The sequence below is a fragment of the Parabacteroides sp. PF5-9 genome (assembly GCF_029893105.1).
In the GTDB taxonomy this organism is placed as follows: Bacteria; Bacteroidota; Bacteroidia; order Bacteroidales; family Tannerellaceae; genus JARXWG01.
Window position 1 is genome coordinate 1 of the sequence record NZ_JARXWG010000032.1, and the last position, 42452, is coordinate 42452.

The 42452-nt window shown below is 41.6% G+C and carries 34 protein-coding genes; 13 read left to right on the top strand and 21 right to left on the bottom strand.

Features of this window, described 5'->3' with window-relative positions; genetic code table 11:
* The first annotated feature begins 247 nt into the window (after positions 1–247).
* Positions 248–1045, top strand: coding sequence for a DUF3108 domain-containing protein (locus M2135_RS14465; protein ID WP_280749238.1), 798 nt, complete (start codon positions 248–250; stop codon positions 1043–1045).
* A 5-nt stretch (positions 1046–1050) separates the two neighbouring features.
* Here M2135_RS14465 and M2135_RS14470 read toward each other — a convergent pair whose 3' ends face one another.
* Positions 1051–1725, bottom strand: a complete 675-nt coding sequence (locus tag M2135_RS14470; RefSeq protein WP_280749239.1) for a MarC family protein — start codon at positions 1723–1725, stop codon at positions 1051–1053.
* Positions 1726–1871: 146 nt separating this feature from the next.
* A complete protein-coding gene (locus M2135_RS14475; RefSeq protein ID WP_280749240.1) occupies positions 1872–2159 on the bottom strand; it encodes a hypothetical protein in 288 nt (95 codons plus the stop codon).
* Between the two features lie 151 nt (positions 2160–2310).
* Between M2135_RS14475 and M2135_RS14480 the strand changes: the two genes are divergently transcribed.
* The gene (locus M2135_RS14480; protein ID WP_280749241.1) at positions 2311–3144 is read left to right on the top strand and encodes a pirin family protein; all 834 of its coding nucleotides are present in this window, start codon (positions 2311–2313) and stop codon (positions 3142–3144) included.
* A gap of 187 nt (positions 3145–3331) precedes the next feature.
* On the opposite strand, the gene M2135_RS14485 is transcribed toward M2135_RS14480, so the two are convergent.
* A complete protein-coding gene (locus tag M2135_RS14485; RefSeq protein ID WP_280749242.1) occupies positions 3332–5107 on the bottom strand; it encodes a CocE/NonD family hydrolase in 1776 nt (591 codons plus the stop codon).
* 178 nt (positions 5108–5285) lie between these two features.
* Here M2135_RS14485 and M2135_RS14490 point away from each other — a divergent pair, with 178 nt between their 5' ends.
* Entirely contained in the window at positions 5286–6245 is a 960-nt protein-coding gene (locus M2135_RS14490) for a hypothetical protein (protein WP_280749243.1), read from the top strand.
* Positions 6246–6424: 179 nt separating this feature from the next.
* Here the strand turns inward: M2135_RS14490 and M2135_RS14495 are convergent, their stop codons facing one another.
* The 5 genes from M2135_RS14495 to M2135_RS14515 form a co-directional block, all read right to left on the bottom strand.
* Positions 6425–6790, bottom strand: coding sequence for a hypothetical protein (locus M2135_RS14495; RefSeq protein WP_280749244.1), 366 nt, complete (start codon positions 6788–6790; stop codon positions 6425–6427).
* Between the two features lie 236 nt (positions 6791–7026).
* On the bottom strand, positions 7027–7602 hold the full coding sequence (locus M2135_RS14500; RefSeq protein WP_280749245.1) for a Crp/Fnr family transcriptional regulator: 576 nt from the start codon (positions 7600–7602) through the stop codon (positions 7027–7029).
* A gap of 41 nt (positions 7603–7643) precedes the next feature.
* Complete coding sequence (gene uxaC / locus M2135_RS14505; protein WP_280749246.1) at positions 7644–9050, bottom strand: glucuronate isomerase; 1407 nt, start codon at positions 9048–9050, stop codon at positions 7644–7646.
* 165 nt (positions 9051–9215) lie between these two features.
* Entirely contained in the window at positions 9216–10214 is a 999-nt protein-coding gene (locus tag M2135_RS14510; RefSeq protein WP_280749247.1) for an N-acetylmuramoyl-L-alanine amidase, read from the bottom strand.
* Between the two features lie 45 nt (positions 10215–10259).
* Positions 10260–10829, bottom strand: a complete 570-nt coding sequence (locus M2135_RS14515) for a 3'-5' exonuclease (RefSeq protein WP_280749248.1) — start codon at positions 10827–10829, stop codon at positions 10260–10262.
* Positions 10830–11191: 362 nt separating this feature from the next.
* Here M2135_RS14515 and M2135_RS14520 point away from each other — a divergent pair, with 362 nt between their 5' ends.
* Together M2135_RS14520 and M2135_RS14525 are read left to right on the top strand one after the other, a co-directional pair.
* On the top strand, positions 11192–12679 hold the full coding sequence (locus tag M2135_RS14520; protein WP_280749270.1) for a cobyric acid synthase: 1488 nt from the start codon (positions 11192–11194) through the stop codon (positions 12677–12679).
* A gap of 68 nt (positions 12680–12747) precedes the next feature.
* On the top strand, positions 12748–14070 hold the full coding sequence (locus M2135_RS14525) for a Gfo/Idh/MocA family oxidoreductase (RefSeq protein WP_280749249.1): 1323 nt from the start codon (positions 12748–12750) through the stop codon (positions 14068–14070).
* Between the two features lie 114 nt (positions 14071–14184).
* On the opposite strand, the gene scpA is transcribed toward M2135_RS14525, so the two are convergent.
* Positions 14185–16332 (bottom strand): methylmalonyl-CoA mutase, encoded by a 2148-nt coding sequence (gene scpA, locus M2135_RS14530; protein ID WP_280749250.1) that lies wholly within the window; start codon positions 16330–16332, stop codon positions 14185–14187.
* A 10-nt stretch (positions 16333–16342) separates the two neighbouring features.
* Positions 16343–18196 (bottom strand): methylmalonyl-CoA mutase small subunit, encoded by a 1854-nt coding sequence (gene mutA / locus M2135_RS14535; RefSeq protein ID WP_280749251.1) that lies wholly within the window; start codon positions 18194–18196, stop codon positions 16343–16345.
* A 421-nt stretch (positions 18197–18617) separates the two neighbouring features.
* On the opposite strand from mutA, the gene M2135_RS14540 reads away from it, so the two are divergent.
* Positions 18618–21533 carry an ATP-binding cassette domain-containing protein gene (locus M2135_RS14540; RefSeq protein WP_280749252.1) on the top strand — a complete coding sequence of 972 codons (2916 nt, stop codon included), beginning with the start codon at positions 18618–18620 and terminating at the stop codon, positions 21531–21533.
* A 43-nt stretch (positions 21534–21576) separates the two neighbouring features.
* Positions 21577–22407: a hypothetical protein gene (locus M2135_RS14545; protein ID WP_280749253.1), complete on the top strand. Its 831-nt coding sequence runs from the start codon at positions 21577–21579 to the stop codon at positions 22405–22407.
* A 58-nt stretch (positions 22408–22465) separates the two neighbouring features.
* On the opposite strand, the gene M2135_RS14550 is transcribed toward M2135_RS14545, so the two are convergent.
* Genes M2135_RS14550 through M2135_RS14570 form a run of 5 tightly spaced genes read right to left on the bottom strand, consistent with a single transcriptional unit; the run spans position 22466 to position 26328 of the window.
* Entirely contained in the window at positions 22466–23635 is a 1170-nt protein-coding gene (locus tag M2135_RS14550; RefSeq protein WP_280749254.1) for a SpoIIE family protein phosphatase, read from the bottom strand.
* Positions 23636–23644: 9 nt separating this feature from the next.
* Positions 23645–24475 carry a HAMP domain-containing sensor histidine kinase gene (locus M2135_RS14555; protein WP_280749255.1) on the bottom strand — a complete coding sequence of 277 codons (831 nt, stop codon included), beginning with the start codon at positions 24473–24475 and terminating at the stop codon, positions 23645–23647.
* Positions 24468–25598 carry an ATP-binding protein gene (locus M2135_RS14560; protein ID WP_280749256.1) on the bottom strand — a complete coding sequence of 377 codons (1131 nt, stop codon included), beginning with the start codon at positions 25596–25598 and terminating at the stop codon, positions 24468–24470. Before M2135_RS14560 ends, M2135_RS14555 begins: the two co-directional genes overlap by 8 nt.
* 1 nt (position 25599) lies before the next feature.
* A complete protein-coding gene (locus M2135_RS14565) occupies positions 25600–26010 on the bottom strand; it encodes an ATP-binding protein (protein ID WP_280749257.1) in 411 nt (136 codons plus the stop codon).
* Positions 26011–26025: 15 nt separating this feature from the next.
* On the bottom strand, positions 26026–26328 hold the full coding sequence (locus M2135_RS14570; RefSeq protein WP_280749258.1) for an STAS domain-containing protein: 303 nt from the start codon (positions 26326–26328) through the stop codon (positions 26026–26028).
* 604 nt (positions 26329–26932) lie between these two features.
* Here M2135_RS14570 and M2135_RS14575 point away from each other — a divergent pair.
* The 4 genes from M2135_RS14575 to M2135_RS14590 are packed head-to-tail and all read left to right on the top strand — an operon-like array spanning position 26933 to position 31798.
* Positions 26933–28291 carry a TolC family protein gene (locus M2135_RS14575; RefSeq protein WP_280749259.1) on the top strand — a complete coding sequence of 453 codons (1359 nt, stop codon included), beginning with the start codon at positions 26933–26935 and terminating at the stop codon, positions 28289–28291.
* Positions 28292–28336: 45 nt separating this feature from the next.
* Positions 28337–29350 (top strand): HlyD family secretion protein, encoded by a 1014-nt coding sequence (locus tag M2135_RS14580; protein ID WP_280749260.1) that lies wholly within the window; start codon positions 28337–28339, stop codon positions 29348–29350.
* Positions 29347–30525, top strand: a complete 1179-nt coding sequence (locus tag M2135_RS14585) for an ABC transporter permease (protein ID WP_280749261.1) — start codon at positions 29347–29349, stop codon at positions 30523–30525. The genes M2135_RS14580 and M2135_RS14585 overlap by 4 nt, the downstream gene beginning before the upstream one ends.
* A gap of 13 nt (positions 30526–30538) precedes the next feature.
* Positions 30539–31798 (top strand): ABC transporter permease, encoded by a 1260-nt coding sequence (locus M2135_RS14590; RefSeq protein ID WP_280749262.1) that lies wholly within the window; start codon positions 30539–30541, stop codon positions 31796–31798.
* A 78-nt stretch (positions 31799–31876) separates the two neighbouring features.
* Here the strand turns inward: M2135_RS14590 and M2135_RS14595 are convergent, their stop codons facing one another.
* Genes M2135_RS14595 through mce form a run of 5 tightly spaced genes read right to left on the bottom strand, consistent with a single transcriptional unit; the run spans position 31877 to position 36389 of the window.
* Positions 31877–33037 (bottom strand): sodium ion-translocating decarboxylase subunit beta, encoded by a 1161-nt coding sequence (locus M2135_RS14595; protein WP_280749263.1) that lies wholly within the window; start codon positions 33035–33037, stop codon positions 31877–31879.
* A 3-nt stretch (positions 33038–33040) separates the two neighbouring features.
* Positions 33041–33469 (bottom strand): biotin/lipoyl-containing protein, encoded by a 429-nt coding sequence (locus M2135_RS14600; protein ID WP_280749264.1) that lies wholly within the window; start codon positions 33467–33469, stop codon positions 33041–33043.
* Between the two features lie 21 nt (positions 33470–33490).
* Positions 33491–34369, bottom strand: a complete 879-nt coding sequence (locus M2135_RS14605; protein WP_280749271.1) for an OadG family transporter subunit — start codon at positions 34367–34369, stop codon at positions 33491–33493.
* A 19-nt stretch (positions 34370–34388) separates the two neighbouring features.
* Positions 34389–35942 (bottom strand): acyl-CoA carboxylase subunit beta, encoded by a 1554-nt coding sequence (locus tag M2135_RS14610; protein WP_280749265.1) that lies wholly within the window; start codon positions 35940–35942, stop codon positions 34389–34391.
* A 33-nt stretch (positions 35943–35975) separates the two neighbouring features.
* Positions 35976–36389 carry a methylmalonyl-CoA epimerase gene (gene mce / locus M2135_RS14615; protein WP_280749266.1) on the bottom strand — a complete coding sequence of 138 codons (414 nt, stop codon included), beginning with the start codon at positions 36387–36389 and terminating at the stop codon, positions 35976–35978.
* 346 nt (positions 36390–36735) lie between these two features.
* Here mce and M2135_RS14620 point away from each other — a divergent pair, with 346 nt between their 5' ends.
* Both M2135_RS14620 and M2135_RS14625 read left to right on the top strand, forming a co-directional pair.
* On the top strand, positions 36736–38217 hold the full coding sequence (locus M2135_RS14620; protein WP_280749267.1) for a hypothetical protein: 1482 nt from the start codon (positions 36736–36738) through the stop codon (positions 38215–38217).
* Entirely contained in the window at positions 38214–39785 is a 1572-nt protein-coding gene (locus M2135_RS14625) for an NAD(P)/FAD-dependent oxidoreductase (RefSeq protein ID WP_280749268.1), read from the top strand. The genes M2135_RS14620 and M2135_RS14625 overlap by 4 nt, the downstream gene beginning before the upstream one ends.
* Before the next feature lie 19 nt (positions 39786–39804).
* Here the strand turns inward: M2135_RS14625 and M2135_RS14630 are convergent, their stop codons facing one another.
* Positions 39805–42219, bottom strand: coding sequence for a TonB-dependent receptor (locus tag M2135_RS14630; RefSeq protein WP_280749269.1), 2415 nt, complete (start codon positions 42217–42219; stop codon positions 39805–39807).
* Positions 42220–42452 lie beyond the last annotated feature (233 nt).

A 42452-nucleotide genomic window follows, 5' to 3' on the forward strand; every position in this document is an offset into this window, starting at 1 on the left:
GAAAGTTTCGCTGTACATACGATGTTTCTTTTTTGACATAAATTATTTGTTATTTATGTGGCAAAAAAGTGTCAACCTTTTTCAGTGTAAGACATAAAATCCGAATAGATACACGATAAAAAAGGATTATCAAACAAACGTTTCCCCCGGCAAACTGGTTAAGAATAATTAAAAACAATAACTTTCGATAGGGGAATTCGTCTTATTTAAGTATAAGCTATAGCGTCTCACTTTTAATACATGAAATATGAATCGAGTAACAGTACTTCTATTTCTTACTTTGTTGCTTCTCTCCACTTGTTTTACACTACAAGCACAAAATGAATATAAACAAATTCCGTTCAAACCCGGAGAGGTGCTGACTTTCGATATGTACTTTAAATACGGACTGATTAATGCCAAAGCCGGAGAATCTTCGCTTTCGGTCACTGAAGGAAGCTATGAAGGAAAGGATGTATTGCAATTAACACTGCATGCCAAATCGGCCGGTGCGGCTAAGGCGTTTATGTCGGTTGCCGATACATTATCGGCCTATATGTCGAAAGACCTTCTTCCGTTGGCTTTCATCAAAAATGCTCATGAAGGAAAAGATTATACCTATGAGGAAGCGATTTACCAGTATACGTCCGACAAGATAAAGGTTCAGACCAAACGAATAAGAAACGAGATTCCCCGTTTTGACACGACACTGGTTTCACAGCATAAGATATACGATATGGTGAGTATTCTTTATTATGCCCGGACACTGGATTATGCCTCTTTGGAAAAAGGAGAGAAATTAACCGTTTCCTATTTATCGGGAAAACGAATGGAAACGATGGATGTGAAATATCATGGATTGGAAACAATTAAAGCGAATGACGGCAGGGAGTATTATTGTATTAAACTGACTATGCTACTGAATGAGAATGCTTTTGAGGATAAAAACGAAGCGATGCAAGTGTATATCACCAATGATCAAAATCGGGTACCTATCCGAATCGACTCGAAGCTGAAAAAGGGCTCTACCCGTATTATCCTGAAAGCGTATAAGGGGGTCGGATAAAAAGATTAAAGGATCTCCAGGTGAAAAATCCGTGCAATACCTGTTACAATGATCTGTATGCCGATACAGAAAGTGATAAATGCAACCATCTTGTTGATAATCATATTACCTGAAGCACCTAACTTCTTTATCAGTTTGGTTCCCTGGGAAAGAAACAGGTATAAGATAAAAAGCAAAACAACAATAGCCAAGCTGATCATCAGATAGTTGATAGAGGTATTCAATAGATTTCCTTTAACAGAAGCAGAGGCCATTAAGGTAAAAATAACGGATATACTACCCGGTCCTAAGCTGATCGGAAATGAAATCGGAGAAAAAAGTCTACTCTCCACATCTTCTATATTGATCCGACTCACTGTATCCTGCACTTTTTCGGTTTTAGTAATGGGAGTGTCCGAAAGCCATTCCAGACCAGCTTTGCATATCACAATGCCACCTCCTAATTGAATAACCGGAACAGCCAATCCGAAAAGCAGTAGAATGAGGTGTCCGACCACCAAACTACCAATACCCACCAACAAACAATTCACAATAATTCTTTTTATAAACGATTTCCTTTGGGAATCATCGACCCCTTCCAGAAAACCATTGACAATAAGACCACTACTGATCGGATTCATCACCGGAAACAATGCTGCAACCGACGAAATAAACATATAGATAAAATCGTGTAAAGACATAACTTTCCAAATAGATAACCGCTAAAAATAGTTCCTTTTTCCGAATAAACAATATACTGCCGGCAATCGTTGCCCCGGCATCATCTAAAAAAACAGGCTTATCCGCTTTTCACGAATAAGCCTGTTACATGACAACAGTATCCACCTTAATCCAGATGATCCGAGATATCCCGTACTTTCCGTTTTGCTTCGGTGATTAAGTCTTCCGCTTTGTCACTGATTGTATTTGTGTATTTCTTCGACTTTTGAGCCAGATCGTCAAAAAAGGATTGAGATTGCTCTTTAAATTTTTCATACTTCCCACTCAGGAACTTATCCCAATCAATGTCCAACCCTTCTTTATCCATAAAGTCGACAACGACTCTGACCGCATCAGTTGCCTGTTCTTCTGTCAATCCGGCTTCTTCCTGTAACCTTTTTAATAAATTTTCCATATCTCTTATTTTTATAAATTCATGTTATATATGGAACAAAACTAATGAAAAATAGTTCCGATAAACCTGTTCATCGATAAAAACAATCACATACGCTGCTTGTTATGTAAATAAACACAATCTTGTATTCCTCACAATTAATTATATAAAGATGAAACGTAAAGTAGTAGAGACAGTCAAAGGTTTGCCGGCAATCGACGGAGCCGGTGTTCATTTAGTCAGGGTTTTAGGGAACAATACGGTTTATAAGTTTGACCCTTTTCTGATGCTGGATGCGTTTGATTCGAACAATCCGGCCGATTATATCAAAGGCTTTCCCATGCATCCTCACAGAGGGATTGAGACATTTACCTATCTGATGAAAGGCCGGATAGATCATGAAGATAGTCTAGGTCATAAAGGCACGATCCATAGCGGAGAAAGTCAATGGATGACCGGTGGAAGCGGCATCCTTCATCAGGAGATGCCTCAGCCTGTCGATCATCTACTCGGGTTACAACTCTGGATCAACTTGCCGAGAAACGAGAAAATGACAGCACCCAAATATTTTGAGATTACGGCAGATATGATCAAAACGGTTGAAGAAGAAAACGCATCAGTCAGTATTGTGGCCGGTAAATATAAAGGACATCAAGGGGCCAAAGGACATCATATCGACACTACCGTACTGGATATTACAGTTAAGCCTGACGGAGAATTCACTATATCAACCGATCCGGAGGCGACTCTCTTTATTTACATCGTTGACGGAAAAGGACAATTTGACGGCTCACTGCTTCCTATTCCACGAAAGACAGCCGTATTGTTCAGTAAAGACGATGAGTTTTATGTTAAAGCAGGCGCGGAGGGGATTCACTTCATTCTGTTTACCGCCCGTCCGCTTGGTGAACCGATCGTATGGGGAGGCCCTATTGTAATGAATACCCGCGAAGAATTGATGGAAGCCTTTACGGAATTATCGGAAGGGACGTTCATTAAAAATTAAAAATGACCAGAACGCATACACGGATTTCCTCGTTGACTTCATCATAATATGCTGAATAGAGAATCGTTTGACAATTATGGAATGATCATTTGACAATTGTGAAACGATCGTTTGATAATTATGGAACGATCGTCCGACAATTGTCAAACGATTCTGTCTTCACCGTAAAATTTAAAAAGGATTGCCTCTACAGATTCTCTTCACCGAGAGGGATTTGAATATGAGTAGGGTATTCGCTTCCTATGTATATTGTCTGGTTGGCCTTGCGGACTTTAGATTGCTCCGACCAGATCCCCGGATAATTAGAATGGATACTGTATTCCGGGAAATTGGATGAAGTAATCTCTAATCTCAGACGGCTACCCGGTTTTATTTGCCAGGTGACAGGAAGTGTTTCTACGGTCAATTCGACAATTTCATGCGGGGTATATGTTTGCCTGCCTCCAAAACGATCGTTCCGGTAGGCCAACGTTGTTATCCCCGACCGGATATTATACCCCGAACCGTCAGGCAGCACTTCACTGATCTTATAGGTCAGGCTTGTATCTTCACAATCGCTACTCATATAGATGGTTGCTTTGACAGGGCCGGCAATGGTCAAAGGTTCGGTTAAAGGTTCGGTTAAAAAGAAAAGGATATCATCCCGGTAACCGACTTCCGGCTGAAGCTGGCTTCCCCGGCGCTTGGGCGAGTTAAACAAAGTCTCCCCTCCCATCGACATAACCGGATTTTGCGGATCATAAATAAATTTCAACCGATTTGTCTTATCCGGTTCTTTCTGAGCTGACAGGAGATACGCTTTCGAGTGGGTTTTATCTTTCTGACCGGTCAGGTAATAGGTTTTATTCTCTTTTACCGGGATGGGCCACGCTGGATATGTCTCCCAGCGATCCGCGCCAATATAATAAACGAGGACTTCACCTTTGGGTATCCGCCCTAATGCCACAACCTGATACAACCAATTGAACTGATCGTCGAACACATCCACATCCTTCGCATGCATGGGAGTATGCGCTTCGGGTGTTATTTGATAAAAATGATTCCAGGCACCCAGTATCAGGCGGCTGTTTTTCTTCGTTTCACCGGTAAGCAATTCATATCCCTTGATCGTTCCTTCGATGTGATGATCGAATAAACCGGCTACAATCGTCATCGGTACTTTAATCTTAGGCGGGATACTACGAAGCTGAGCCCATACGCCTGTATGCCAGTAAGGATCGTTGTAATCCGTATGGGTAATCCAATCCCTGTACCAGGGCAGTTTTGCACCGAGCAGATTAACATCCATCTCTGCCTGCGGCATGTAGCGATACGCCTCATAATACGGGTCGTCGGGATCACGAAATGGTTTTGTTTCTATTTCGTTCGCATTATCGATTGCCCATCCGGTCAGGATATCCTGCCTGAATAACCCGTCTTTGTAGGCAGAGAGGTGACGGTCTACTCCATAATGGTGTAAGTATATGCCTTTGACCTTACCGGGCAATGAATCGGCGATAATCCAACTGGTCAACGCCGTATAAGAGGCTCCAAATAATCCGATAGAACCGCACCAATCTTGTTTGGCAACCCAATTGACTAAGGCCAGTCCGTCCTCACGCTCATAGATATTCGGTTTGTAAGTCCCCTCAGATCCTCCTTTTCCCCTGCAATATTGAAGTATATATCCGAGGCCGTGTTTGACATATTGTTGCCCTTGTTTCAAATTATCTCCCGTAGTTTCCCGTTGAGGATAAGGAGAGCGGGTGATAACTACCGGCCAGGGACCTTCACCTTTTGGCAAGTATATTCTGGTAACAAGTTGAAGCCCGTCTCCTCCTGTCACGAGCGTATCTATGTAGATATACTCAAAGGTGGCTTGTGGAGTATCGGGATATTCGTAGGATGCTTTCTTCGACGTGCAAGAACAATAAATTGCCGATAAGGAAACCAATAAGAAGAGGGAATACGCTTTTATTCTCATAAGAAGATATCTTTTAAATTTGAAGGCCACACCGGATAGAAGGTACTATCCGATGCAAAATAAATCCAAATACTACAATAAACAAAAGGATATGAAATAGAAGTCACAAAAATTCAGTTATCTCATTTTTTTTCATTATTTTTCGCCATTATCTGAATGAAAAACAAGACATCCACTCATGAAAAAGATAACCAGACTTCAGTTTTTAAAAGCTTCGGGATTAGCGACCGCCAGTTTGATGTTAAATGAAAAAGCGACCGCCGGCTCATTTCATTACAGTGGCGAAAAAACGGTAGTGAAAAATAGTTCTCCCGACCTTGGTACGCTAAAATCTCCCGTTACCGCCAAAGGTAAAATAAAGGGGCTCGAATTTTCACGCCTGATCCTTGGTGGTAATCCTATCGGAGGATGGTTGCATTCGCGGGATTTGAAGTATGTCGGACCACTGGCCAAAGCCTATCTGACTGATGAAAAGAAAATGGAGATATTCAGAATGGCTGAAGATTGCGGTATTGACACGATACTTGGTCACCCGATAATGATTGATATCCTCAACAAATACTGGTCGACAGGCAGAGGCAAAATCAAATGGATTTCCGACTGCGGAGGAAGAGATTTTGTGACGGCAGCACAACAATCAATCGACGGAGGGTGTATGGCCGGTTATTGTCAGGGAGAGAATGCCGACCGGTATGTGGCTAACGGCGATTTTAAAACGATCGAAAAAGGACTTGATATCCTTCGGAAAGCCGGTATGCCGGCAGGTATCGGCGCACACCGTATAGAAACAATAAAGGCATGTATTGAAAACGGGTTAATTCCCGACTTCTGGATGAAAACGTTGCATCATCATAACTACTGGTCGGCCCGTCCGAATGAGCCGGCAAATGACAACCGGTATTGTGAAAAGCCGGAAGAGACCATCGCGTTTATGGAATCGCGTCCCGAACCCTTCATCGCTTTTAAAGTACTCGCTGCCGGAGCTATCCCTCCTGCCGACGGGATCAGATACGGATTGGAGAACGGAGGCGATTTTATATGCCTGGGAATGTTTGACTTCAATATGATTGAAGATGTCAATATTTTTAATGAGACGCTTGCCTCTTTAGGTCATCGCAAGCGACCCTGGCAAGCTTAATAGAGATCCATTCGATAGACGCGAACTATTTTCAATTGAACTAATATTGAGGAGCCGGTATAGCCGTGTAGCGGTTGCATCTCTTCTACAGTCAGAATCATACAATGCAAAAAGGTGATCCTTTACAGATCACCTTTTCTTGAATTAACCTAAACCGGGTCTTTTTCCTTCTTTGATTCTTATTTGTTCGCCTGCTTGAGTACTTCTGCAAATAAGCTTTCATTCATGATTTTTTTGTTCTTATTCGTTGCAGTCAAAAGTGTCATATATTTACCAAACTGATCTTTCGTTAAAGCATCTTTCATTCCGGATAAATTTTCAACAATGATTTGCTGCATTTTCTGTTCTCCCGATGCCGCTTTCTGTTGCTGGATAAAACTCTCATTGATGACCTTCACCTTTTTCTTCTGGTAAGGTTTCAATTTCAGAAAACTCTCAAGCTGAGATAGTTCGACTTTAAAAGGGACATCATCTGTATTTGATTGTGCCACACAAACGGTCATGCTTATGATCAAAGCACCTATTACTAATAATAAACGTTTCATAATACTTTAAATTTTACATGTTTAACAATAAAAACCTGTGTGCTGAGATTTTCCCAGCAGTGTTATATCAAAAACGTTTTCAATAAAAAGAATTATTACGGCCTAACAAATTGAGCATACAAGATCAAAAAGACGAGTGATTAAACCCTTTGATTTGTATTCATATCAATCTGTTACGAAAATAAAAAGAAGTGCTGAGAGAAAAAATGACGTACATCAGAAAATAGAGGTCCGGCTTAAAGAGTTCCACTTCGAACACGGCTCAAGGATTCGGGTGCCATCAACAGATAAGAGGCGATATCATTGATTGAAGCCAATCGGGCCGCTTGCGGATAATCTCTGATAAACCGGTCGTATCGTTCACGGGCCGTTTCAAAACGCCAGGAGTCGGCTTTATTCTGCGACTCCTTGAGTCCATTTTCCAACATAAGCCGATACATAAGCGCTATGTCACTGTTATTCATCAGACCGATCAATCCTTTATAATCGATATTATAAACCAGCGTAGGTTCTATCGCTTCGATCATCAATTCGGTCGGTTGCTCTCCAAACAGACTGTGAATACACATCACCAATGTCCCTTCGCAGCCAAAATGTTCTGTGACATCTTTTCCTTTTTTATAATAGAACTGGCGCAACAGACCGGAATCTACATATACGAGATATCGCAGAATTTCTCCTTGATTCAGTAACATTTCTCCTTTTTTTAACCTGACGGGGGTTAACAACTCCGCTAACTTCTGTAAAGACTCCGGAGATAATGTATTATGCCGGGAAGATATTTTTCTGGCAATCTCAAGATATTCGTTCATAACAACCCTTAGAAATAATAGATAAACAACATAGTTTCACCTCAAAAATCAAAAAACTGTTTCGCATTCTTATAACTGATCGCTTCAATCATCTCACCAATAAAATCGATTTCTTCTGCAGGAAGCAATCCGTTTTCGACATCGTTACCGATCAGGTTACACAACGTCCGACGAAAATATTCATGCCGGGGATAAGAGAGAAAACTACGCGAATCGGTGAGCATACCGACAAAACGGCTGAGCAGTCCCAGTAAAGACAAGGCATTCATCTGTCGTTCCATACCGTCTTTCTGATCCAGGAACCACCAACCGGAGCCGAATTGCATCTTTCCGGCAATCGTTCCATCCTGGAAATTACCGATCATCGTTGCGACCATCTCATTGTCAGTCGGATTCAGGTTATAGATAATCGTTTTGGTCAATTTATCCTGGACATCCAAACGATCGAAAAAAGCGGACATCGCTTTTGCAGTAGTAAATGTTCCGATAGAATCAAAGCCCGTATCTGCACCTAATCGACGAAACAAACGGGTATTGTTGTTACGGATAGCGCCATAATGGAATTGTTGCGTCCACCCTTTTTCCCAGTTCATCTCACCCAACACAACCAATATGGCCGATTTGTATTTTGCAATCTCTTCCCCATTCAACGGTTTACCACCATAGACTTTGTTGAAAATCGATTTGATTTCATGTGCTGTATACGACTCGGCATAAAACTCTTCGACCCCATGGTCGGATAGTTTACATCCCTGCTCAGCAAAGAAATCCTGTCGTTTACGTAATGCCAAAAGCATATCATCAAACCCGGAAACAGTCACTCCCGATACTTCCGACAGTTGTTCGATATAACTCCGGTAATTGGGTGCATTTTCAACAGCCATGATTTTATCCGGCCGCCAGGTAGGCAACATTTTTATCTCAAAACCATCCTTCCGGGTTTTGATATGGTGCTCCAGGGAATCTATCGGATCATCAGTCGTACAAACCACCTCTACACGATATTTCCGCATCAGGTTGCGCGCCGAATAGTCCGGAGTCTGCAATTTAGCCGTACACTCTTCATAAATATCCCGCGCCGTTTTAGGTGACAATAGTTTTTCTATGCCAAAAGCAGTTTTCAACTCCAGATGAGTCCAGTGGTAAAGCGGGTTACGCATAGTATATGGAACTGTTTCGGCCCATTTCTGAAATTTATCCCAGTCACTGGTTGTTGAACTCGTACAATAGGCCTCATCCACTCCGTTTGCACGCATCGCTCTCCATTTATAATGGTCGCCCCCCAGCCATATTTCCGTCAAAGTGGCAAAACGATGATCAGTGGCAACCATGGCCGGGTTTAAATGACAGTGATAATCAATTATAGGTTGTTTCGCAGCATGACTGTGATAGAGTTGTTGTGCTGTATCTGTTTGCAAGAGAAAATGTTCGTCCAGAAACTTTTTCATGGTAAGTTAGTTCAATGTTTACACTCGGTTCTTTTCATGTAATTGCTAAAAAAGTCCACGAATATAAGTAATTTTACGCATACAAATAGTAAAAAAAGTATTTTGTGTTCGAACACACTTCGTCACCGAAAGATCACAACGCTCCTTGAATCCCACTTTCTACTGCTATTTTTTCTTGGTTGTTTGTTTAAAATCAGCCACAAACGCTTCACACATCCAATTGGCAAGTGCCTGGCGATTACTCTCTAACACAAAACGGCGTTGATCAAAATCATTCTGTATGTTCCCCAACTCTACATATAAAGAAACCGGTAACGCTTTATTCAAGACATATAAGTTTCGCTGTCCGACAGTGCCCGTAAACCCTCTTCCCGGCTGATGCCGCTTATACTTCCCTGAAAAAGTCGAACGCATACGCACTGCCAACTCTTTACTACTCTGACTTTTGGAATGATAAAAGAAGACATCGGTCTGATGACTTCGGCTTCGGCTGTCGATATGAATGAATATGGCTCGTTTATAGATCTCTTTATCCCGACGATAGAGCGCATTGATTTTATCACAACGTTGTTGAAGCCGTTGAGTCTGATTCAGAGGAATAGCACTCCCCATACAGGTCTCGCGCTTACTGTTGGCCAGTATCCGGTCGTCGCGTATACCATCTTTTGCATCTTGTATAATGATATGCACTTTGGCACCTTTCATCATTAGATTTCTGGCCAGGCGAAGCATAATATCATACGCATATTCATCCTCATGCAGTTCATTTCGCCCCATTTTACCTATCGCTCCGGGGTCGGGACCGCCATGTCCGCTGACCAGATAAAAACAGGCTCCTTTCAATTCGGATGATGTGACTTGATAGGCGGCTAATTTGGATCCGAATAACGGTTCATGATTTTTAGGTTTGGCAACGGCTGTTTTTAATGGAGGCAACGTATATTTCACCCCTAATTTCAAGGCATTATTTTTACCCAGTTTCCCTTTATTCAATTCAATAAACTGTCGCTGGTAATCTGCCCCTATCCGTCCATGTCGTCTTAAAAAAACAGTGATTCCATCGCCATTTTTAGGAGACGCCGTCTCTTGTGCAATCAGCTGATTAAAACCAACTACTGCAATCAACAATAAAATGATTGTACGTAGACGCTTCCTAATATACATTTTTTTTATGCGGTATCACGAAAAGATCCGGCGATCAGACATCCCTTATATGTTTCCGTTGACCCGTTGATAAATTTCTTTCGTCAATTGGATATCATATGCCGCATCATGTAATTTCTCCTGTTCGATCGCGATTCCTAACGCCCGGGCTACCGTCTCTTGTTTAAAATCGGTCATGGTATGCCGGGTAGACATCAGATGCAAAGAGGCAAGTACCATCACATCGATTGAATTGATCCAGAACCAGGAATAAAAATAATTATCTCCGTTCTGCACAAAAAAGGCTTTCAGAAAATAATTATCAAACGATGCATTATTATAACCCACAAGGAAAAACTTATCCTGACGGTTATATTTATCGACATATTTAGACAACATTGCGATCAATTGGTCGTATACCTCACGCATGGAGGGATAGGCAAGTATCTGCTCTTTGGTCACATGGCAGACCCGAAGTGCTTCTTCTTCTATATCACACTGACTATGAGGACAGACGTTGAAATTGAATGACTCTTTCGTCTCTCCATCGATCACGATTTCTCCACTGATCTGATGTATCCCGTTCCTCCAGTATTTTATCCCTGTTGTCTCCAGGTCGAAGAAGAATAATTTCATGTATGTGTATGATTTAGTCGGAAAGGCGTATTTATCCTCCCTGTAATGACAGACAAAAATAAGAAGATTATTTGGAATCATTCTGAAAAAAGCAGAATAAAGCTATCTTTCGGTCAATTCGCACACATTACTATAATATCATCTCCTTTTTGTAGCTTTGCAAACAACTTTCCTCATGCAATATTCCGGACAATTGCATGAGGCATTTCATGCGTTTAAAACAACATTTCGTTTGACAATTGTCGAACGATCGTTTCACAATTATCGTTTGATCATTTGACAGTTGTCAAACGATCATTCTATAATTATCAAATGAATTTTTCTGTCGTTCATTGGACTACACCGTAATAATGAATTTTGAAATCATGCAGCAACTCAAACCGATCATGTTCGTAGGCACCTGCTCTGACGCGGGAAAAAGTGTGATAAATGCGGCCTTTTGCCGGATTTTTAAAGAAGATGGATATCATCCTGCACCGTTCAAAGCACAGAATATGTCACTGAACTCGTTTTCAACCGCTGAAGGGGGTGAGATGGGACGGGCACAAGTCGTACAGGCTGAAGCGTGTGGAATACATCCACATACGGATATGAATCCTGTTCTTCTGAAACCGACCAATGATAAAAGTTCGCAAGTGATTCTCAATGGTCGCCCTATCGGAAATATGTCGGCCAAAGATTATTTCGGAAAAGAGAACAATAAAGAGTCCTTATTCAAAGAGGCGACAGAAGCGTTTCAACGACTCCATGCGCGTTATAACCCGATTGTACTGGAGGGAGCAGGCAGTATCTCCGAACTGAATTTACGGGATAGAGATATCACCAATATGCGAATGGCTGTTCGGACAGGAGCCGCAACCTATCTGGTGGCGGATATAGACAGGGGAGGCGTTTTCGGGTCGGTTTATGGTACAATTGCACTATTAAACTCTGAAGAACGGGCATTAATAAAAGGGATTATCATCAATAAATTCAGGGGAGACAGTTCTTTGTTTGAAGAAGGACGCACGATTCTGAAAGAGTTGACAGGTGTACCCGTTGTTGGAATTATTCCGTGGTTCAGGGATATCCATATTGAAGAGGAAGATTCTGTCGCACTGGAGATGAAAAAGAACACCTACCAACCGGGCAAGATCAATGTGGCGATTCTCTTATTGAAACGGATGTCGAATTTCACCGATTTTGATGTGTTAGACATGGATCCGCGTTTTAATACTTACTATACTAATCAGATCGATGAAATCGAAAAAGCGGATATCATCTTGCTGCCGGGCTCCAAAAACACATTGGCTGATTTGCAATATTTACGGGCAAACGGATTGGCCGAAGCTGTCGTAAAAGCGTATAAAAACGGCAAAAAAGTGATTGGCATTTGTGGGGGTTATCAAATGATGGGGGCGATACTGGAAGATCCGCAGCAGATGGAAGGAAATATTCCAATCGTTTCAGGATTAGGGTTATTGCCACAACGCACTGTGATCGGATCCGAAAAGACGACAGTGCAAAGTAAATTCCATTTTTTACCGGTGGATACGGACAAAATATGCTCCGGATACGAAATACATATGGGCGAAACGACTCCGCTCAACGAGGTGGAAATTTCTCCGGTAAACCGTTTGACAAATGGAAAATCAGACGGCTGTTATCTGAATAATCGCTGCTGGGGAACCTATATGCACGGCATATTTGATAACCCGATTGTCAGGGATCATCTAGTCGAAGGGTTGGATGACAATCACAGCAAAAATGATTTTGATTATGCCTCTTTTAAAGAAGAACAATATTCCAGACTGGCAGCGTTAGTCAGGAGTCATGTCGATATGGAGTATATTTACAATTCTTTGTTTTAAGGGATCAATTCTGAGAGAATTTTCGTATCATTGCATCCGCGTTTGCGCAAACACTAATTAGTTATATCATGAATAGAAGAAATTTTATACAAAAATCGGCTGTAACAGTTGCCGGTCTGGGATTAGCCCCACTGATCGGTCATTCCCATCACTCCATCTACGGACAAACAGCCCCCAGCAATAAAGTGAAAGTGGCTTTGATCGGTTGCCGGAGCATGGGCTTCTCCAATCTAAACACATTCCTGGATTATCCGGAAGTAGAATGCGTTGCTCTTTGTGATGTGGATGACGAATGGCTGAATAAACGTGCTGCCGATGTAGAAAAGAAATCGGGTAAGAAAGTGCCCAACCTATATAAAGATTGGCGGCGGGTGATTGATAATAAGGATGTGGATGCTGTGATTGTCGGTACGCCCGACCATTGGCACTGTCTCCCTACGATCTGGGCTTGCCAGGCAGGAAAAGATGTGTATGTGGAAAAACCACTATCGAATACGATCGAAGAATGCGACCTGATGGTCAAAGCGGCTCGAAAATATGATCGCATCGTGCAGGTTGGCCAATGGCAACGGAGCGATCCGCATTGGGATGAAGCAGCCAATTACCTCAAGGGCGGCAACATCGGACGTATACGAACAGTCAAAGTATGGGCTTATCAGGACGGAAAACCGACACTGCCGGTAAAACCCAATGGCAATCCTCCGGCAGGTGTGGACTACGACATGTGGTTAGGCCCTGCCCCTAAACGTCCTTTTAATCCTTATAGGTTTCATTATAATTTCCGGTTCTTCTGGGATTATGCCGGCGGTCTGATGGCCGACTGGGGAGTACACCTGTTAGATTATGCACTGGAGGGGATGGGCGCCGACCTACCCACAAAAGTATTCTCCGGCGGTGGTAAATTCGCCTATCCCGACGATGCGATGGAAACACCAGACACATTAATGGCCACCTACGCCTATCCGGAATACAACATTATATGGGATCACGCTTGTGGAATCAATCACGGCTTATATGATAAAAAAGAAGGATTGGCTTTCTTTGGAGAGAAAGGCACTATGATACTGACTCGTGCCGGATGGGAAGTGATTCCGGTGACAGATAGCAACGGCGCACGAATGGAAGCCGTTCCTTTCAAAAAAGGAGAAGGAAAAGGGTTGTACAACCATGTGGGCAACTTCCTGGGATGTATAAAAAACCGTCAATTACCTAAAGGAGATGTGGCTATCGGTGCACGTGTGGCTAAAATGTCTCATCTGGCAAATATCGCTTGCCGGGTAGGTCGCGAAGTAAATTGGGATGATAAAAACAGCGTATTCACCGGAGATAAAGAAGCTACAGCTTTAGCAAAGGCGTATTATAGGGCACCGTGGGAATTACCGAAATTATAACGAATAGGGATAGACCACCTTGGCCTATCTATTCTTAGGAAAAGTATAAAATAAAGGCTGCCCGATGATAATCAGGCAGCCTTTTAGTTTATCGATCGAATGAATCGATCTGTATTATTCTCCCAAAAGGATTTCCAAAATCTGTACTGCCGCTTTCGCCACAGAAGTACCCGGGCCAAAGATGGCTGCAACGCCAGCCTTATACAGGAAATCGTAGTCCTGAGCAGGGATTACACCTCCCGCGATAACAATAATATCTGGACGTCCCAGTTTTTTCAATTCTTCAATAACCTGAGGAACTAACGTCTTATGACCGGCAGCCAAAGAAGAGACACCCATCACATGAACATCATTTTCTACAGCCTGACGGGCGGCTTCGGCTGGTGTCTGGAACAATGGCCCCATATCCACATCGAATCCGCAATCAGCATATCCGGTAGCGACTACTTTCGCTCCACGGTCGTGTCCGTCCTGACCCATCTTGGCCACCATAATACGTGGTTGACGACCTTCTTTTTTGGCAAATTTCTCAGCCAACTCTGTTGCCTGCTGGAAGTCTGCATCTTTTCCTGTTTCTGATGAATACACCCCTGATATTGTTCTAATAATTGCTTTATAACGTCCGGAGATTTCTTCGCAAGCGTCGGAGATCTCACCCAAAGAGGCACGTAGACCAGCGGCTTTTACGGCCAACTCCAATAGGTTCCCTTTTCCTGTGCGTGCACATTCTGTGATTGCCGCCAAAGCCTCTTTTACGGCTGCTTCGTCGCGGTTTGCACGTAATTTATTCAGACGTTCGATCTGTTGCACACGAACAGCCGTATTATCAATCTCAAGAATATCAATCGGATCTTCTTTAGCCAGACGATATTTGTTGATACCGACAATGGTCTGTGTCTGAGAGTCGATACGTGCCTGAGTACGGGCTGCAGCTTCTTCGATACGCATTTTAGGCAAACCGGTTTCGATCGCTTTAGCCATACCACCCATGCTTTCAATCTCCTGGATCAAAGCCCAACCTTTGTGTACCAGTTCGTTTGTCAATGTCTCCACATAATAGGAACCTGCCCATGGATCGATTTCTTTACAGATCTGAGTTTCTTCCTGAATATAAATCTGCGTATTACGCGCAATACGGGCAGAGAAATCTGTCGGCAATGCAATCGCTTCGTCCAATGCGTTGGTATGCAATGACTGTGTATGTCCCAATGCTGCTGCCATCGCTTCGATACAAGTACGTCCGACATTGTTGAACGGATCCTGTTCGGTCAACGACCAACCGGAAGTCTGACTATGGGTACGCAATGCCAGTGATTTCGGATTCTTAGCACCGAAACTCTTCACAATCTTTGCCCATAACATACGTGCTGCACGCATCTTGGCAATCTCCATAAAGTGATTCATTCCAATCGCCCAGAAGAAAGACAAACGCGGTGCAAAAGCATCTACGTCAATTCCGGCATTGATCCCTGCACGCAGGTACTCCATCCCGTCACAAAGTGTATAAGCCATTTCGATATCTGCTGTCGCTCCGGCTTCCTGCATATGGTAGCCTGAGATCGATATCGAGTTGAATTTAGGCATTTTCTGAGAAGTATATTCGAAAATGTCAGCAATGATCTTCATCGAAAATTCGGGTGGATAAATATATGTGTTACGCACCATGAATTCTTTCAGGATATCATTCTGAATGGTTCCTGCCATCTCCTCCAATTTAGCTCCTTGTTCCAAACCGGCATTGATGTAAAAAGCCAACACAGGAAGAACGGCTCCATTCATCGTCATAGAGACAGACATCTGATTCAATGGAATTCCATCGAACAAGATTTTCATATCTTCCAATGAACAGATAGAAACTCCCGCTTTACCTACGTCACCCACAACACGTTCGTGATCGGCATCATATCCGCGATGTGTAGCCAGGTCAAACGCAACAGAAAGTCCTTTCTGTCCGGAGGCCAGGTTACGACGATAGAAAGCATTTGACTCTTCAGCTGTTGAGAAACCTGCATACTGACGGACAGTCCAAGGACGCATCGCGTACATACCGCTATACGGTCCACGCAGGTAAGGAGGCAAACCGGATGCATAATTCAAATGCTCCATGCCTTCCAGGTCTTCTTTTGTATAAACAGACTTTACATCGATCTGCTCTGGTGTTTTCCAGTCTGCCTGTATTCCGTTTTCTTTTGCCCATTTCGCGCCATTTGTTGCAGCAAATCCGGCATTTTTTATATCTATATTTTTAAAATTCGGTCTCATATTTTTTGACTTAAGCGATTCCTAATTTAGCGTTGAAAGCTTTCAATGTTTCAAGCACATTGCTCTTCACATTGATAAATTCAGTAATACCCTGAGCTTTCAGGTCATCCATACAAGCTGGAGCACCAGCTACAACGAGTTCAGCTTTTCCACTCAACGCTTTGTAAGCAGCAGGAGCAAAGTCTGCATATTCGTCATCACTTGAGCAAAGAACAACAATATCAGCTTCTGCTTTCAGTGCAGCTTCTACACCTGCTTCCACTGTCTCGAAACCTAAGTTGTCGATAATTTTGTATCCGGCACAACCAAAGAAGTTTCCAGCAAACTGAGAACGAGCCAGACGCATTGCCAGATTACCGATAGTCAACATAAAGACGTTCGGAGTCTTGCTTCTCTTTTCTGTTGCCAGACGTAATGCTTCAAATTCCGAAGCCCCGCGAGAAAAGTCAAGCGCAGTAATTTCCGGTTCACAACTACATCCACATCCGCAGTCTGTACCTTCTTTGATCTTAGCAGCAGCCACCTCCGTTACATTCGGATACTGGTTTGTACCTAACAGGATTTCACGACGGGTAGCAATCGCTTTCTTACGAGCCGCAGCAGATGCATTTACATTATTCTGTACCTCACCCGATTTCACTGTTGCATAAAATCCACCTTTATCTTCCACTTCAAGGAATAATTTCCAAGCTTCATCTGCAATCGAAGAGGTTAATACTTCAATATAATAAGAACCGGCTGAAGGGTCTACCACTTTATCGAAATGACACTCTTCTTTCAACAGCAACTGTTGGTTGCGTGCAATACGTTCAGAGAATTCATCCGGTGTTTCATAAGTCACATCAAAAGGAGCAACAGTAATCGAATCGACTCCTGCTATAGCTGCCGACATAGCCTCTGTCTGCGTGCGCAGTAAGTTGGCATGCGCATCGTATATCGTCAAGTTCCATTCTGAAGTTTGTGCCTGCGCCTGCATCTTACATGCACATTCACATTCCGGCTTATAGGCTGATACAATTTCGGCCCACAACCAACGAGCAGCACGGAATTTGGCAATTTCCATAAAGTAATTGGCGCTAATACCAAAGTTGAATTTGATTGTTTTTGCCACTTCATCTGCCGACAGACCTGCTTCGGTCAATTTGGCCATGATCTCATTTCCCCAAGCTAAAGCATAACCTAACTCCTGTGTAATATAAGCACCGGCGTCATTCAACTGACAAGCATCAACAGCCAATACCCGATATCCCGGAAGTATTTTTCCTGCTTTTACAATAGCTGTAGCTTCTTCTACCCAACTATCCGCTTTTTTACCTTTTACCAACGGTTTCTTGAACGGATTGTAATTTACGGAACCAAAGCATTTGTTTACATCAGCACCCGCTTTTTTTACGTATTCACCGAGAATTTCGATCAACTGAACAGCCTTTCCGTTACATGTTTTGAAGTTCAGTTCAACACATTCCGGGCAAATGCCTTTTAACAAGACTGCGATATTTTCTACCGAAACACCCTCGCCTTTAAAATGGAAACCAAGAGAATTAACACCCTTGTCAAGCAGATCCAGCGCTTTTGCATTTGCCGCTTTAAAATCTGTTACATTCATGTTTTGGCGTACCTTCCAATCGTTCTCCTTCTTTGTTCCACGAACAAAAGGAAATTCACCGGGAAGAGAAGTCGTAGTTTTCAATCCCTCGATGTCCTCAGCACGATAGAAGGGATTTACATTAAATCCTTCGCTTGTTCTCCAAACAAGCTTTTTCTCAAACGGTGCCCCTTTCAGGTCTGCCGTAATCTTCGCCATCCACTCTTCTGTCGAAACGGATGGGAATTCTGAGAAAAGTTTTTCTTTTAATTCTGCCATAATATTAGTTGTTTATAAAACTGGTATTAGTATTACTTTACTATGTTGTTCAATAACAGGGTGCAAAGGTAGAATAAATAACAGGACAAGCAATGAAAAAAGAAGAAAATAAGACCGACAACTCGCTATCTGAACCGATTAAAGAATACAGGTCAACAACACATCCTTGCTAAAAAATTACTTATTTTACTCAAACAACAGAAAATTCCAATACAATAAGAAACTAAAAAGCAAATACACTTTACAAGATGAAACTGACTACCCTTTTTCTATTACATTTACAGCCTACAAACGATTATCGGTTTTATCGCATGATTTTGTTGGATTTTCTCCTGTTTTTTTCTTTTTGTTTACACATTTTTTATTTTATTTTTATGTATGTTTGCAGCATTAATCTCCATTATAATCGGACTCTTCTCTTATGAATGAAGCTATTCTCAACGGCCTGATAAATCTGTTTGCCATTTTTGCTTCTTTAGTTCGTATTGAAAACGGACAGGCAATATACGCTATACATTCTTACCTCTCCAGTCACTTCGGCGTACGCACCCAAAACGATTACATAGAGCTTTACAAAGAACTTCGCAGTATGTACGACGACGACCTTATTCCGATCAACAAGGAAGATGTCGTTCGAAATATATGCAAACAGATGAAAGCCAAACTGACTTTAGAAGAACAGTTTCTTCTACTTGTCCGTTTTGTGGAATTTGCGCATAAAAACAGCAATGAACTGGAGAATCATCTTCATATCTTTAAAATTGTAGCCCAGATATTTCGCGTTTCAGAAAAAGAGTTTGATGACATATTAGCCTTTGTAACAGGAGGGCAGTCTGCCTCCTTGTTGAAAATCGACGCACAAGAAGGCGGCAGTGAACATCATATCACGCGCGAAGGAGTTTCCGGATATGTCATCGTCTTTTTTATCAAACGTTTTGACCTGTTTATCTTCACATTTCATGGCGAAGGACAAGTCTTTATGAATGATATTCCGCTTACGTCCGGCATGTTTTATACCTGGCAATCCAGCAGTGTTCTTAAAAGTCCCTTATTCTTACCTGTTTATTACAGCAATCTGCAGGCTATTTTCAATAAAAACGAACACCGACAAACGGTTCATTTAGCCGGACGGGATATTCAGTTCACCTTTCCTAAAAGTACAAACGGACTTCATAATTTCTCTTTCGACCTCGAATCGGGCCAGTTAGTAGCAATCATGGGAGGAAGCGGCGTAGGCAAATCGACTCTTTTAGGACTTATGAACGGGAATATCAAACCTGATTCAGGAAATATAACTGTAAACGGACACGCCATTAATTCGCCGGAGGGAAAACAGTTGATCGGATTTGTGCCACAAGACGATCTATTGATTGAAGAGCTTACCGTATACGAAAATCTCTGGTATACTGCCCGCTTATCTTTTGACGGTCTCAGTTCCGAAGAAATTGAAAAACGGGTCGACAAAGTCTTAGCCGAACTCGATCTTTCCGAAATCAAATCTCTTGAAGTAGGTTCACCCATTCGGAAAACCATCAGTGGCGGACAACGTAAACGATTAAATATAGCCCTCGAGCTAATCCGTGAACCGGCAATCCTTTATCTGGATGAACCCACTTCCGGCCTTTCTTCATCTGATTCTGAAAAAGTGATGATTCTGCTGAAGGAACAAACACACCGTGGACGTTTAGTCGTGGTCAACATCCATCAACCCTCCTCTGAAATCTACAAACTTTTCGATCGCTTATGGCTTCTCGACAAGGGAGGATATCCAATCTATGACGGTAATCCGATCGAGGCAATCACCTATTTCAAAAGAGCGGCTAAATATACAGATACCGATATCAGCGTATGCTGCTTATGTGGCAATGTCAACCCCGAACTCATCTTAAATATTATTGACTCCAAGGTGATTGATGACTCAGGGAATCCAACCAACATACGTAAGTTTACTCCCGAAGAGTGGCATGAACGCTATTTGGCAGCCCGCCCTGTATTTAAAGAGGAAAAAGCAAAAACACTCCCCGACAACAAACAACAAAAACCATCCCGGTGGAAGCAGTTCCTTATTTACTCGGAAAGGAATTTACGACGTAAATTTGCCAACAAACAATATCTCACAATAATCTTGATCGAAGCCCCTTTACTGGCCATAATTGTTAGTTTGTTGACTCGTTATGTCGATAACGACACATACACCTTGTTTGCAAATAAAAATTTCGTTTCTTACATATTCATGGCCGTAATTGTTGTCACCTTTATTGGTTTGAGTATTAGCGCCGAAGAGATTATCAAAGATCGGATTATTCTGAAACGGGAGCGCTTCCTGCGCTTAAGTCACGGCAGTTACATCAGCGCCAAAATGGTTTATCTTTTTATCTTGTCAGGCATTCAGACCTTTCTTTTTATTCTGGTTGGGCATTCGATCATGGGAGTTCATTTTGATATGTTTCCAACTTGGTGGAGTGTACTATGGCTCACCGCTTTCTTAGCCAACCTAACAGGATTATGGTTATCCCAGACACTCAGTTCTATTGTTTCCATCTACATCTCGATTCCGATCTTACTCATTCCACAGATACTATTATGCGGGTTGGTAGTCCATTTTGACGATCTCAACACTCAAGCCTCAAAGAAAAATATAGTCCCTTTCATCGGAGAAATCATCCCTTCCCGATGGGCATTCGAAGCACTTATGGTCGAACAGTTCACAGCAAACGATTATAATAAAAATTTCTTTTATATCGAAAAAGAAAAATTTCTGGCTCAGTACTACGAAAATGCACATGCAAAAGAGGTGCGAAATCTGGTGAATCAGATGACAGAAAAAGCGAATAGTCCTACGCATCAAACAGTGATAAATGAATTGCCTGTACTAAGCAGGGTAGCCCGCATAGAAGCAATAAAAAGCGACGAATCGTATCATACTTATCTGGATCGGATAGAAGAGGCTCTTCACACAAGAGCGCATAACTTCACCGTGTTGCTCGAACAGGAACAACAGAAATTTATCAAGGAAAAAGGTCAGAAACAGTTTAATGATTGGAAAAAAGCGAATCACAATCTAGCGATTGAAGACCTTGTTCTAAATACAAACACAACTCGTTTTTTCAAAAAAAGCAATAATCGATTGTATCCGCAAGTCGGACTTATTTATTCCGAACCCGACAATATATGGGGGCGTGCCCACTTTTATTCACATATAAAAAAGCTGGGGAAAAATCTAATTTCGACCTATAAATTTAATTTATTGGTTCTCGGTTTCTTTGTATTGTTAGCCATAATCGCTATATTCGCAGAGTTTCCCGGGAGGTTCATTCGCAACTCAAAAGAATACTGAAAAGAGAAGAAATTCAACATACAAACTTATTAAATTGAACGTTATGAAAAAAAGTTTTGTCAGCCTGCTAACCATAGTAGCAATCCTATTCTGTACGGCTTCATGCTCCGGAGGGAAAAAGGCGCAAGAAGATGCTGCAAAAACCGAAGAAGCTGCAGCTGCTGCCGGAAATCTTTCCAAAAATCTATTAACAGAAGAATTAAAAGTTGAAACAATTCGTTTGTTACAAGACTTACCTGATTCGGAAATTCCTCATCGTATTTCAACGGGAGAAGTGACTATCGGTGTCGGTAATATCAACTATATGTTGCCGGTAGCAAAGGCGGCTGACCTTAGTTCAATGTCACAAAAAGCACGGGCGTGTGGTATATACCTGTCCGATTATAATATTCTTTCAGTTATCGGTCAGTCAACAAATGAAATTGAAGGTGTGTTGGCCCGATTAACTACAGATCTTAATATTTCATATATATTGGATATTTTGAGAGAAGCGGCACCGAAAGATGCATCCAGTGAAGTTTTACAAAAATTCTATGCCAGCCAGGAAGACAAGATCATAAATGCTTTAGCCAACGACAATAAGATCAATGTTGCTGTAGACATCCTGGGAGGAGTAACTGCTGAATACGCTTGTTTAGTTGCCAATCCATCATTAGTTGTAAAAGGAGATGCCACTTCTGCCGGACTAAGTGCCAATATGGAAAGAAGAGTTGAACTATTAGGAGAAATCACCAATGACATTTCATCCTATTATCCTGAAATGAAAACACTTGGCGAAACTATTCTTCCATTAAAAGACAAAGTAAGTTCTATTCAGGCTGCCCGTAGTGCAAATGCAGAAATCATGGGTATTCGTGAAGCCTTATTAAAATAAGAGATAAAACAATACGATAAAAGGGTATGTTCTGAACGGACATACCCTTTTTTGTTTCTTAATTCTCTCCCTTATACGAAATTGTCAACAAGGTAATATCATCCGACTGGACAGCACCAATAACAAAATCACCCACATGTCGGGTTACTTCTTCCACAATATCCTTAGATGACTTTCCTGCCAACTCAATACAACTATCTAATAGTCTCTTTTCACCGAACAAATCACCGTTTTTATTTCTTGCTTCAGTAACCCCATCCGTATACAGAAACAGACTATCTCCAGGCTGAAGATGCAACTCTTTTTCATGATACACCGAATCGCCCAATGCACCTAATATCCGATCGCCCGTCAGTGGCACAAAGGAGACGCTCTTGTCATATTTTATGTAGATAGGAGGATTGTGTCCGGCATTACAGTAAGTCACGATACCGGTATGAATATTCAGTATCCCATAGAAAACAGTCACGAACATATCATTCACATTCTCTTTACACAAGATTTCATTCGCCCGCTTCATACACTGAGCCGCCGAATTCTCCGTCTGTGCAATTGCACGAATAACTGTTCGACTGATCGCCATAAAGATAGCCGCCGGCACCCCTTTGCCTGAAACATCAGCAATAACAAAACCCAACCGGTCGTTGTCGATCGTAAAGAAATCATAAAAATCCCCTCCCACATACTTTGCCGCATTCATATAGGCATAAATATCAAACGAATGTTCATCGGGAAAAGGTTTGAATTCTTTCGGCAAGATCGTCTCCTGGATTTCACGGGCCACCTTCAGATCCGAACGGATCGATTTCAATTGCAAATGTTCATGCTGTGCATTTTTAACAAATTCAATCTCTTCGATTGCTTTCTCTATTGTTCGTTCAAGATCCTCCAGATTAATCGGTTTGGTCGTAAAATCAAACGCTCCCCTATTCATCGCCGTTCGGATATTCTCCATATCACCATATGCCGAAACCATAATACATTTCATGGCCGGGTTGCGCAACTCATTAATTTTTGTCAGCAGCGTAAGTCCATCCATCTCAGGCATATTGATATCACTTAGAATAATATCAAAATCCGGCTGAGTCAGAATGGCTTGAAGCGCTTCAATGCCATTATGAACAAAGGTAAATTCATATTCCCCTTTCCTGATCTTTCGTCTGAAATATTGACTCAACAATATCTCCAGATCCTGTTCGTCGTCTACACTCAATATCTTAATTGGCATACAATCAGTTTATTTGGTTACAGGCAATGAGATAACAAACCGGGTGTACTCATTTTCCTGCGTTTCTACTTCTATTTTCCCTCTATGTTTTCCCTCTATAATCGATTTCGTCAGCGATAACCCCAAACCCGTACCTTCTCCTACTGGCTTGGTGGTAAAAAACGGAGTAAACAATTTCGCCACAACATCCTCAGACATTCCGATTCCGTTATCTTCAATCGTTAGTTTAATCCAATTATCTTCTTTTTTCAAATCAACTTTAATCACCGGAGAATAAGGTTCTTCAGACGCTTTTTTTGCCCTGCTGAAAACAGCGTGACAGGCATTATTCACCAAATTAATAACCGCACGACTTAAATCCTGCGGAATAACATGGACTAAAGGAACATCTGCCGCATAATTCTCCTGAATAGTCACATTAAAACTTTTATTATTGGCCCTAACGGCATGATAGGAAAGCCATACATATTCATGAATCAATTGTTGCAGATCGGTTTCAAGAAAATCATCCTTCCCCCGCGAATACAGCAAGATTCCTCGAACTATGCTGGATGCCCGGTTCCCATTTTCTTCGATTTTCTGCATATTACTTTCCAGATCGTTCATGATCTCCGCGATCTCCTCACGCTCCTCCTCTGATAAATGTCCGTCAATATCATCCAGAATTTCCATCATATCTTTCAATAATTTGGAGGATAATTTACTGAAATTGATCACAAAATTAAGCGGGTTCTGAATTTCATGGGCAATACCTGCACTAAGCATACCTAATGAGGCCAGCTTATCCTGTCTTCTGATCTGTTTTTCCAAATATTCGATTCGTTCTCTCTGGTCACTCATCGGCTTCCTTTTTTATTTCTACATTTTGATGTATCGGAACACTGATTTTGAACTCCGTAAATACATTTTTTTCACTATTGACCTCTATCGTTCCCTTATGATTGAGTATGACTTCCCTACTTAAATAAAGTCCGATACCCGATGCCTCCGATGTAGGTTTTGTCGTAAAAAACGGTTCAAAAATCCGTTTCTTGATACTCTCTTCAATACCAATTCCATTGTCGTAAATAACAAGAATAACATATTGCCCTTCTCTCCGTAAAGAGACATTCAATTGAGGAGAGAAATCTTCCTTCTCTGCTTTTTTTAATAAGGCATATACGCCATTACGGTAAATATTCAACAATACTTTACCCATCTGCTCGATATTGATATCAATCATCAAAGACAATGCCAATCCCTCAAAAGCAATATTGATCCCTTTTTCCGCAATCTCTTTTTCGTACAGCTTGGAGACCACACCCAGGTTGACCCGACACAGTTCGTTGATATCGGCAGATGTAAAGTTCTTCTTCTGATCTTTCAGCAATTCTTCCATGGCTTTAACAATACGAACGGTATTGGCGCCATGTTCTGTTATTTTCTGCAGATTATTCGTGATCATCTCCAGAATATCTACCGAATCAGCATAGATTTCTTTGGTCATGACTTGATTTTCATCAGCCAGATTTTTCCGGAGTTCGCTCACAAGTCCGACCGATAATGTCGCAAAATTATTAATATAATTCAAGGGATTCAGAATCCGGTCGACCAGTCCTTTGGTGAGTTGTCCGACTGTCGCCAACCGCTCATTGCGCACCAGTTCGTCTTGTGCTTCGGCTAAAGCAGTCAAGGCATTGGAAAGTTTCTCCGATTCCTGCATCACTTGGTCACGCTGTACCCGTAATTCAATCGTCCGTTCTTCAACGACTTTAGCCAGATATTCTTTCTGTTTTAATTTTTTCTTCCATTGCGACTTCACAATCTGAATGATGATCAGAAAGAGAATCAAAACACCAAATAACGCATCCCAGCTTTTATAAATAGCCAACCCTGTAACAACAACTGCTACAAGGAAAGTTTTCTCAGCTACCTGAATCTTCAGTTTCAGATCCTGTATATCTTTTATATTAAAATCTGCCATTTCAACGCAAATTTTTGATCATCATTAATACATTCTTTCCCTCTTCGCGCGTATATTTTACTTCCGTCATGATCTCTTTTATTAGATAAATTCCTAATCCTCCGATTGGTCGTTCTTCCGCTGAAGAAGTCGTATCCGGTGCTTCTTTTTCTGTTGGGTCAAATGGAAACCCTTCGTCTATAATCGTAATGAATAAACAGTTTGATTCTTTCTTTAGGCACACCTGAATCTCTTTATTTTTCTCATTCCGATAACCATATTGAATGATATTGGTCACTGCCTCTTCCAAGGCTAATTTTAATCGCATACACAATTTTTCATCCAAACCGAACTCTTCAGCTGTCAGATGAACGAAGTCTCCCAGTTTAATCAACTGACTGAGTTCATTCGTTAAGTGTATTTCCCTTATCATGTTAAATGATCCTAATCACTCAATAGTAAGTATTGAAGAAAAACCGGTAATATTAAAAATATCCATGATCTCTTCCTTTATATTCTTCAATAGGAGCGAACCGCCTTTGGCCGTCATTCCTTTCTGCAAGGTTAGTAACAAGCGCAACCCCGCACTGCTCACGTACGTCAATTCTGCTCCGTCTAAAACCACCGCAGCCACCTCGCTTTGCAACACTTGTTGTATCTCTTTTTCGAAATCGACGGCTGTCAATGTATCTAACTGCCCTACCAACCGAATGAGCGTTTCACTCCCTTCCTGCTCTATTGTAATTTTCATAATTATTTTATTTACAACTCTTAATCAAGCAAATGTAATGATTTCACCAATCATTATATCACAAAATCATTGAAAAAATAAACGAGTCGTATTTTCTTTTGCATTTTTCATCGAACTAAAACCTTGCTACAGATTCTTTTCGTACCATATCAATGAAATTCGACCTGACTTCAAATAAACAAAAGCGGCTGTATACAACATTCGCTTCAATAACCCGATTTGCGACAAGCCTACATCCTTTTTTCTACACTATCCCATAGAAATTACAGACCTATCCTGTCCATTTTTTTGCAACACCTACCTCCGTTTTTTGTTAGAGGTACGTCTAAATGAATTTAGAGGTACGTGTAAATCGATTTAGAGGTACCTCTAAAACATTTTAGACGTACCTCTAACAGAAAAGTGTTTGAAATGATACTAAAAAACCGTGGGGTCGTGATAAAAGATGTTGATTATCGTCAATTATATGTTAGTTTTCGACTAACAGCAATCTTGTTATTCTATCTATTTTTGTAACTTAGAAGAGTTGTATTTGAGGTAAACAATTTTAACAAACAGGTTGTTACCCAATAAATAGGTTTTCTGAATGAAAAACAAAAAACACATGAGATATCTTATTCTATTGTTGATAAGTCTGGTTTCCGCAGTCTACACAACCGCCCAACAAACATTCACGTTGGAGGAGTGTCGACTATTAGCTATTAAGAACAACAAAGAGTTGAAAATTGCCGGTGAAAAGGTAAAAATGGCAAATTATGAACGGAAGGCTGCTATTACAAAATACTTTCCGGAAATATCGGCAACGGGTGCTTATCTACGGCAAAACGAACACTATTTCAACCTTATTGATTTCAATGCATTGGGATCAGCCGGAGCACTTATTCCCGAGAACATAAAGGATTTTGCCCGATTTGATATTCAAAACATCTGGTTGGGGAATATCTCGCTGGTACAACCTGTCTTTATGGGTGGAAAAATTATCTCATACAATCAAATCACTCAATACGCCAAAGAACTGGCTGAATCGATGAACGATCAGCAATTACAGGAGATCATCTACTTAACCGACGAAACGTATTGGCAAGTGATCTCACTGGTCAACAAGAAAAAACTGGCAGATGCATACGTCGATCTGCTCCGTAAAATGAATCGCGATGTTGAAGAGATGATCACGGAAGGAGTAGCCACCAAAGCTGACGGACTTGCCGTAAAAGTAAAATTGAATGAAGCTGAGATGACCCAAACAAAAGTGGATAACGGTTTAGCTTTATCACGTATGCTACTGGCTCAAATATGCGGGTTGCCGCTGGAAGACTATTCAGTCAATTTAGCCGATGAATACATTGAAAATTTACCCGTACAGGCAACGTATGCCACAGCAAATATGGAAGAGGCTTTTATGAACAGAAACGAATTGAAAAGCCTTGAACTGGCAGAGAAAATCTATAAAAAGAAAGAACATATCGCTCTGTCGGAAATGTTACCCAACATCGGATTGACTGCCAACTTTCTTGCTTTTAATACCGATCTGCATCCCAGTGCCAAGAATAATTTTTCCAATTTGCTTTCCGTCGGAGTCATGGTCAAAGTTCCTTTATCGGCCTGGTGGGAAGGCACATACAAACGTAATTCGGCTAAAGCAGAAACAACAATCAAGAAATTGGAATTTCTGGAAGCACGTGAAAAAATAGAATTACAGGTGAATCAATCTGTCTATAAAGTGAATGAAGCGAATAAAAAACTTATTGCTTCGTCGCGGAATATGGAAAATGCGGAAGAGAACCTGCGTCATGCCAATTTGGGATTTGAAGAAGGGGTGATCCCTGCCCTTAATCTGATGGAGGCACAAACAGCCTGGGTTTCGGCGCGTTCCGATTTAATCGATGCACAAATTGAAGTGAAACTGACGGATGTCTATCTGACAAAGGTGCTTGGGAAATTGGATATTGAGAATAATAAATAAAGAATCCTTTATAGGTACAGTCTAATTATAAACAAAAGAATAACAATGGATAAGAAAAAGAAATTTTCTATCAATAATATGATGTTGGCTTTTATCGCTGTGTTAACCGTAGTCGGTTTGGTTGCTTTAGCCGGATTTTTCTTATTGACACCTCCTGATGATGTGATTATGGGACAGGCTGAAGCGACAGAGATCAGGATCTCAGGAAAAGTTCCCGGCCGAATAGAGGCGTACCGGGCAGCTGAGGGGGACAAAGTCAAAGCCGGAGACACGCTGGTTTTTCTTGACACACCGGATGTTTCGGCTAAATTATTACAAGCGGAAGCGGTTCGTGCCGCTGCAGAAGCACAAAGTGCAAAAGCCAATAAAGGAGCACGTACACAGGAAATTACCGGCGCATACGAACTTTGGCAAAAAGCGATTGCCGGACTGGATATTGCCAAAAAGTCATACGACCGCGTACAAAACCTCTATGACAAAGGGGTGATGTCGGCACAAAAACGAGATGAAGCACTGGCCAATTACAATGCGATGATCGCCACCGAGAAAGCGGCACGTTCACAATATGAAATGGCACAAGAAGGTGCACGCCAGGAAGATAAAGCTGCCGCCGCAGCATTGGTACAACAGGCCGGAGGAGCCGTTGCTGAAGTGGAATCGTATATCAACGAAAGTATCTTAATCTCCCCCATAGATGGGGAGGTGGTCGAACGATTTCCACAAGTAGGAGAACTGGTGGGTACCGGTGCACCGATCATGAATATTGTTGATCTGAGCGATATGTGGGTGACTTTTAGCGTGCGGGAAGAATTACTGAAAAACATACAGATCGGTTCCGAACTGAACGCTTTCATTCCCGCACTGGGAGATAAAGCGGTCAGGTTGAAAGTGTATTACATGAAAGACATGGGCACCTATGCGGCTTGGAAAGCCACGAAAACAACAGGGCAGTACGATTCCAAGACTTTTGAGGTTCGAGCTCGTTCACTCGCTCCTATCGAAGGACTACGCCCGGGTATGTCGGTGATCATGAAGAAAAAAGGAACAGAAATATTATGACTTTCCGTCAAGGATTACATTGTATCTGGAAGATAGCCAAACGGGAGGTAAACCGAATCATATCCAACCGTATTTATGCGTATGGTTTACTGTTTGCCCCTATCCTCTCTGTTGTATTCTTTATCTCATTGATGCAAGAGGGACTGCCGAAAGATCTGCCTATTGCTGTTGTGGATATGGACAATACGGCGACTTCGCGCAACCTGATCCGCCAATTAGATGCTTTTGAACAGACTGAAGTGGCTGTAAAAACCATGTCATTCGCTGAAGCACGGAAAGAGATGCAACAAGGACATGTGTATGGTATCTTTTATATTCCTTTGGATTTTACGGTAGATGCCTCTTCCGGGAAACAGCCCAAACTCTCTTTCTATACGAATGGGAGTTATCTGATTGCAGGTTCTCTCTTGTTTCGTGATATGAAAACCATATCTGTTTTAGCCGGCGCATCAGTCGGTCTTCAAATGGGTACGGCAAAAGGGTATACGGAAAATCAAATTATGGGACAAATTCAACCGATCTCAATAGAGACACATGCGCTGGGTAATCCCTGGCTTAACTATTCGGTTTATCTAAATAACTCGATTTTACCGGGTATTTTGGAATTAATTATTTTCTTAATGACCGTTTTTTGCATCGGTACGGAAATCAAACAGTCCACCTCGCGGGAATGGCTACAAATGGGAAACAACTCATTAATCGTAAGCCTGATTGGAAAATTACTCCCTTATACCGTGATTTTTACAACAATGGGGTTTCTCTATTGCGCCGTACTCTATGGATACAACGCTTTCCCATTAGAGAGTGGCTGGTCACCTATGTTATGGGCTATATTCCTATTGGTTTTAGCGTGTCAGGCTGTGGGTGTATTTATGATTGGCGTATTGCCGACTTTACGTCTGGGGCTCAGTTTTGCCAGCCTTTTCGGCATGTTGGCGTTTTCGATTGTCGGTTTTTCATTCCCTGTACAGGAAATGGATCCGACTTTACAGGGATTAACAAACCTTTTTCCGCTACGGCATTATTTTCTGATCTATATTGATCAGGCGTTAAACGGGCGTGAACTGGTATATACCTGGGGGCAATATGTTGCACTATTAGCCTTTTTGATTTTACCCGTATTGATCGGGAAAAATCTAAAAAACGCATTGCTTTATTTTAAATATATTCCCTAAAATACTTCAACAAATGAGCGATCATAGATTACGATATATCATCAAAGAAGGTATTCTGGACCTGTTTCATATATGGAAAGAGGAACTGAAGAATGTATTTAAAGACTCAGGAGTCATGATCTTCTTTTTCCTTGTACCACTGGCTTACCCCCTGATCTATGCGTTTATCTATAATAACGAGGTTGCCCGTGAGGCTAAATTAGTGATTGTCGATCAAAGCAACACTTTCCTTAGCCGGGAGTTTACACGCAGAGTGAACGCAACGGCAGATGTGCAAGTCGTAGGCGTCGTCGGAGATATGGAAGAGGGCAAACGGTATATGGATGAAAAAAAGGCCTACGGTCTTTTACTTTTCCCTCCGGAATTCAGTAAAGATATGCATGCCGGACGCCAAGCTACAGTTTCGCTTTATACCGACATGAGCGCTCTTTTGTTTTACAAAGCATTCCTTCTGACAGCCATGGAGGTCTCTTTGGATATGGGCGTAGAATGGACTGCCCGGAATCATCCGGCCTCAACCGAAGAAATGGATCAGATAACAGTAAAGCCTGTTCCTTATGAGGCTGTTACGCTGTTTAACACACAAAATGGATTTGCCAGCTTTCTTGTTCCGGCCATTTTAATTCTGGTTATTCAGCAAACTTTAATTTTAGGCATAGGTATGTTGGGAGGCACTGCACGTGAAAAAAATCGTTTTCGCAGCTTAGTCCCCGTCAATAAACATTATAACGGAACATTACGGATTGTTCTGGGTAAATCGTTGACATATATTGTATTGTATGTGGTCGTCTGTTTATGGACGTTGGCGATTGTTCCCCGCTTGTTTTTATTGCCACAAGTCGGATCACCTATTACCATTCTTATTTTCTTATTGCCCTATCTGTTTGCCTGTATCTTTTTGTCGATCACATTGTCCGGCTTTATGACCTCCCGGGAGTCTCCCATAATTATATTTGTATTTACTTCTGTTATCCTTTTATTTATTTCCGGTATTTCATGGCCTAAAGAGTCTATTCCGGAAATATGGAAATTAATCGGCTATCTATTCCCTTCCACACCGGGCATACAAGGTTTTGTGCGTATCAATACCACAGGAGCAACTCTCAATGATGTAATCCACGAATATCAGACTTTATGGCTGCAAACCGGCGTTTATTTCATCACGGCATGTATCATTTATCGCTATCAGATTATTCGCACACGTCGACTCATCGTCAAACAACACCAATGGATGAAACGACAATTGAGAAGCACCAGATCTATTGAGTCATAAACTCAAGCCAAAACCGATATAAAAAAAAAAGGTGATCCCACGATGGAATCACCTTTTTTGCATGTATAGATAATTGAATTATCCTAAGAATCCTAATAGAATACCGGCAGCAACAGCTGAACCGATTACACCTGCCACATTCGGAGCCATGGCATGCATCAATAGATAATTAGACGGATCGTATTCCAGTCCGACATGTTGTGAAATACGTGCTGAGTCGGGAACAGCCGATACGCCGGAGTTTCCAATCAACGGATTAATTTTATTTCCTTCTTTCAGGAATAAATTAAAGAATTTCACAAAGAGAATACCAGCACAGGTGGCTATCACGAATGAAAGAGCCCCTAAGCTGAAGATTTTGATGGAATCCAATGTCAAGAACTGAGTTGCTTGCGTAGATGCACCAACCGTTACACCCAACAGGATCGTAATGGTATCAATGATCGGTCCACGAGCAGCTTCCGCCAAACGACGCGTCACGCCACTTTCTTTCAACAGATTCCCAAAAAACAACATACCCAACAACGGTAAACCCGAAGGAACAATAAAGCAAGTGAGCAATAGACCGACAATCGGGAATATGATCTTTTCGGTGGAAGAGACTACACGCGGAGCTTTCATACGAATCAAACGCTCTTTCTTTGTCGTCAACAAACGCATAAACGGAGGCTGTATGATCGGCACTAAAGCCATATAGGAATAGGCCGACACAGCAATAGCTCCCATCAGGTTAGGGGCTAATTTAGACGACAAGAAAATAGCCGTAGGCCCGTCGGCTCCACCAATAATGCCAATCGCACCCGCCTGATTCGGCTCAAAGCCCATCTGAAGCGCAATAATATAGGCACCAAAAATACCAAATTGAGCAGCTGCACCAATTAACATCAGTTTGGGGTTAGAGATTAATGCCGAAAAATCGGTCATCGCCCCGATCCCTAAGAAGATCAATGGTGGATACCACCCTTGCGCCACCCCCTGGTAGAGGATGTTCAATACAGAACCTTCTTCATAAACCCCGATTTGCAAACCAGCATCTTTAAACGGAATATTCCCGATTAACATACCAAATCCGATCGGAATCAGAAGCATTGGTTCAAACTCATAACGGATCGCCAGATAGATAAAGATCAATCCGATCACAATCATGATCAGATGACCCGGAGTGGCATTGTAAAAGCCTGTATAGGTCAAGAATAATTGCAAATTCTCACCTAAAAATGAAAATAAACTCTCCTGCATAGCTTATCCGATTACAACAAGATCCGCACCTTCTAATACCGAATCTCCTTTGTTCACTTTAATTTCTGTAATTTTCCCGTCACGATCGGCAGGGATGCTATTTTCCATTTTCATGGCTTCCAGAACGAGGAGCGTCTGGCCTCTTTTGACCGTATCGCCTACGCTACAGTTGATCGATAAGATCACGCCTGGTAGCGGGGATTTGACTGCACCTGCAGAAGATGATGCTGGACGGGAAACAACAGGCGCTCCAGTAGATGTTGTCGGAGCCTGTACCGGTCTTTTTAATGTAACCACTTGCTTTTTGGCAGGTTTCTCCATCTGTACTTTATAAGGGGTACCATTTACTTCAACTTCTGCCACATCTTCTTCTACAGAATTGATATGCACTTTGTATACGGTGCCGTTGATTGTATATTTAAAACTTTTCATATTATCTGTATATTTGAAATTTTATTTTTTCGGAATTTCACGTAAGCCATAGATTTTAGAACTCCATGGCGAATAATTACGCTTAACCTTCTGAATCGTCAGGACGGTATTCTCTATATCATGAATATCTTCATTTAATTCATAAAGCGCAGCGCCAATAGCCGCTAAAACTTCGCCTGATATTTCTCCCGGTTGACCAGTATGTATGCCTGTAGCTTTCTGAGCTCTTCTCGCACTAGCGTTAATGGCTGATTTTCCGATTTGTTTGAATACCAGAAAGAGAAGGACTAAAGCTGTAAATACGACAATCATTGCCGTGATTGTCATCCCTATTCCTACCGGATCATTAAGCTTGAAATTCTCAATCTTTGCATTTGAATCCAATGTCAGGTTATTCGTACTTGGAGTTACACGCGCAAGCACTTGCCACTCCGCTCCACCATCAATTACTCGGCCATAACTACTGTCTGTGATTTGCCCTGCTGGAATAACCACCTCATCAATAAGCGTTTTTCCATCTGCATTATAGAAAGCAACATAATTTTCTTTCGTCGGATCCAGCGTAAAATTCAAATGGAATGTCCCGCGAGTCGGTTGCCCGTCAGCCCAAAATAAAACATGTTGCTGTGGAGGTATTTTTGTTAAAACATCCCCCTTGGGTATCGGATATTTCGTCGGGTTGTTCCTGTCATCTGTCAGGTAACACCCTTTGATATCCACCGAACCGGCAGAACTATTATACAACTCAATCCAGCCACTTCGTTTACCATAGTCGTCTACGAAATTATCTTCATTGATAACCAAGACCTCATTTATTCTAATAGATGTTGCTTGTTGTGCTTTCAGGCCAACTGCCATAAACAACAACAACAAACACATCCCTGTTTTCTTTCCGATCATTTTCATATCAGTTTTTATATTACAGAGGCAAATTATCATGTTTCTTAGCCGGATTAGTCAACTTCTTAGTCTGAAGTTGCTGTAAAGCACGGATAATACGGAAACGCGTATTACGCGGTTCGATTACATCATCGATATAACCATACTGAGCTGCGTTGTACGGATTTGCAAATGCCTTTCTGTATTCTTCTTCTTTCTCTGCAGCCGTTTTTGCAGGATCTTCAGAAGCAGCCACTTCTTTCGCGAAGATGACTTCAACAGCTCCACTAGGGCCCATTACTGCGATCTCAGCTGTAGGCCATGCATAGTTCATATCACCACGCAGATGCTTAGAACTCATCACACAATAAGCTCCACCATATGATTTACGTAAGGTAACAGTCACCTTAGGCACAGTAGCTTCGCCATAGGCATAAAGCAATTTAGCACCGTGCAGGATTACACCGTTATATTCCTGTCCTGTTCCGGGAAGGAATCCTGGAACGTCGACCAATGTCACCAATGGAATATTGAATGCGTCGCAGAAACGGACGAAACGACCTGCTTTACGAGAAGCATTGCTATCCAGACATCCTGCCATGATTTTAGGTTGGTTGGCTACAATACCAACAGCCTGACCATTGAAACGGGCAAAACCGACAATGATATTTTTAGCATAATCCGCATGCACTTCCAAAAATTCACCATTGTCAATAATAGTACCGATCACTTCATACATATCGTATGATTGGTTGGCACTATCCGGAATGATTTCATTCAAGACATCATCCAAACGGTCAATTGGATCATCACATGTGATTAATGGAGTCTCTTCCAGATTGTTTTGAGGCAAGAAACTCAACAGTTTGCGAATTAATACAAAACCTTCTTCTTCTGTATCAACAGCAAAATGAGCAACACCTGATTTAGTCGTGTGAACACTAGCTCCACCTAACTCCTCTTGCGTTACGTCTTCACCGGTAACTGTTTTTACCACTTTTGGACCGGTAAGGAACATATAGCTTGTTCCACGAGTCATAATATTGAAGTCTGTTAATGCAGGAGAATAGACTGAACCTCCGGCACAAGGACCAAAAATACCGGATATCTGCGGTACAACACCTGATGCCAAAATGTTACGTTGGAAAATTTCAGCATAACCGGCCAATGCATTGACACCCTCTTGAATACGCGCACCACCTGAATCATTTAATCCGATAACAGGAGCACCCATCTTCATCGCCTGATCCATCACTTTACAGATCTTCAGGGCTAAGGTTTCCGACAAAGCACCACCAAAAACAGTAAAGTCCTGTGCATAAATATAGACTACACGTCCATCTATTGTACCATAACCGGTCACAACACCATCACCCAGGAATTTTGTTTTTTCAATACCGAAGTTTGTACTGCGATGTTGAACAAACATGTCAAATTCTTCGAAGCTTCCTTCATCTAACAGCATAGCGATACGTTCACGAGCCGTATACTTGCCTTTGTTGTGTTGAGCTTCAATTCTCTTTTCTCCACCACCTAAACGGGCTTTCTCGCGCAGCGCGATAAGCTCTTTTACTTTTTCAAGCTGGTTACTCATTGTATTTTTTGATTTGTTGTTAAAAATAATTCTTTACTTGTTTTCTCCCTCCATACAGAGTTCGGTTAAGACTCCGCAGGTGGATTTCGGATGCAAAAAGGCGATATCCAAACCTTCTGCACCGCGACGTGGAGCTTTGTCTATCAATTGAACACCTTTCTCGGCGGCTTCTTCCAATGCGTCAGCAACCGACGGAACGGCAAATGCGATATGATGAATACCTTCACCTCTTTTTTCAATGAATTTAGCGATAGTGCTCTCTTCACTTGTCGGTTCCAACAATTCGATTTTCGTTTGGCCTACTTTAAAAAAGGCAGTTTTAACTTTTTGGTCTTCCACTACTTCAATATTGTAGCATTTCAAACCGAGAACACCTTCGTAATAAGGCAAACAAGCGTCAATACTTTTCACTGCAATGCCAAGATGCTCAATGTGTGTAAGTTCCATGTCTGATAAGAATTTATTATTTTACAAAATGATATTTCGCTTTCAGGCTGCAAAGGTACACACTTTATTTAGGAATAAAGAAAATTTTCTTTATTTTTCTACTTTTGTTTTAATCTTTATTCAGAGTTGATTATTAAGGGTATAAGAATTCCCAACATTATACCCACAAACCCTCCGACAGGCATTTATGACATGAAATACGTTAATCAGACAAAGCGTCCTGTACGTCAACAAAAAAAACGATCAAACCGTATTTATAACACACCAACATTTAACGCTTATTTATAACCCACATTATTTTTTAATATCTTTGCGGACGAATTCTACTTATAACCGCAATTCAGTTATGACAAATAAACCCGAAGACCGAATACCGTTTTTTTCTTTTTTAAAAAGCAAAGATCAATATCTTGACTGGGGGATCATCGTCTGTTGTTGCCTTTTGGGATATATTTTTCTGAAAGTCTGCCATCCCTACCCAGCAACAATGTCCGACTCTACCTCCTATGTTTATTGCGCTCAGCAGGATGTATTTTTCACTTACCGTCCATTTGGATATTCTTATTTTCTACAAATTGTACACCTGTTTTCTGCCAGCATACATACACTATTCATCGTTCAAATCACACTTTACGCTCTCACTGCTGCCGGCTTGGCGTTCACGATAAAATACTTTTTTACTCCGATCAATCGCACTGTCTGGTCGGTATTGCTCTTTTTCTTCGTATGCAGTCCTTTAGCCTTTTATATGGCCAATGCCATCATGAGTGACCTGCTCTTTGCAGTGACCATATACATTATGCTTGCCAGTGCTGTTTTTATCTTAAAAAGACAGAGTTGGATTGGATTAGGTCTCTTTTTAATCGCACTATTTTGCGCTTTACACATTCGTTATTCAGCCATATTATTCCCCCTCCTATTTATGGGTTTATTCCTTTTCAATAAAGGAAAAATACGCTGGATATCAATCGCTGCCATTATTTCAGTCACATTCATTTTCTATCAACAAATAAAAGAAAATATGTATGAGACGACCAGACTCAAGCAATTTTCTACCGGTTTCGACGGTTGGCAAATGGCCAATAATGCAATGCATATCGAACCGTTCATCAACCTGAATCCAAATCACATCAAAAATAAAGAGATTGCTCAACTTCATTATTTCATGACACTTTATAAAGAGAAGATAGCCACGATGACCAATAATGGAAAAAATGTTTCCGCCGGATTCATGTGGCTAAACGATCTTCCGTTAAAACAATATCTCGATCTCTATATAGATGCGACTAACGAGTCCTATCCTATCGCCTGGTCAAAACTCGGAAGCAACCAATACCGTGAATACGGACAATACATGATCACCCGATATCCCTGGCTTTTTCTCAAATATTATTTTCTCCCCAATGCCAAACAGGTGTTTTACCCGTCCAGTACCGGTATTATGGGTGTTTATGAACCAATCGACATTCAGGAATACACCTATTTTCAATTCCCTTCAAACGTCGACACAAAGGCTCGCTATAATCTATTCACGCGCCTGATCACGCCGATTATACCTGTTCTATACGTGCTATTATGGATTATCACTGCCGCTATTGTCGCTCTAACTATTTATTATCGTAAATCATTCCATTTAGACCGGGAAAGCAAGGTATTATTTGGTTTCTTTATACTTTTCGGACTCGCTTATTATGCCTCAACCGTATTTGCCAGCCCGATAGAACTAAGATATTGGCTTCCCATGAACGCGATCCATTTTACATATATATATATATCCCTTAATTACATCATGAAAGCTTTGTGCTACAAAAAGCAGACTGTACAATGAATAAAAAGACGATAGTCATAGTCGGTGCCGGCCCGGCCGGCTTAACCGCTGCCTATGAACTTTTGAAAAAATCAAAAGAATACAATGTGATTGTATTCGAAGGCTCTTCTGAGATTGGTGGTATTTCAAAAACCGTTAATTATAAAGGAAATAGAATTGACATTGGCGGACACCGTTTCTTTTCCAAAAACGATCAGATCATGAATTGGTGGAACACCATTCTGCCGACACAAGGTCACTCCTCCATGGACGATCTCCTTTTGAATAAATCAAAAGAACTTGATTCGAAAGGACCTGATCCTGAACAATCAGACATCGTTATGTTGATCAGGCAGCGCGTATCACGCATTTTTTATCTGAAAAAATTCTTTCAGTATCCCATATCGGTACAACCCGAGACCTTTATCAATATGGGATTATGGCGTACTGCCAAAGCCGGATTTGGTTATTTAGCAGCCTGTGTCGTCAAAAGGGAAGAAAATTCTCTGGAAGACTTTTACATCAACCGCTTTGGTAAGCCACTATATAAAATGTTCTTCGAGAATTATACCGAAAAGGTCTGGGGGATACACCCCTCCAAGCTCGGCGCCGATTGGGGATCACAACGCGTTAAAGGGCTTTCGGTGTTGGCCATCTTAAAAGACATACTGACAAAACCTTTCAAAAATGCAGGATCCATCGACCAAAAAGACATTGAAACATCTTTAATCGAACAGTTCTTGTATCCGAAGTATGGCCCTGGACAAATGTGGGAAACCGTTGCTCAACTGATTCAAGCGAACGGAGGCTATATCGAAATGAACAGCTTGGTCAAAGAGTTAATCATTGAAGACAAAAAAGTCGTTTCGGTTATTGTCGAAAAAGACGGATCCACCGAACATATCGCGTGTGATTACCTGATATCCAGCATGCCGATTAAAGACCTGATCGGTGCGATGAAGTGCGATGATTTAAATGACGAAGTCAAAAAGATCGCTCAAGATCTGCCTTATAGAGATTTTATGACTGTTGGCCTTCTGATGGACAAACTGCTCATCACAAACAAAACCAAACAACAGACATGGGATAATATTGTACCCGACACCTGGATCTATATCCAGGAACCCGATGTAAAAATAGGCCGCTTGCAGATCTTTAATAATTGGTCGCCCTATATGGTGTCCGACTTTAAGAACAAAGTCTGGATCGGTCTGGAATATTTCTGCAACGAAGGGGATGAATTATGGAAAATGAAAGATGAGGCGTTCATTCAACTGGCAATCAAAGAACTGGATAAGATCGGCATTATTTCAGAAAAAGATGTCAACGACAGTATTCGTATAAAGGTAAAAAAGGCTTATCCTTCTTATTTTGGCAGCTATTACCAATTAGACAAAGTGATCGACTTCTTAAACCCCATTGAAAATCTATACTGCATAGGGCGGAATGGGCAACACCGGTATAACAACATGGATCACTCCATGCTGACAGCCATCGAATGCGTCAAACATATCACCAAAGAAACCTTTGATAAAAATATCATCTGGCGGGTAAATACAGAACAAGAGTATCACGAAAAGAAATCCTGATCAACATCAGGATTTCGGATCAAAAATCGACAATTAATCGCAAATTCAATTGTCGACCGGTCAGATAATTGGGCACAGCATGTTGCTTGTAGTTGACATCTGTTATCCAGAAATAAGAACTGGTATTCTTTATATCGAATAAGTTAAAGATATCCACTCCCAACCAGATATTTTTCAAGTGACGTAAAAATCCACGATCCATAAAAAGATCTTCATCACTTCCCAGCTGATAAGACAAACCGATATCCACCCGACGGTAGGGAGATGTTTCATAATAGTCTTTTTCATAACCGGTATGAGGAGCCGTCACGGGCAATCTGCCCGACAAGACACCTTTTAAGTTCAATTTCACCCTTTTATATCCCGGAAAATAATCCTGAAAGAATAAAGAGAGGTTGTAACCCGGACTGTTCGGCAGAGGCACTTTGGTCTCTTCGCGTATGGTCTGTTGAGTTTTCATCAACGACAAACTAATCCAGGAATCCGTGCCGGGTACAAATTCACCAAAGAATTTAAAATCAACGCCCATCACATATCCTTTCGCACAGTTATCCCCATAATAACGTATTTTTACATTATCCACCGTATAGGGATTCAGGTTATCTAATTTCTTATAATACAATTCGGTGGTCAGCTTAAAATTCCGATCGACCGCCCGAAAAGCATAATCCCCTCCTACGATAAAATGAATCGAACGTTGAGACTTCAGCTTATCATTCAACGACACGATATTATTACCCGCTTCATCCTGTCCGATGACACGCAACTCTTTATAAAAAGGAGACTGGTAATACAAACCGGTAGCTACCCTGAAAGTCAAATCCTGATTGAAATTAGGAATAAACCCTAAAGAGGCACGCGGGCTAACGATAAACTCCTTATTGTAATCCCAATAACTCCCCCTTACACCGGCCACTAAAGTAAACAATCCCTGCTTGGTTCTGAATTTAAAATTATCTTGCAGGTAACCCGAAATACGCATGCTCTCGATTTCACTCTTCGAATAAAGGCTGTAAATCACCTCCACATCCTCTCCGGTATGCGGCAAGGAATAACCGGCCGAATCCCGCTTTTCCCACTCACTGATCCGATCCGATACATTTTCGAATTGAACCGTTCCGCCCCATTTGATCGTATGCGACTGAATACGCGTTGATCCATAATGCCCCACATTTATTATATTAGAATGCAGCCGGTTACGGGCATGCTCATGATAGTTACCCAACCCATCCGGCGTATTTCCCGCTTCGTTTCCAGCTCCACTGGCATCACTTTCTGAGATCCAATACTGCCCTGATATATCATAACTCTCATTCTCTTTACTACTAAATGCCGAAGCCTGTAAACCCAGTTCCGTATTTTCATTCAGTTGATGCTTCAATGTGAGCGCACCAAACAAAGTCTCGAATTTATCCCGCTCTTTTCCATCAAAATAGACCCTGAAATTACGGACATGTTCGGTCGTACCAAAAGAAGTTTCACGATTCCGGGGGGTATATTTAAAATTATTCGTTGCCAGGTTGCCCAGGAAGTTCACTTCCCATTTGGGGGTAATCTGATACGTCATATAGCTTTGTAAATCAACAAAATTAGGATCGTACTCCGCATCGGTATCCATCGTTTTCAACAAAGTACGTCCGGTCTTGTAACGAAAACCGGTCACCTGCGTAAACTTCCCGATCGAACTCCCGATATACGCATTTGCTCCCAGGAAACTCGCCGAAGCAGATCCTTCGATTGTTTTTGGTTTTTTGTAAGTGATATCCAACACCGAACTCATCTTATCGCCATAACGCGCTTCGAAACCGCCAGCCGCAAAGTTTACCGATTCCGTCAGATCCGGATTGACAAAACTCAACCCTTCCTGTTCCCCCGAACGGATCAGCTGTGGACGAAAAACCTCCAAGCCATTCACATAAACAATGTTTTCATCGTAACTTCCGCCCCTTACTGAGTATTGCGAACTCAGTTCATTACTGGAAGAAACCCCTGCAAAGGTAACGACAAGACTCTCTATACTCCCTCCTGCCGGGTCGGGCAATAACCGGATCCGCTCGGCATCGATTGTTTCCAATGTGGTCGTTTGTCGCCGCGAAGCTGTCACCACCGCCTCACCCAGAGCAATGCTCATCTGATTCATCTGCACATTCAACCGAACATCCGTTGTTGCCAGAGGAATAATACGTTCTGCTTTATTATATCCCAGACAAGAATAGATCAAAGCGATGGAGTCGCCCGGAGTTATGGCCACCGAGTAATACCCTTTTTCATTGGTCATAGCCCCCAAGAGGGTATTCTTCACCCGAACATTGACCAGATCCATCGGATTTCCGTCTGCATCACGCACATATCCCGTAATCTTGATCCGCTCCTGAGCGAATACTACGGCAGAAACAGTCATAAATAAGAGTGCAGCTATTGCACGAATCTTCATCTTATACATTATATATTATAGTACAAGTTTATTAACGTAAAAAAAAGGAGAAGCGTATACAGAATCTATAAAAAAAACATGCGAGCCACTTTTAGACAGCACCCTGACTGTTTTTCTGCAGCGTCTAAATCTATTTTCTGTTACACCTTGTCCCGTCCTAAAATTGGTTGTCAAGTTTGACTGTTTCTAAGTTTCGAAAAAGACCAAAACACTCATGGTCCTTAAAAGAGTTT

Bases quoted from the DNA above. Each gene is read 5' to 3' on its own strand.
- M2135_RS14515 (WP_280749248.1), bottom strand. From the start codon at position 10,829: ATGAAATTATTCTTCTTCGACCTGGAGACAACAGGGATAAAATACTGG.
- M2135_RS14485 (WP_280749242.1), bottom strand. From the start codon at position 5,107: ATGAGAATAAAAGCGTATTCCCTCTTCTTATTGGTTTCCTTATCGGCA.
- mutA (WP_280749251.1), bottom strand. From the start codon at position 18,196: ATGGCAGAATTAAAAGAAAAACTTTTCTCAGAATTCCCATCCGTTTCG.
- M2135_RS14465 (WP_280749238.1), top strand. From the start codon at position 248: ATGAATCGAGTAACAGTACTTCTATTTCTTACTTTGTTGCTTCTCTCC.
- M2135_RS14580 (WP_280749260.1), top strand. From the start codon at position 28,337: ATGGATAAGAAAAAGAAATTTTCTATCAATAATATGATGTTGGCTTTT.
- M2135_RS14570 (WP_280749258.1), bottom strand. From the start codon at position 26,328: ATGAAAATTACAATAGAGCAGGAAGGGAGTGAAACGCTCATTCGGTTG.
- M2135_RS14575 (WP_280749259.1), top strand. From the start codon at position 26,933: ATGAGATATCTTATTCTATTGTTGATAAGTCTGGTTTCCGCAGTCTAC.
- M2135_RS14470 (WP_280749239.1), bottom strand. From the start codon at position 1,725: ATGTCTTTACACGATTTTATCTATATGTTTATTTCGTCGGTTGCAGCA.
- M2135_RS14495 (WP_280749244.1), bottom strand. From the start codon at position 6,790: ATGAAACGTTTATTATTAGTAATAGGTGCTTTGATCATAAGCATGACC.
- M2135_RS14480 (WP_280749241.1), top strand. From the start codon at position 2,311: ATGAAACGTAAAGTAGTAGAGACAGTCAAAGGTTTGCCGGCAATCGAC.
- M2135_RS14545 (WP_280749253.1), top strand. From the start codon at position 21,577: ATGAAAAAAAGTTTTGTCAGCCTGCTAACCATAGTAGCAATCCTATTC.
- M2135_RS14555 (WP_280749255.1), bottom strand. From the start codon at position 24,475: ATGAGTGACCAGAGAGAACGAATCGAATATTTGGAAAAACAGATCAGA.
- M2135_RS14525 (WP_280749249.1), top strand. From the start codon at position 12,748: ATGAATAGAAGAAATTTTATACAAAAATCGGCTGTAACAGTTGCCGGT.
- scpA (WP_280749250.1), bottom strand. From the start codon at position 16,332: ATGAGACCGAATTTTAAAAATATAGATATAAAAAATGCCGGATTTGCT.
- M2135_RS14585 (WP_280749261.1), top strand. From the start codon at position 29,347: ATGACTTTCCGTCAAGGATTACATTGTATCTGGAAGATAGCCAAACGG.
- M2135_RS14540 (WP_280749252.1), top strand. From the start codon at position 18,618: ATGAATGAAGCTATTCTCAACGGCCTGATAAATCTGTTTGCCATTTTT.
- mce (WP_280749266.1), bottom strand. From the start codon at position 36,389: ATGGAACTTACACACATTGAGCATCTTGGCATTGCAGTGAAAAGTATT.
- M2135_RS14590 (WP_280749262.1), top strand. From the start codon at position 30,539: ATGAGCGATCATAGATTACGATATATCATCAAAGAAGGTATTCTGGAC.
- M2135_RS14560 (WP_280749256.1), bottom strand. From the start codon at position 25,598: ATGGCAGATTTTAATATAAAAGATATACAGGATCTGAAACTGAAGATT.
- M2135_RS14565 (WP_280749257.1), bottom strand. From the start codon at position 26,010: ATGATAAGGGAAATACACTTAACGAATGAACTCAGTCAGTTGATTAAA.
- M2135_RS14625 (WP_280749268.1), top strand. From the start codon at position 38,214: ATGAATAAAAAGACGATAGTCATAGTCGGTGCCGGCCCGGCCGGCTTA.
- M2135_RS14510 (WP_280749247.1), bottom strand. From the start codon at position 10,214: ATGTATATTAGGAAGCGTCTACGTACAATCATTTTATTGTTGATTGCA.
- M2135_RS14550 (WP_280749254.1), bottom strand. From the start codon at position 23,635: ATGCCAATTAAGATATTGAGTGTAGACGACGAACAGGATCTGGAGATA.
- M2135_RS14630 (WP_280749269.1), bottom strand. From the start codon at position 42,219: ATGAAGATTCGTGCAATAGCTGCACTCTTATTTATGACTGTTTCTGCC.
- uxaC (WP_280749246.1), bottom strand. From the start codon at position 9,050: ATGAAAAAGTTTCTGGACGAACATTTTCTCTTGCAAACAGATACAGCA.
- M2135_RS14620 (WP_280749267.1), top strand. From the start codon at position 36,736: ATGACAAATAAACCCGAAGACCGAATACCGTTTTTTTCTTTTTTAAAA.
- M2135_RS14595 (WP_280749263.1), bottom strand. From the start codon at position 33,037: ATGCAGGAGAGTTTATTTTCATTTTTAGGTGAGAATTTGCAATTATTC.
- M2135_RS14500 (WP_280749245.1), bottom strand. From the start codon at position 7,602: ATGAACGAATATCTTGAGATTGCCAGAAAAATATCTTCCCGGCATAAT.
- M2135_RS14605 (WP_280749271.1), bottom strand. From the start codon at position 34,369: ATGATCGGAAAGAAAACAGGGATGTGTTTGTTGTTGTTGTTTATGGCA.
- M2135_RS14490 (WP_280749243.1), top strand. From the start codon at position 5,286: ATGAAAAAGATAACCAGACTTCAGTTTTTAAAAGCTTCGGGATTAGCG.
- M2135_RS14475 (WP_280749240.1), bottom strand. From the start codon at position 2,159: ATGGAAAATTTATTAAAAAGGTTACAGGAAGAAGCCGGATTGACAGAA.
- M2135_RS14600 (WP_280749264.1), bottom strand. From the start codon at position 33,469: ATGAAAAGTTTTAAATATACAATCAACGGCACCGTATACAAAGTGCAT.
- M2135_RS14610 (WP_280749265.1), bottom strand. From the start codon at position 35,942: ATGAGTAACCAGCTTGAAAAAGTAAAAGAGCTTATCGCGCTGCGCGAG.